The 56459-nt window shown below is 71.2% G+C and carries 50 protein-coding genes and 1 riboswitch (1 of these 51 only partly in view); of the genes, 27 read left to right on the top strand and 23 right to left on the bottom strand.

What is annotated here, in order from left to right:
* The 3 genes from Q343_RS0112940 to Q343_RS0112930 form a co-directional block, all read right to left on the bottom strand.
* Nucleotides 1–1558, bottom strand: the start of a protein-coding gene (locus Q343_RS0112940; protein WP_081829842.1) for a DUF3418 domain-containing protein. 3035 nt of this gene lie to the left of the window's left edge; the window shows 1558 of its 4593 coding nt (coding positions 1–1558); the start codon lies at nt 1556–1558; its stop codon lies off the left edge, out of view.
* Between the two features lie 58 nt (nt 1559–1616).
* A complete protein-coding gene (locus Q343_RS0112935; protein ID WP_155990753.1) occupies nt 1617–2156 on the bottom strand; it encodes a hypothetical protein in 540 nt (179 codons plus the stop codon).
* 271 nt (nt 2157–2427) lie between these two features.
* The gene (locus tag Q343_RS0112930) at nt 2428–2910 is read right to left on the bottom strand and encodes a hypothetical protein (protein WP_029253983.1); all 483 of its coding nucleotides are present in this window, start codon (nt 2908–2910) and stop codon (nt 2428–2430) included.
* Between the two features lie 148 nt (nt 2911–3058).
* Between Q343_RS0112930 and Q343_RS14675 the strand changes: the two genes are divergently transcribed.
* The 5 genes from Q343_RS14675 (at nt 3059) to Q343_RS0112905 (ending at nt 10354) form a co-directional block, all read left to right on the top strand.
* Nucleotides 3059–5071 carry a M15 family metallopeptidase gene (locus Q343_RS14675; protein ID WP_052367230.1) on the top strand — a complete coding sequence of 671 codons (2013 nt, stop codon included), beginning with the start codon at nt 3059–3061 and terminating at the stop codon, nt 5069–5071.
* Nucleotides 5072–5129: 58 nt separating this feature from the next.
* A complete protein-coding gene (locus tag Q343_RS0112920; protein ID WP_029253981.1) occupies nt 5130–5600 on the top strand; it encodes an aminoacyl-tRNA deacylase in 471 nt (156 codons plus the stop codon).
* A 114-nt stretch (nt 5601–5714) separates the two neighbouring features.
* Nucleotides 5715–6053, top strand: a complete 339-nt coding sequence (locus Q343_RS0112915) for an STAS domain-containing protein (protein WP_029253980.1) — start codon at nt 5715–5717, stop codon at nt 6051–6053.
* A 42-nt stretch (nt 6054–6095) separates the two neighbouring features.
* On the top strand, nt 6096–7304 hold the full coding sequence (locus tag Q343_RS0112910; protein ID WP_029253979.1) for an exonuclease SbcCD subunit D: 1209 nt from the start codon (nt 6096–6098) through the stop codon (nt 7302–7304).
* Complete coding sequence (locus Q343_RS0112905) at nt 7304–10354, top strand: AAA family ATPase (RefSeq protein ID WP_029253978.1); 3051 nt, start codon at nt 7304–7306, stop codon at nt 10352–10354. Before Q343_RS0112910 ends, Q343_RS0112905 begins: the two co-directional genes overlap by 1 nt.
* Before the next feature lie 26 nt (nt 10355–10380).
* On the opposite strand, the gene Q343_RS0112900 is transcribed toward Q343_RS0112905, so the two are convergent.
* Genes Q343_RS0112900 through Q343_RS0112890 form a run of 3 tightly spaced genes read right to left on the bottom strand, consistent with a single transcriptional unit; the run spans nt 10381 to nt 13297 of the window.
* Nucleotides 10381–11331, bottom strand: a complete 951-nt coding sequence (locus Q343_RS0112900) for a sugar kinase (RefSeq protein ID WP_029253977.1) — start codon at nt 11329–11331, stop codon at nt 10381–10383.
* Nucleotides 11328–12185 (bottom strand): fumarylacetoacetate hydrolase family protein, encoded by an 858-nt coding sequence (locus Q343_RS0112895; protein WP_029253976.1) that lies wholly within the window; start codon nt 12183–12185, stop codon nt 11328–11330. Before Q343_RS0112895 ends, Q343_RS0112900 begins: the two co-directional genes overlap by 4 nt.
* On the bottom strand, nt 12182–13297 hold the full coding sequence (locus Q343_RS0112890) for a LacI family DNA-binding transcriptional regulator (protein ID WP_052367229.1): 1116 nt from the start codon (nt 13295–13297) through the stop codon (nt 12182–12184). Before Q343_RS0112890 ends, Q343_RS0112895 begins: the two co-directional genes overlap by 4 nt.
* A 251-nt stretch (nt 13298–13548) precedes the next feature.
* Between Q343_RS0112890 and Q343_RS0112885 the strand changes: the two genes are divergently transcribed.
* From Q343_RS0112885 to Q343_RS0112850, 8 genes are all read left to right on the top strand, one after another.
* The gene (locus tag Q343_RS0112885) at nt 13549–14859 is read left to right on the top strand and encodes an extracellular solute-binding protein (protein WP_172828989.1); all 1311 of its coding nucleotides are present in this window, start codon (nt 13549–13551) and stop codon (nt 14857–14859) included.
* Between the two features lie 69 nt (nt 14860–14928).
* Nucleotides 14929–15888: a carbohydrate ABC transporter permease gene (locus tag Q343_RS0112880; protein WP_029253973.1), complete on the top strand. Its 960-nt coding sequence runs from the start codon at nt 14929–14931 to the stop codon at nt 15886–15888.
* Nucleotides 15888–16832: a carbohydrate ABC transporter permease gene (locus tag Q343_RS0112875; RefSeq protein WP_081829840.1), complete on the top strand. Its 945-nt coding sequence runs from the start codon at nt 15888–15890 to the stop codon at nt 16830–16832. The genes Q343_RS0112880 and Q343_RS0112875 overlap by 1 nt, the downstream gene beginning before the upstream one ends.
* 38 nt (nt 16833–16870) lie before the next feature.
* Nucleotides 16871–17635, top strand: a complete 765-nt coding sequence (locus tag Q343_RS0112870; protein WP_029253971.1) for an SDR family oxidoreductase — start codon at nt 16871–16873, stop codon at nt 17633–17635.
* Nucleotides 17632–19404, top strand: a complete 1773-nt coding sequence (locus Q343_RS0112865; RefSeq protein WP_029253970.1) for a heparinase II/III domain-containing protein — start codon at nt 17632–17634, stop codon at nt 19402–19404. Before Q343_RS0112870 ends, Q343_RS0112865 begins: the two co-directional genes overlap by 4 nt.
* Nucleotides 19401–21356, top strand: a complete 1956-nt coding sequence (locus tag Q343_RS0112860; RefSeq protein ID WP_081829839.1) for a DUF4962 domain-containing protein — start codon at nt 19401–19403, stop codon at nt 21354–21356. The genes Q343_RS0112865 and Q343_RS0112860 overlap by 4 nt, the downstream gene beginning before the upstream one ends.
* 11 nt (nt 21357–21367) lie before the next feature.
* Nucleotides 21368–22036: a DUF624 domain-containing protein gene (locus Q343_RS14670; protein WP_052367227.1), complete on the top strand. Its 669-nt coding sequence runs from the start codon at nt 21368–21370 to the stop codon at nt 22034–22036.
* Complete coding sequence (locus Q343_RS0112850) at nt 22033–23232, top strand: MFS transporter (protein ID WP_029253967.1); 1200 nt, start codon at nt 22033–22035, stop codon at nt 23230–23232. Before Q343_RS14670 ends, Q343_RS0112850 begins: the two co-directional genes overlap by 4 nt.
* A 7-nt stretch (nt 23233–23239) precedes the next feature.
* Here Q343_RS0112850 and Q343_RS15225 read toward each other — a convergent pair whose 3' ends face one another.
* The 5 genes from Q343_RS15225 to Q343_RS0112825 form a co-directional block, all read right to left on the bottom strand.
* Complete coding sequence (locus Q343_RS15225) at nt 23240–23968, bottom strand: CAP domain-containing protein (protein ID WP_029253966.1); 729 nt, start codon at nt 23966–23968, stop codon at nt 23240–23242.
* 64 nt (nt 23969–24032) lie between these two features.
* Nucleotides 24033–24542 (bottom strand): hypothetical protein, encoded by a 510-nt coding sequence (locus tag Q343_RS0112840; protein WP_029253965.1) that lies wholly within the window; start codon nt 24540–24542, stop codon nt 24033–24035.
* Nucleotides 24543–24624: 82 nt separating this feature from the next.
* Nucleotides 24625–25323, bottom strand: coding sequence for an HNH endonuclease family protein (locus Q343_RS0112835; protein WP_052367226.1), 699 nt, complete (start codon nt 25321–25323; stop codon nt 24625–24627).
* Between the two features lie 85 nt (nt 25324–25408).
* Complete coding sequence (locus Q343_RS0112830) at nt 25409–26158, bottom strand: uracil-DNA glycosylase (RefSeq protein ID WP_029253963.1); 750 nt, start codon at nt 26156–26158, stop codon at nt 25409–25411.
* A gap of 1 nt (nt 26159) precedes the next feature.
* The gene (locus Q343_RS0112825; RefSeq protein ID WP_029253962.1) at nt 26160–26936 is read right to left on the bottom strand and encodes an LLM class F420-dependent oxidoreductase; all 777 of its coding nucleotides are present in this window, start codon (nt 26934–26936) and stop codon (nt 26160–26162) included.
* Between the two features lie 36 nt (nt 26937–26972).
* Here Q343_RS0112825 and Q343_RS0112820 point away from each other — a divergent pair, with 36 nt between their 5' ends.
* The 3 genes from Q343_RS0112820 (at nt 26973) to Q343_RS0112810 (ending at nt 30981) form a co-directional block, all read left to right on the top strand.
* Nucleotides 26973–27665: an LmeA family phospholipid-binding protein gene (locus Q343_RS0112820; RefSeq protein ID WP_162175491.1), complete on the top strand. Its 693-nt coding sequence runs from the start codon at nt 26973–26975 to the stop codon at nt 27663–27665.
* A gap of 119 nt (nt 27666–27784) precedes the next feature.
* Nucleotides 27785–28510 carry an HAD family hydrolase gene (locus Q343_RS0112815; protein WP_043110094.1) on the top strand — a complete coding sequence of 242 codons (726 nt, stop codon included), beginning with the start codon at nt 27785–27787 and terminating at the stop codon, nt 28508–28510.
* On the top strand, nt 28507–30981 hold the full coding sequence (locus Q343_RS0112810) for a glycoside hydrolase family 65 protein (RefSeq protein ID WP_029253959.1): 2475 nt from the start codon (nt 28507–28509) through the stop codon (nt 30979–30981). Before Q343_RS0112815 ends, Q343_RS0112810 begins: the two co-directional genes overlap by 4 nt.
* Before the next feature lie 16 nt (nt 30982–30997).
* Here Q343_RS0112810 and Q343_RS0112805 read toward each other — a convergent pair whose 3' ends face one another.
* From Q343_RS0112805 to Q343_RS0112795, 3 genes are all read right to left on the bottom strand, one after another.
* A complete protein-coding gene (locus Q343_RS0112805) occupies nt 30998–32272 on the bottom strand; it encodes an FAD-binding protein (RefSeq protein ID WP_029253958.1) in 1275 nt (424 codons plus the stop codon).
* Nucleotides 32269–33375 (bottom strand): alpha/beta hydrolase, encoded by a 1107-nt coding sequence (locus Q343_RS14665; protein WP_052367225.1) that lies wholly within the window; start codon nt 33373–33375, stop codon nt 32269–32271. Before Q343_RS14665 ends, Q343_RS0112805 begins: the two co-directional genes overlap by 4 nt.
* A gap of 123 nt (nt 33376–33498) precedes the next feature.
* Nucleotides 33499–34929, bottom strand: coding sequence for a glucose-6-phosphate dehydrogenase (locus Q343_RS0112795; RefSeq protein ID WP_029253956.1), 1431 nt, complete (start codon nt 34927–34929; stop codon nt 33499–33501).
* 187 nt (nt 34930–35116) lie between these two features.
* On the opposite strand from Q343_RS0112795, the gene Q343_RS0112790 reads away from it, so the two are divergent.
* From Q343_RS0112790 to Q343_RS0112770, 5 genes are read left to right on the top strand one after another with little or no spacing between them, the layout of a single operon-like run.
* Entirely contained in the window at nt 35117–36706 is a 1590-nt protein-coding gene (locus Q343_RS0112790; RefSeq protein ID WP_029253955.1) for a sodium-dependent transporter, read from the top strand.
* Nucleotides 36703–36870, top strand: a complete 168-nt coding sequence (locus Q343_RS14985; RefSeq protein WP_081829837.1) for a methionine/alanine import family NSS transporter small subunit — start codon at nt 36703–36705, stop codon at nt 36868–36870. Before Q343_RS0112790 ends, Q343_RS14985 begins: the two co-directional genes overlap by 4 nt.
* Nucleotides 36867–37829: an ABC transporter substrate-binding protein gene (locus Q343_RS0112780; RefSeq protein ID WP_052367224.1), complete on the top strand. Its 963-nt coding sequence runs from the start codon at nt 36867–36869 to the stop codon at nt 37827–37829. Before Q343_RS14985 ends, Q343_RS0112780 begins: the two co-directional genes overlap by 4 nt.
* The gene (locus Q343_RS0112775) at nt 37826–38809 is read left to right on the top strand and encodes an amino acid ABC transporter permease (protein ID WP_029253953.1); all 984 of its coding nucleotides are present in this window, start codon (nt 37826–37828) and stop codon (nt 38807–38809) included. Before Q343_RS0112780 ends, Q343_RS0112775 begins: the two co-directional genes overlap by 4 nt.
* Nucleotides 38806–39618 carry an amino acid ABC transporter ATP-binding protein gene (locus tag Q343_RS0112770; RefSeq protein WP_052367223.1) on the top strand — a complete coding sequence of 271 codons (813 nt, stop codon included), beginning with the start codon at nt 38806–38808 and terminating at the stop codon, nt 39616–39618. Before Q343_RS0112775 ends, Q343_RS0112770 begins: the two co-directional genes overlap by 4 nt.
* A gap of 3 nt (nt 39619–39621) precedes the next feature.
* Here Q343_RS0112770 and Q343_RS15220 read toward each other — a convergent pair whose 3' ends face one another.
* The 4 genes from Q343_RS15220 to Q343_RS0112750 form a co-directional block, all read right to left on the bottom strand.
* Entirely contained in the window at nt 39622–39855 is a 234-nt protein-coding gene (locus Q343_RS15220) for a hypothetical protein (protein WP_155990752.1), read from the bottom strand.
* 190 nt (nt 39856–40045) lie between these two features.
* Entirely contained in the window at nt 40046–40978 is a 933-nt protein-coding gene (locus Q343_RS0112760) for an excalibur calcium-binding domain-containing protein (RefSeq protein ID WP_029253951.1), read from the bottom strand.
* Nucleotides 40979–41099: 121 nt separating this feature from the next.
* Nucleotides 41100–41537 (bottom strand): hypothetical protein, encoded by a 438-nt coding sequence (locus Q343_RS0112755; protein WP_029253950.1) that lies wholly within the window; start codon nt 41535–41537, stop codon nt 41100–41102.
* Between the two features lie 15 nt (nt 41538–41552).
* Nucleotides 41553–41667, bottom strand: a riboswitch (SAM riboswitch).
* A 139-nt stretch (nt 41668–41806) separates the two neighbouring features.
* Nucleotides 41807–42010, bottom strand: coding sequence for a cold-shock protein (locus tag Q343_RS0112750; protein WP_029253949.1), 204 nt, complete (start codon nt 42008–42010; stop codon nt 41807–41809).
* A 474-nt stretch (nt 42011–42484) separates the two neighbouring features.
* Here Q343_RS0112750 and Q343_RS0112745 point away from each other — a divergent pair, with 474 nt between their 5' ends.
* On the top strand, nt 42485–43774 hold the full coding sequence (locus tag Q343_RS0112745; protein ID WP_029253948.1) for an ABC transporter substrate-binding protein: 1290 nt from the start codon (nt 42485–42487) through the stop codon (nt 43772–43774).
* A 73-nt stretch (nt 43775–43847) separates the two neighbouring features.
* Here Q343_RS0112745 and Q343_RS0112740 read toward each other — a convergent pair whose 3' ends face one another.
* The 5 genes from Q343_RS0112740 to Q343_RS0112720 form a co-directional block, all read right to left on the bottom strand.
* Nucleotides 43848–44402: a GNAT family N-acetyltransferase gene (locus Q343_RS0112740; protein WP_029253947.1), complete on the bottom strand. Its 555-nt coding sequence runs from the start codon at nt 44400–44402 to the stop codon at nt 43848–43850.
* A gap of 102 nt (nt 44403–44504) precedes the next feature.
* Entirely contained in the window at nt 44505–45338 is an 834-nt protein-coding gene (locus Q343_RS0112735) for an ABC transporter ATP-binding protein (protein WP_052367222.1), read from the bottom strand.
* Nucleotides 45335–46258 (bottom strand): ABC transporter ATP-binding protein, encoded by a 924-nt coding sequence (locus tag Q343_RS0112730; RefSeq protein WP_029253945.1) that lies wholly within the window; start codon nt 46256–46258, stop codon nt 45335–45337. The genes Q343_RS0112735 and Q343_RS0112730 overlap by 4 nt, the downstream gene beginning before the upstream one ends.
* A complete protein-coding gene (locus Q343_RS0112725; RefSeq protein ID WP_029253944.1) occupies nt 46248–47231 on the bottom strand; it encodes a branched-chain amino acid ABC transporter permease in 984 nt (327 codons plus the stop codon). Before Q343_RS0112725 ends, Q343_RS0112730 begins: the two co-directional genes overlap by 11 nt.
* Before the next feature lie 13 nt (nt 47232–47244).
* Complete coding sequence (locus tag Q343_RS0112720) at nt 47245–48648, bottom strand: branched-chain amino acid ABC transporter permease (protein ID WP_029253943.1); 1404 nt, start codon at nt 48646–48648, stop codon at nt 47245–47247.
* A 408-nt stretch (nt 48649–49056) separates the two neighbouring features.
* On the opposite strand from Q343_RS0112720, the gene Q343_RS0112715 reads away from it, so the two are divergent.
* The 5 genes from Q343_RS0112715 to Q343_RS14660 form a co-directional block, all read left to right on the top strand.
* A complete protein-coding gene (locus Q343_RS0112715; protein WP_029253942.1) occupies nt 49057–49482 on the top strand; it encodes a PPOX class F420-dependent oxidoreductase in 426 nt (141 codons plus the stop codon).
* Between the two features lie 50 nt (nt 49483–49532).
* Nucleotides 49533–51848, top strand: coding sequence for a S9 family peptidase (locus Q343_RS0112710; protein ID WP_029253941.1), 2316 nt, complete (start codon nt 49533–49535; stop codon nt 51846–51848).
* A 126-nt stretch (nt 51849–51974) separates the two neighbouring features.
* Nucleotides 51975–53267: an inorganic phosphate transporter gene (locus Q343_RS0112705; RefSeq protein ID WP_248616834.1), complete on the top strand. Its 1293-nt coding sequence runs from the start codon at nt 51975–51977 to the stop codon at nt 53265–53267.
* Complete coding sequence (locus tag Q343_RS0112700) at nt 53264–53494, top strand: hypothetical protein (protein WP_029253939.1); 231 nt, start codon at nt 53264–53266, stop codon at nt 53492–53494. Before Q343_RS0112705 ends, Q343_RS0112700 begins: the two co-directional genes overlap by 4 nt.
* Nucleotides 53495–53615: 121 nt before the next feature.
* The coding region (locus Q343_RS14660) for a DUF5979 domain-containing protein (RefSeq protein WP_052367221.1) at nt 53616–56459 on the top strand (2844 nt) is incomplete at its 3' end.

Raw genomic sequence — 56459 nt, 5'->3', positions numbered from 1 at the left:
CGAACGGGAAGCGCGCGACGTCGTCGGGTGAGGAGACCACGCCGACGCTGATCATCTGGAGCAGCACCGAGGCAAGGGACGTGCGCAGGATCTCGGGCTCCGTGAACGCGGGGCGAGCCTCGAAGTCCTCCTCCGAGTACAGGCGGATCGCGATGCCGTCCGCGACACGTCCCGAGCGGCCGGACCGCTGGTTGGCGCTCGCCCGGGCGATGGGCTCGATCGGCAGGCGCTGGACCTTGGTGGCCTTCGAGTACCGGGAGATGCGCGCCGTGCCGGGGTCGATCACGTAGTGGATGCCGGGCACGGTCAACGACGTCTCCGCGACGTTGGTCGCCAGCACGATCCGTCGCGACGAGTGCGCCTGGAACACCCGGTGCTGCTCCGCCGCAGAGAGTCGCGAGTACAACGGCAGGATCTCCACGTGCTGCGGGTGGCGGGTGTCGCGGGCGCGCTCGCCGAGCCAGGACTCGAGCGCGTCCTGGGCGTCGTGGATCTCGCGCTCGCCGGAGAGGAACACCAGGATGTTGCCCGGCCCCTCGGCGGTGAGCTCCTTGGCGGCGTCGACGATCCCCGTGACGAGGTCCTTCTCCTCGCCGCGCTTGGTGCCGTCCGCGACGAGCGGGCGGTAGCGGATCTCGACCGGGAACGTCCGGCCCGTGACCTCGATGACGGGGGCGGTCTCGGTCTCGTCAGGCTCGACCTCCGGTGGCTGAGCCTGTCGAAGCCGGGTCTCGGTCTCGACGGGCTCGACCTCCGGTGGCTGAGCCTGTCGAAGCCCGGTCTCGGTCTCGACGGGCTCGATCAGCGTCTCGTCGGTCGAGCCTGTCGAGACCAGGGGCAACGGCCCCCCGGGCGCAAAGTGCCGGGCGAACCGCTGGGAGTCGATCGTGGCCGACGTGATGACGACCTTGAGGTCGGGACGGCGCGGCAGCAGCCGCGTGAGGTACCCGAGCAGGAAGTCGATGTTGAGGGAGCGTTCGTGCGCCTCGTCGATGATGAGGGTGTCGTAGGCGCGCAGGTCGGGGTCGCGCTGGATCTGCGCGAGCAGGATCCCGTCGGTCATCACCTTGACGAGCGTGCGCTCCGACGACTGGTCGGTGAACCGCACCTGGTACCCGACGATCTCGCCGAGCGTCGTCCCGAGCTCCTCGGCGATGCGTTCGGCGACCGAGCGGGCCGCGATGCGTCGGGGCTGGGTGTGGCCGATCTGGCCGTCACGCCCGCGGCCGAGCTCGAGCGCGATCTTGGGGATCTGCGTGGTCTTGCCGGAGCCGGTCTCGCCCGCCACGATCACGACCTGGTGGTCGCGCATCGCCGCGGCGATGTCCTCGCGCCGGGCGCTGACCGGAAGCTGCTCGGGGTAGGTGATCGGCGGGACGACGACGTCGCGTCGTTTCTGTGCGGCGCGCTCCAGCTGTGCGGAGGTCACCTGGGGCGGGCGGCCGTCGCGGACCGCTCTCGGACGTCGACCGCGTCCACGGTTGCGCTGCCCACGACGACCCTTGCGGGGGGTCTCGCCGTCGCGGGGGCGGGGATGCTCGGGGTGGTCGGTCGTCACGGGACCTGATTCTCCCAGGTGACGCAAGCGGATTGCCTCCGCCGCGGCGTCGTCCGCGCTATCGCGCCGTCTCTCCGCGCAGCTCGTCCACGTGGGCGGCGAGATCCTGCAGGCTGGCGGGGACGCTGCTGCCGCTGTCGGTGATGAGGCTCGTGACGTGACGCAGGTGGGCGCTCGCGGCCTCGAGGGCCACCTGCGCGTCGGCCAGCTCGACCGATGCGCGGTCCTCGTCCGAGATCGCGCCGGCCCCGACGTCGGAGCTCGTGGCGGACGACGCGGCGGCCAGCGCGGCCCGTGCCTGCTCGGCGGCGGCGCTCGCCGACTCGACGGCTTCGGTGACCTCGGCCCGCAGGACCGTCGTCAGCGCCGCGGCGTCGTGCTGCGCACGGCCGAGCTCTGCCGTGATGGCGTCGGTCTGGAGCCGTGCGGCGGCGATGACCTGGTGCACGGCAGCGGGTGTCGCGGCGGCGGGGCTCGCGGAGAAGGGGAGCATGGCGGCGAGCGCGAAGAGCCCGGCGGTGGCCAGGCGTGATCCCGGCAGCGGGGCTGCCGGGCGTGCGGTCGAGACCGCGGTTCGTGAAGTCGTCGTTGACATCATCGTCCGATCATGGCGTGCGAACCTGAAAGGTTCCCGAGAGTTCCATTGTCAGGAACACTTCCAAATTTTACGCGCACACCCCCAGGGATTGTCGAGAGTCCGGTGGGGTGATCGTGCGCACACGATGTGGGGGTTCGGTGTGCGCGACGGCGACGCGACGCGAGCGGCACGTTGTGGGCCTCACGAGATGCGTGAGACGGCCAGAACGTGCCGCTCGGCGCGACGGCGGTGCGGCGCTCGGTCTGGGGCGCGGCAGAGTGCGGGGTGTGGGCTAGGAGGTCGCCTCGTCGACGGCCGCGCGCAGCTCGTCCACCTGCTGCTGCAGGTCCTCGATCGCCGCGCGGGCACTTTCGTCGGCGGACTCGGCGTTCGAACGCAGGTCGTCGAGCTGCTGGGACGCGTCGTCGAGGGCCGTGCGTGCGTCGGCCAGCTCCTGCTCGGCGCCCTCCTTCGAGCTCTCCGCGTCGTCGAGGGCCGTCTGAGCATCCTCCGCGGCCGTCCGGGCGGAGTCGAGCGCGGTCTCGGCCTCGCCGCGCAGCTCCTCGGGGAGCGAGGTGATCTGGTCGCCGAGGGACTCGACGTCGGAGGTGATGGTCTCGACCTGGCTGCGGGCGTCGTCGACGAGGGACTCCAGGGACTCGCCGTCGATCGTGATCTCGGGGATGGAGATCTCACCGTCGGCGCACGCGGTGAGCGACACGACGGCGAGAGTCAGGACTGCAGCGGCGCGGGTCAGGCGCGTCGGAGAGGTCATGGTCCGATTGTGCCCTTCGTGGGCAAGAGTGTGAACCGCGCAGAGATTTCGCCCGCCGGAGCGCCCGTATCTCTCGCGCTTCGACGAAAGTCGGCGCACAGTGGTAAAGATGTGTTCGGCATCACAGGGCGAAGCAGGAGGGGATCGGATGGCGAAGCACCTGCGCGAGTCAGCGCCACGTCGGGCTGCCGGCGTCGCCGTGCCCGCCCCGTACGTGGACCTGCGACGGACCCGGACCCCGGGCCGCGGCCGGTCCTTCTTCCGTGCCTCCGTGGTCTCTGCCTGCACGATCGCGCTGGTCGGGGTCATGGGAAGCTCTGTCGGCCTGTCGAGAGACTCGGTGGACGCGATGCTCCAGGTGCGCGTGTCGCCCGGCACGAGCGCGCCGCCGGAACAGAACTCGGTGGCCGTCGCCGGTGCGGACGAGGTCACCCCGAGCCCGTTCGCCGTGAAGATGGCCGTCCTGCAGCGGCACGACGTCGTCGCGCTTCTCGACGACGCGGCCGTCGCCGTCGAGGACGCCCCGCCGACGTCACCGCTCGCGCAGGCGGTCTCCGAGCTCGGCATGCTGATGGCGACCTATGAGGCGCAGCTGGCTGCCGAGGGTGCCCCGGAGAGTGACCTCGTGGCACCGGTGCGCGGGATCGTCGACCCGGACCTGGCGCCGGAGGACATGCCGGAGCTGAGGGCGCCGAAGCCGGCCGACCCCTCCCCGGCAGAGACCGGACCACCCGACGGCGAGACGCAGGACGAGGGCGTCGTGCCCGTGGTGCCCGACGAGGTCGGTGACGGCGAGGCGCAGGCCGTCTCGAACGCCGTCGTCCCCGCGGCGGACGAGGTGCCGGAGGGCGCAGGCCCCGCGGACGACCCGGTGGTTGCCGCAGACCCCGACGAGGACGCGGGCGGGGCCACCGGGGGTGCTACCGACGAGGGCAGATCCGCCGAGGAGGCCGGCGACGCCGACGCTTCGGACGCTGCTCCCGACCCGCTCGTCGACCCGCACGCCGAGGCCTATCAGGCGGTCGCGTGGTTCGACGTGCTCGAGGCCGCGTACCGGCTGAAGTACGCCCTGGACTCCCAGCTCTCCGCGGGCCCCGTGAGTGTCATGACCCAGGCGTCGGACGACCCGTCCGCCGTGGGCGAGGTCTCGGCCGGCGTGACGGACATGAACGGCGACGGCGAGATCACCCTCGACGACGAGCTCGAGGCCGTCGTCGTGCGGTACGCCGGCCAGACGTCCGGGTACCTGAACGGCGCGATCCCGTCCACGGCGCTGTGCACGCTGGACTTCGCCGCGGGCGAGCAGCTGCGCTGCGACGCCGCCGACCGGCTCAACGCGCTCGCGAAGGCCTTCAAGGCGCACTTCGGGTACGACCTGCCGATCGTCGACTCCTACCGTCCGTACGCCGACCAGGTGGCGGTCTACGCGTCCCGCCCCCACCTCGCCGCGGTCCCGGGGACGTCGAACCACGGGTGGGGGCTCGCGGTCGACCTCGGCAGCCCGATCAACAGCGCCTCGTCGGCGGAGTACCGGTGGCTGCGCGCGAACGGCCCGCAGTACGGCTGGGACAACCCCTCGTGGGCGCGTCCGGGAGGTTCGAAGCTGGAACCGTGGCACTTCGAGTTCTACGCCGGCGGCGTCCTGCCGACCGACATCAAGGGCTCGGCACGGGCGTACGCGGGCTCGGGCGGCTCCTCGAGCGGGAGCTCCGGCGGGTCCGGGGCGTCCAGCCCTTCGTCGGGCAAGGGTTCCGTGTCGAAGGACCCGGCCAAGCCGTCCTCGACGCCGAAGGAGCCGAAGCCCACGCCGTCGGGCGACAAGTCGCCGTCGACGTCCCCGACCCCCTCGAAGACGCCGAAGCCGTCGCCGTCGACACCGACGACGAAGCCGACCGAGACGGTCAAGCCGACCCCGACGGAGACCCCGAAGCCGACTCCCACGGAGACCGTCAAGCCCAGCCCGACGGAGACGCCGAAACCGACCCCCACGGAGACGGTGACACCGAGTCCGACGACTCCCGACCCGGAGCCGTCGACGTCGACGTCGACGACGACCGAGGTGCCGGAGCAGGAGACCCCGACCACGACGGAGTCGGCCGCGACCCAGCGGGCGGCGACGACCGAGGCGCCCGAGCAGGAGTCCTCCGCGACGACAGAGTGAGGCGGGCCACGTCCGGCCCCGCGGGCGAGTGTCCCCGGATCGGCCTAGCCTGATTTTCATGACCGCCGAACGCGCTGCCGCAGCTCTCGACGCTGCGGGCATCGACTACGAGACGACGCGGCACGGCCCGGCGGGTTCGCTGGCCGAGGCCGCGGCGCTGCGTGGTGTCGAGCCGGGTGACCTGATCAAGACGTTGGTGCTTCGTCGCGCGGCCGACGACTACGTGCTGGTCCTGGTCCCGGGCGACCGTGTGATCTCGTGGCCGCGCCTGCGGGAGTTCCTGGGGGTCTCGCGGATGTCGATGCCCGATGCCGAGGTGGCTCGCGACGTCACGGGGTACGAGCGGGGCACGATCACGCCGTTCGGGACCCTCACCCGGCTGCCCGTGGTGGCCGACGTCCGCGTGGCCGAGCCGCGCCGTCGGGTGTCGATCGGTGGCGGAGATCATGGGGTCGGTGCGACACTGGATGCGCAGGACCTGATTCGCGCAGTGGATGCGCGGGTCGCAGACGTCACCGATCCGCCGTGACAGGTGTTGATCGCAGACGATGTCGGCGAACCGGTCCAGACCATTGCATTACACTCTCTTGAGGCGCAGACTAGTTGCGCCCTGCTGATCCTTGAATGGAGCATTGAATCCGCCATGTCTGACGAAGACGTCGCAAGCGGGATCGCGTACCGGCCGCACGAGGACGGTTCGCTCGTCACCCTGTGGGGCGAGGTGGACGCCGCGCTCCGCACGGAGGCGAGCGAGGCCATGACGTTCCTCGTCGGCCGCCACGGACCGGTCGTGATCGACGTCGAGCGCGTGTCGTTCATCGACTCGGCCGGCATCGCGTTCGTCCTGCAGGTCTACATGATCGGGCGTGAGGCCGGACAGCCCGTCACGCTGCGCAACCCGACCCGTGAGTTCGAGGACATGCTCGCCATCATCGGGATGGACGGCGAGATCGAGATCACCCGTGGGGTCACCGCCGCCTGAGTCGGCGGCACCCCTGTGGGCGGTGAGCGCTACGGTCGCGGTATGCGGATCATCCACACGTCGGACTGGCATCTCGGGCGCACTCTGCACGGCGTGGACCTGCTCGACCACCAGGCGGCGTACCTCGACCACCTGATCGACCTGGTCCGCTCGGAGACCGTGGACGCGGTGGTCGTCGCCGGCGACGTGTACGACCGTGCGATCCCGCCCGTCCCCGCCGTCGAGCTGCTCTCGGACACGCTGCGTCGCCTCGCCGAGCACACCACCGTCGTGCTGAGCTCCGGCAACCACGACTCCGCCGTCCGTCTCGGGTTCGGGGCGGCCGTGATGCGCCCGGAGATCCACGTCCGCTCCGCGGTGGCCGACGTCGGCACCCCGGTCGTGCTGCCCACCGCCGCCGGAGCGCCGCCCGTCCTGGCCTACGCGCTGCCGTACCTCGACCCCGACGCGTGCCGTCGGACGCTCGCCGACGGCGACGAGCCGCTGGCCAGGTCGCACGAGGCGGTGACCGCGGCGGCGCTGGCACGGGTGTCGGGGGACCTCGCCGCCCGCCGACGCACCGCGCCGGGCACGCGGGCGCTCGTCATGGCGCACACGTTCGTCGTGGGCGGCGACGCGTCGGACTCCGAGCGGGACATCACCGTCGGCGGCGTGCACTCCGTGCGTTCCGGCCTGTTCGCGGGCCAGGGACTTGACTACGTGGCCCTCGGGCACCTGCACGGCCCGCAGACCGTCGCAGTCCCGGGTGACGACGCCCCGGTCGCGCGGTACTCCGGCTCACCGCTGGCCTACTCCTTCTCCGAGATGCACCAGAAGAAGTCGACCGTCCTCCTGAGCCTCGGCGGCGGCACCGTCGACGTCCGTGGGGACGCGGCGCCCGAGGTCGAGCTGGTCCCGGCCCCGGTGCCCCGACGTCTGACCGAGGTGCGCGGCACCCTCGACGAGGTGCTGGGCGCTGCGGGGGACGACCACGTCGACGACTGGCTGCGCGTCGTCGTGACCGACACGGCCCGTCCCCGCGACCTCGTGGCGCAGGTGCGGCAGCGGTTCCCCCACGCGCTCCAGATCCACCATCAGCCCGACCGGCCCGCGGGGCGTGAGGCGATCACCGTCGTCGCCGCCCACCACGACCCGCTCGACGTCGCACGGGACTTCGTCGACCACGTCACCGGGCAGGCACCCACCCCCGCGGAGAACGAGGTCCTGCGCACGGCCCTCGAGGCCGCCGCGGCGAGCGAGCGGAGCGCCTGATGCACCTGCACTCGATGACCCTGCAGGCGATCGGCCCGTTCCCGGGCCGGCACCACGTCGACTTCGCCGAGCTCGGGGCCTCGGGACTATTCCTGCTGGAGGGCCCCACCGGGGCGGGGAAGTCCACGGTGATCGACGCCGTCGTGTTCGCGCTCTACGGCAAGGTGGCGTCGGAGGCAGCCAGCGAGGACCGGTTGCGGTCCGCCTACGCGACGCCGGACGTCGAGTCGTTCGTCGACCTCGTGCTGGAGACGGGATCCGGGATCTACCGTGTCCGCCGGAGCCCGGCGTACGAGCGCCCGAGCAAGCGGGGCGGCGGCACGACGAAGCAGCAGGCGGGTGTCCGGCTCTGGCGTCTGCAGAGCGTCCCCGAGGGCGCGCCGGACGACGACGCCCCGGAGGGCGACCTCTTCTCCTCGCGCCTCGACGAGGCCGGCGCGGAGCTGCAGCGCATCATCGGGCTCGACCGCCAGCAGTTCGTCCAGACCGTCGTGCTGCCCCAGGGCGAGTTCGCGAGCTTTCTGCGCGCCAACCCGGAGGACCGGCGGGGGCTGCTGCAGAAGGTCTTCGGGACCGAGATCTACGAACGTGCCCAGGCCGAGCTCGCCGAGATGCAGCGCGGCGCCAAGCGCGCGGTGGAGGCGGCCGACGCCGCCGTCCACCAGGGCGTGACGATGTTCTGCCGCTCCGCACAGGTCGGTCCGGCCGACGGCGAGGCGTTCCGCGACGCGGCCGACGCAGACCTGCCGGGGCTGGTCGCCGCCCGCGTCGCGGAGATCGAGGCGGAGGTCGAGGAGCACGAGGGTGCCGAGCTCGCGGCCAACGCCAGGCTGGTCGCGGCCCGCGACGCGCACGACGTCGAGCGCCGGCTCGCGGAGCAGCTCGAGCAGCGGGCGGCCCTGCGGGCGGAGAAGGCCGCGCTCGACGCGGCGGTTCCGTCGGTCGTCGAGCACCGTGAGGTGCTGGAGGCGGCCCGGCGCGCGGAGGTGGTCGCGCCCGTCCGCGCCGGTGTCGAGGTTGCCGACCGCGCCCACGCGACGGCACAGACCGAGCTGGCGACGGTCCGTACCGAGCTGCCCGAGGCGGTCGCAGCGCTGGATCCGACCGCCCTCGAGGAGGCTCGCCGAGAGCCCGCGGACGCGGCGGCACGCCTGCGCCACCTCGAGTCCGACGGTGCACGCCTTCCCGACCGCGAGCGCGACCTGCGGGACGGCCGCGCGTCGCTCTCGGACGCGGACGAGAAGGCCGACGTCCTGCGCGCGCAGAACGCCGGACGTCCGGCGCGCCGGGCCGAGCACGAGGCTGCGGTCGAGGAGTCGTCGGTGCTGGCCGCCGAGCTCTCCCTGCGCCAGAAGGCGGTGCTCGACGCCGACGCTGTGCTGCGCGCGGCTCGCGGTGTGGAGGAGACCGGGGCGGCTCTTGAGCGTGCGGGCGACACCCTGCAGGTGACGCGCCGGGCCGCTGCTGTGGCCGGCGAGGCCGAGGACGCGCTGCGGGCCGCCCGGATCGCGGGCATCGCCGGGGAGCTGGCCGTGGACCTCCGGGCGGACGAGAAGTGCCCCGTCTGCGGAAGTGTCGAGCACCCCGCCCCCGCCGCCCTGACGGCGGACCACCCGGGGGCCGGGCAGGTCGAGGAGGCGGCGCGTGTCACCGCGGACGCCCAGGAGCATCTCGCCGAGGCCCGCGCTGAGGTCGACCGGCTGTCCGAGCGGCTCGAGGGTCACCGCGCCGCGACCGGCGGCACCGGCGTCGTCGCGGCCGAGGAGCGGCTCGCCGGAGCACGTACAGCCGTCACCGAGGCTCAGCAGGCGGTGACCGTCCGGGACGAGGCGCGTGCGGCGCTGGCGGAGTTCGACGAGGAGACCGCCGCGCTGGCGGAGCGTCTCGCGGACGTCGACCAGGACCGTGCGTCCCTCCGGAGCCGCCTGGAGGCCGAGGAGCTGGCCCTCGAGCGGGACCGCGCGACGATCGCGACGGAGCTCGAGAGGGCTGCGGCGCTGCTCGGTGACGGCTCTCCGGTCGACACGGTGGACGCACCGAACCCGGTCGCGGTGCTGGCGGACGCTCTCGACGAGCGAGTCACTGCGATCGACGCGCTCCGTGCGGCGCAGGCCGCGTGCGCCGCCGCGGAGGAGGCGGTGGCCACCCGGCGCACCGAACTCGCCGAGGTCGTCACGTCGTCGGGCTTCGCGACGGTCGACGACGCGCTCGCCGCGGTGCTCCCCGAGACGGAGAGGCTCCGCGTCGAGAAGGTCGTCCGCGACCACGACGCCGCCACCGTGCGCGTCGAGACGGCGCTGGAGGCGTTGGCGGAGCTCGCGGACGATGCACAGGCCGACGTCACGTCGACGCAGGCTGCCCTGCGTGATGCCGAGTCCGCGTATACGGCGATCTCGCAGCGCCTGGCGTTCGTACGCCGACGCCTCGCCGACGCACGGGCCGACCAGGACCACCTCGTCGACGCGCTCGGTGCGTCGGCGTGGACGCGGACGGAGGCCGACCCGGTGCTCCGCATGGCGGGCCTGGCGTCGGGCTCGTCGGGTGACAACGCCCGCGCGATGTCCCTGGCGACGTACGTGCTGGTCCGACGCTTCGAGGACGTCGTGGCCGCGGCGAACGACCGCCTCTCCCAGATGTGCGACGGACGCTACGAGCTGGTCCGCAGCGACGACAAGGAGGCGGTGCGGACGCGCAAGACGGGTCTGGCGATGAAGGTGGTCGACCACTGGACCGAGGCCTCGCGCGACCCGCGGACGCTCTCGGGCGGCGAGACGTTCCAGGTCTCGCTCTGTCTGGCCCTCGGGATGGCGGACGTCGTCACGGCGGAGGCCGGGGGAGTGGACCTGGGCACGCTGTTCGTCGACGAGGGGTTCGGCACGCTCGACCCGGAGTCGCTCGAGAACGTGCTCGACGTGCTCGGGCGGCTGCGCGAGGGCGGACGGACCATCGGCGTCGTCTCGCACGTGGACGCCATGAAGCAGTCGATCGCGGAGCGCATCCAGGTCTCGCGCCTCCCGAGCGGCGCGAGCACGCTGACGGTCCGCGCGTAGCGACCCGCCGTCAGCGGCTCAGCGCCTCATCGGCTGACGGGTTCGGGGTCCAGGAGCCGTGCGATCTCGCGACGGCGCGGAAGGACCTCCCAGTCCCCGTCGCCCGTGCAGGCGTACGCCCCGACGGCGACGGCGGTGCCGAGCGCCGTCGCGGCGTCCTGGCCGTCGACGACGTCCGCGAGGTAGCCGGCGACGAACGCGTCCCCGGCCCCGATGGTGTCGCGCACGGTGACGGGCACCGCGGGGCGTTCGTGCGTGCCGCCGGGCCCGCTGCTCAGGGCACCGTCCGCCCCGCGCTTGACGACGGCGGTCCCGGCGCCGAGGTCGAGAAGCCGTCGGGCGTAGGTGCGCGCGTCGGGGGCGCTCCCGACGGCGATCGCCGCCTCGTCCTCGCCGGCGAACACGAGCGTGCACAGGGGGAGGATCTCCCGGTAGAGCGCGCGGGCGTCGTCGGGCGACCAGAGGCCCGCCCGGTAGTTGAGGTCGAACGAGACGGGGACCCCGGACCCGGCGGCGAGTGCGGCGACCTGCAGGGTCAGGGCGCGGGCGGACGGGGAGAGCGCCGCCGTGATGCCCGTGAGGTGGACCAGTGCCGCCCCGGTCACGGCCTCGTCGGGCACGTCTCCGGGGGCGAGGCGCGATCCCGCGCTCGCCTGGCGGTAGTACCAGACGCGGGTCTCCATGGTGGAGCGTCGCTCCTTGAGCATCAGGCCGGTCGGTGCGTAGAGGTCGCGCAGACAGGTGGTCTGCACACCCTCGCCGAGGAGCAGTCGTTCGACGAGGTCGCCCGCGGAGTCGTCGCCGACGCGGCCGACCCAGTGGGCGGCGGTCCCGAGGCGGCGGAGGCCGATCGCGACGTTGCTCTCCGCGCCGCCCATCCCGAGCGACATCGGCGTGCCCTGCTGGAGGGGCTCGTGGCGTGTCCCGGCGACGAGCACCATCGTCTCGCCGACAGTCAGGACGGGTGCCGTGCTCATCGTGGGGGGACGACGAGCTGGCGCTGGGTGCCGAGGCGGTCGATCGCGAGGGTCATGACCTGGCCGGGCTGGATCCAGGCGGGGTCGGCCATCCCGGCCGCGACGCCTGGGGGCGTGCCCGTGTTGACGAGGTCGCCCGGCTCGAGCACCAGGAACTGGCTGAGGTGCACGAGGATCTCGTAGGGGTCGAGCACCATGGTCGCGGTGCTGCCGCGCTGGCGGCGCTCGCCGTCGACGTCGAGCCGCATCGACAGGGCGCCGACGTCGGGGATCTCGTCGGGGGTGACCAGCCAGGGTCCGCAGGGGTTGAACGTCTCGGCGGACTTTCCCTTGAGGGTCTGGCCGCCGCACTCGTCCTGGAAGCGGCGCTCGCTCATGTCGTTGCAGATCGTGAATCCCGCGACGTGCCGACGCGCCTCCTCCACGGACTCGAGGTAGGACGTGCGGCGTCCGACGACGAACGCGAGCTCGACCTCGCCGTCGAGCCGGCTGAATCCGCGGGGTGCGCGGACGTCGTCGTCGGGGCCGACGAGGCTGTTCGGCGACTTGGTGAAGACCAGGGGCTGGTCCGGGACCGGGGCGCCGATCTCGGCGGCGTGGTCGCTGTAGTTGAGGCCGACGCAGAGGATCTGGTGGGGCCGAGCGATCGGCGGGCCGATCCGCGTGGTTCCCAGCGGGTGCACGGCACCGGCGGCCACCCGTGCCGCGACGTCGAACCGCAGGCGCCGCGTGCCGGCCGCGAAGAAGGCCGCGTCGTAGTCGTCGACGAGGTCGCCGACGTCGACGTACGAGTCGTCGGTGACCATGACCACGGGGCGTTCCCGGCCGGGCGGCCCGAGGCGTGCGAGCCTCACCGCTGCTCCGCCCGGGTCAGCGCCTGCTTCCCCTCGACGCTTTCCTCGACGCTCTCGGTGGCGGCCGCACCCTCGACGGCGGAGGTCGACTGCCGGACGACGAGCTCGGGGCGCAGCAGCACGGAGCGTCCGTCCTCGCTCTCGGACGGGTCCTTGAGCACCTCGGTGATGGCCAGCCCGGCCATGCGCGCGATCGGCTGGCGGACGGTGGTCAGCGGCGGGTCGTAGAGGTCGGCGAGGATGATGTCGTCGAACCCGACCACGGAGACGTCGACCCCGACCTCGAGGCCACGGTCGCGCAGTCCTCGGCAGAACCCGAGCGCCGTCATGTCGTTGATGGCGACGACGCCGGTGGGCGGTTCCTGGGTGCCGTCGAACAGGTCGAGGGCGGCACGGCGTCCGACCTGGGCCGACTCGACGTCGCCGAACGGCACCTCCTCCATCCCGGTCCACATCGGCATCGTCGCGGGGTCCAGGTCGACGGCCTCGAGGGCGGTGCAGAAGCCCCGGAACCGGCCGGTGCGGTTGATCGACGCGATCGAGCCGGAGACGAACGCGAGCTTCTTGTGCCCGAGGTCGGTCAGGTGCGACGTCGCGATGAAGCCGCCGACGTGGTTGTTGATGCTGATGCTGACCACGGAGGCCGGGTCGTCGGCCTGGGCGGGGCGGTCGAAGGTGACCAGGCGCAGCCCGCGGTCGATCAGGTCGGCGAGGTGGTCGAGCGAGGGGAGCGAGGTGCACAGGACGACGCCCCGCACACCGTCCTCCCAGAGCTCCTCGACGTACCGGCGCTCGCGCTCGGGGTCGCGCTCGCTGTTGCACAGCAGGACGTTGCAGCCCGCGGCGAGGGCCGCGACCTCGAGCTCGCGGGCGAACGCTCCCCAGAAGGGGTTGCCGACCGAGGGGACGATCAGGCCGATCGTCTGCGTCTGGCCGGTGCGCAGCTGGCGGGCGGCTCGGTTGGGCCGGTACCCGAGGTCGGCGATGGCGCTGGCGATCCGTTCGCGGGTCGCGGGGACCATACGATTGGTCCGACCGTTGAGGTAGTTGGAGACGCTGCTGGGCGAGACGCCGGCCGCGGCCGCCACCTGCTGGATCGTCACGCGGGCCACGGTGCCCCTCCTTGTCGACGGTTCGGTCGCACGACACGACCTAGTGCAACGTTATATCACGCAGAAGGCCGTCGATCCGGGGTGGTCGCGCTCCCACGATGAATTCCGTGAGCATTTCGTGACATGACAGCGGTTGACGGGGCGAGAATCTGGTGCGTACCTTGGTGCATCGTTACACCAGACCAACGGTGGAGGCCGATCACCGGCCATGGCAACGCAGCCGCACCGTCGACGAGCACGGAGGATCAATGATGATCAGGAACAGCCCTACCCGGGTCAGGGTCGGCGCGATCAGCGCCGTGGCAGCACTCGCACTCGGACTCTCGGCCTGTGGGTCCGAGTCCGACTCGTCCGCCGCGACGACGTCCGACCCGGACGAGGTCACCGGTGACATCACCCTGCTGACCCCGATCTTCGAGGGGACCGAGGGGCAGAAGCTCCTGGAGGACGAGCTGCTCCCGCAGTTCTACGAGGAGTACCCGAACGTCAGCGTCTCGGTGGACTACACCACCTACGGAAACCTGAACGAGAAGCTGACGACGGCGGCCGTCTCCGGTGCTGTCCCCGACGTCATGCTCATGGGTGTCGGCTGGATCGAGGGCTTCGCGGACCGCGGCCTGATCGCTGACCTCAGCGAGCTCGGGCTCACCGAGGAGAAGCTCCTCGAGTCCTACACGCCGGCGATCGTCGACGCGGGCACCTGGAACGACGGCGTCTACGCCGTGCCGATCATGCTCGACACCCGGTTCGGCGTCGCCCGCATGGACCTGCTCGAGGAGGCCGGCTACGACAGCCCGCCGCAGAACTGGGACGAGCTCGTCGAGATGTCCAAGGCCCTGACGGTCCGCGACAGCGACGGCACGCTCGAGCGCGCCGGATTCGACATGCTCTCGCTGGACTCGCGCCAGGCCTTCGAGACGATGCTCTTCTCGGCCGGCGGCGACCTCTTCAACGAGGACGACACCGCCCCGACGTTCAACGAGGACCCGGGCGTCGACGCGCTCCAGCTCATGTCCGACCTCATCAACGTCCACGAGGTCGAGGAGATCGGCTTCTCCTCGCCCGACGCCGCGGTGAACCCGCTCCTCAACGGCCGCGCGGCCATGGGGATCGCCCACAACAACCTGTGGACCCAGGGCCTGGAGGCGGCGCCCGAGGTGCTGGACGACCTCGAGCCGTTCGTGATCCAGGGCGAGGGCGAGGGCATGTTCTTCGGCGGCACGCTCGCCACCCGCTCCGCGACGTCGCAGAGCCCCGAGGCCGCCCAGGCGTTCCTCGAGTTCCTGGCGAGCCCCGGCCCGGCACTGGCGGCCAACGAGCAGCGCGGCAACGTGCCGGCTCTCAGCGAGCTCCTCGACAGCGAGTACGTGCAGTCCAACGGGTTCGTGCAGTTCGCGATGGAGAACCTGGACGTCGCCAAGCGTGAGGGCGGCCCCGCCGAGTGGCTCGAGGTCCGTGGTGACTTCGCACCCGCCGTCGAGGCGACGCTGCTCGACCAGATGAGCGCTGAGGACTCCCTCAACGACCTCGCCGGGCTCGTCCAGACGGCAATCGACCGCTAGTCCGATCCGACGACGCGCCCGGGTCGCACCGACGCGGCCCGGGCGCACCGTCCGGAACGAGGGAGAACCATGACCAGTACCGAGACCTCTCCGCCGAGGGAGGACACACGCCCCGAGGCGGCGCGTGGCGGCCCCTCCGGCCCTCCTCGCCAGCGCAAGTACTCCGCGTCCGAGCGCAAGCTGCGCCGCACCGGCTGGCTGATGGTGACGCCGTCCCTGCTCCACATCGGCCTGTGGACGGCGATCCCCGTCATCGCGACCTTCGCGCTCGGGTTCACCGACTACAACGTCTTCTCACCACCGCGGTGGATCGGTCTCGACAACTACGTCGAGATCGTCCAGGACCCCGTCTTCCTCAAGGCGACGTGGAACACGATCTCGTACACGTTCTGGACCGTGCCCGTCTCGATGATGCTCGCCATGATCATCGCGGTGGCGCTCAACCAGGGTCTCAAGCTCCAGAAGTGGTACCGGACCGCGTTCTTCCTGCCCCAGGTCACCGCCACCGTCGCGATCGCGATGGTCTGGCTGTGGATCTTCAACCCCCAGCAGGGTCTGCTCAACGCCTTCCTGGCGATCTTCGGCATTCCGGGCCAGGCGTGGCTCGCCGATCCGGACTGGGCCCTGTGGGCCGTCATCCTCGTCGGTGCGTGGCAGGGCATCGGCATCAAGATGCTGATCTACATCGCCGCGCTGCAGAACGTCGACGAGAGCCTGTACGAGGCCGCCTCGATGGACGGGGCCTCCTCGGTCCGCAAGTTCTTCGCCATCACCGTCCCGATGCTCAAGCCGGCGACGTTCTTCGTCCTCGTGATCTCCGTGATCAACGCCTTCCAGGTGTTCGACCAGATCTACGTCCTGACCGACGGCGGGCCGGCGAACGCCACCACGATGATGACCTACGAGGTCTATCGCTCCGCTTTCCAGGAGTTCCGGATGGGGATGGCCTCGGCGCAGTCCGTCGTCCTGTTCATCTTCCTCCTGGTCATTACCCTCGGCGGCCGCCGTGCGACCCGAGAGGACCACTGATGGCTCTGACCACGCCCCGGACCACCCAGAACCCGCCGCTGGCGGCGGTCGTCGGGAAGACCCCGCCGCGTCAGCACCGGCCCAACGCGCGCAGCCGCAACAAGGTCATCCTGAACGTGGCTCTCGCGCTCGGCTCGCTCACCATGGTGATCCCGTTCATCTGGATGATCTTCACCTCCGTGGAGTCCCCGGCGGAGCTCGCACAGTTCCCGCCGACCTTCTTCCCGCAGGAATGGCACTGGTCGAACTACAGCGAGGCGCTCGACGCCGCGCCGTTCGACGTCTACTTCCGCAACAGCTTCATCATCGCCACGGGCCACACCCTGATCACCTTGGTCCTCGGGTCGATGGCGGGCTACTCCCTGGCCCGCATCCGGTTCCGCGGACGCGAGATCGTCTTCATCTCGCTCGTCGCGATGCTGATGATCCCGACGTACACCAAGATCGTCCCGCAGTTCCTGATCGTGAAGTTCATGCCGTTGTTCGGCGGCAACGACATCCTCGGGCAGGGCGGGACCGGCTGGCTCAACACGTGGTGGGCGCTGCTGATCCCCGGCGGCCTGAGTGCGACGTCGATCTTCCTGTTCCGGCAGTTCTACCTCTCGCTCCCCAAGGAGCTCGAGGAGGCCGCGCGACTCGACGGGCTGAGCGAGTTCCGGATCTTCGCGCAGATCTACACGCCGCTGATCAAGCCGGCCATCGCGACCGTCGGGCTGCTCACCTTCCAGGAGAGCTGGAACAACTTCCTGTGGCCTCTCCTGGTCACCACCAGCGACGAGCTGCGCGTGATCCAGGTCGGGCTCGCCGTCTTCCAGCAGCTCGACAACACCTCGTGGCACTACCTGATGGCAGGGACGACGCTGGCGACCGTTCCGATGGTCCTGCTGTTCGTCTTCGCCCAGAAGTACTTCATCCAGGGGTTCACGAACGCGGGCATCAAGTGACCCGCGCCGCACACCCCCACCCCGACGAAAGAGGAACCATGCAGAACGATCTCACCGGCCGCCGCGCGCTCGTCACCGGAGCCGGGCACGGCATCGGGGCGGCTCTCGCCCTCGGCCTCGCCCGGGCCGGCGCCGACGTCGCCGTCCACTACGCCAACAGCGCCCAGGGTGCCGAGGAGATCGCGGACCAGATCCGCGCCATCGGCTGCAAGAGCACGACGATCCAGGGCGACCTGACCGACTCGGCGTCGGCGACCGCCGTCGTCGAGGCCGCCGTCGAGTCGCTCGGCGGTCTCGACATCCTCGTGAACAACGCGGGCCACCTGGTGGGCCGCGCGACCGTGGGGGAGATGACCGACGAGCACTGGCACAAGGTCGTCGACGTCAACCTCTCCAGCCTCTTCTACGCCTCACGGGCCGCGATCCCGTTCCTGACGACGTCGACCTCCGGGCGCATCGTCACGATGGCCTCGCTCGCGGCCGAGAACGGCGGCGGTGCCGGGTCGGTGGCCTACGCCGCCGCGAAGGCCGGCGTGGTCGGCTTCACCCGTGGCCTGGCCAAGGAGCTGGCCGGTGACGGGATCACCGTCAACGCCCTCGCCCCCGGGTTCATCGGCGACACGCCCTTCCACAACACGTTCACGCCCGCCGCGGCGCAGGAGGGAATCGTCGCGGGGATCCCCCTGGGACGGGCCGGGACGGTCGAGGACGTGGCCGGGGTGACGACGTTCCTCGCCTCGGACGCCGCCGGGTACGTGACCGGCCAGGTCATCGACATCAACGGAGGACTCAACTTCCGATGAGCCTCGTCCCCCAGGCCCTCGGCGGGTGGTGGCACGACTACGTGTGCCCGACGCACGACGTCGAGCTGGCACGTTCCCCCGAGGGCGACCACCGGTGCCCGCGTGGCTGCGTCGTCGTCGGCGAGAAGATCGACGCCGCCGCGCTGGTCCTCGACCACCAGGCCGCGGCCCGCACGGTGCGCCTCCTCGCGCACCGTGCGGCCCGGACGGGTGACGTCGCGGCCCGCGAGCAGGCCGTCGCGATGCTCGGCGAGTACGCCGACGTCTACGACGAGGCGGTCTCCTCCGGGTGGAGCGGGGCCAGCGAGTCCTGGATGCTGCGCGGCAAACTGTTCGCCCAGGCACTGACCGAGGCGCAGTGGGCGGTCCAGGTCGCCGACGCGGTGATCGTGCTCGGGGCCGACGGCCTCGCGCCCGGCGTCCCGACGATGCTCCGGTCGCTGCTGGAGACGGTCGACGACGCCCGCACGGTCCTGGTGGACGAGCGCGACGACGCGCGCAGCAACTACACCGCGTGGCTCGACGCCGCCGGGGCGCTCCTGGCACGGGCTCTCGTGGTCTGCGGTGAGCCCGTGCACGCGGGCCTGTGGGTCGAGCGCACCCTCGACCACCTTGACCTCGCCGTCGGCGACGACGGGTGGGAGTGGGAGGGCTCCACGTACTACCACCTGTTCGTCCTGCGGGCCTACCTGCTGGCCCTGCGCGACGTGAAGCCGACCGACCTCCCTCAGGCGTCGGTCGAGGCGCTCGCGGCGATGGTCCGGGTGCTCGCCGAGGTCGCGGCACCCGACGGGCGGCTCCCGTCGCTGCACGACGGCCCGTACGACCGTGCACCGATGCACCGCGAGGTCCTCGAGATCGCCGCGCTCTCGCGGGGTCTGCTCACGCCGACCGGCCTGGACACCGTCGAGCGGTACGCCCGCGAGCGCCTCGGCGTCGACGACGACGGGCTCGAGCTCGGCCTGGACGGCTGGTTCGCGGGGCCGCCGGTCCCGACCAAGGCGCCGACGCGGGGGAGCGTGCTGTTCCCCGACGTCGGGTACGCCGTGCTGCGTGACGGGCGCGACCGGTTGCAGGCGGTGCTCGACGCGGGCCCGCACGGCGGCGCGCACGGGCATCTCGACAAGTTGGCCGTCTACCTGTACGGCGCGGACGCGTGGCAGCCCGCTCCCGGGGTGCCGCCGTACGCGAGCCGCCTGCGGCGCGGTCACTATGCGCGGACCGTCGCCCACCCCACGGTCCGGGTGGACGGGTACGACCAGCGCGAGACGTCGGGACAGATCCTCGAGTGGGACGCGGCGCGCGGCCGGGTCACGGCCTCGGCGGAGCCGTTCGTCGGGGTGCGAGTGCGCCGCTCCCTGGTGATGGGTGACGGCGTCCTCGCGGACGTGGTCACGGTCACCTGCACCGACGGCGTGCCCCACGACATCTCGTTGGGTCTGCGGCCGGCGGTCGGTCTGGACGTCCGGACGGTGCCCCAGGGTGCGGTCTCGACGTGGCAGGGCGACGGGGCCCGACTGCACGGCGTGCACGTCTCGTCCGTGCCGGCCGTGATGCAGGCCGGACCGGGCCGGGGGCCGTCGCACGACCCGGCGGCCCCGCAGCACGTGGCCGACTGGACGGTGCACGCCGAGCGTGTCGTCCTCGCCTCCCTGTACGTCCTGGACGACCAGGAGCCCGACGTCAGCGTCACCTTCGCCCCTGCGGGCACGACCACCTTCCACCTGCGCGCTCGCGACGGCGCGACCACGATCGAGGTAACCCCATGACCCACCCCCTGCTCATCGCCGACCGCGAGGAGACCCTGCGTGCCGAGCTGAAGGGCGCGCGTGCGCCCCAGATGCGGCGCCTCGTCGACGAGTGCGAGCGGTACACGCAGCTCGTCCTGCCCGAGGAGCACCCGCTCGCGTCGATCACGTACCTGGGCGCGGGGGCCGCGAACCTGGCTCTCGCCCACCGGCTCACGGGCCAGGAGCACTACCTGACCGAGCTGCGGCGCTGGCTGGTGCCGGCCGTCTCGTTCCCGCACTGGGGCCGGGCGAACATGCCGGACCACGACCTCGACGCCGGCTGGCTCCTGCACGGGCTCTCGCTCGCCTACTCGTGGGCGGGCGGGGCGCTCGACGAGACGGAGCGGGCGGCGCTGCGCGACAAGTTGCTGCTGCAGGGGCGGCGGATGTACGAGTTCGCCGTCGAGTCCGAGGGTGGCTGGTGGTCGTCGTCGTACTGGCAGAACCACAACTGGATCTGCTACGCCGGGCTCGCCACCGCGGGGTACGCGCTGCAGGACGAGTTCCCCGAGGCCCGGGCGTGGACCGAGCGCGCCAAGGAGAACTTCGCGACGGTCCTGGAGATGCTGCCCGAGGACGGCTCGAACAACGAGGGCGTCGTCTACTGGCGCTACGGCGTCCCGTGGCTCGTGACGTACCTCGACGTGCTGAAGTCCGAGGAGGGCATCGACTGGTTCGCGACGAGCGACTACCTGCGCGAGACCTTCTGGTTCCGCCTGTACCAGGCCGCCCCCGACCTCGAGCGGATCGTCGACCACGGCGACTGCCACGACCGTCGCAGCGGGCACCCGGTCGCGATGTACTACAAGCTGGCCGCCGAGTACCGGATCCCGCAGTGCCAGTGGTTGGCTGACAAGGTCGCCGACGAGTTCTTCTGGCGCGAGGCCTACGAGAGCGGCGTGCGCCCGGGCGTCCGGGCCGAGGCCTACCAGGAGCTGCTCTGGTTCGACCCCACCGCTCCCGTCGAGGGACCGCAGGACCTGCCGACGAGCCGGTACTTCGAGGACCTGGGTCTCGTCGTCGGCCGTACCTCCTGGGACGACGACGCGGTGCTGCTGTCGTTCAAGGCCTCCCCGGGCGGCGGGCACAAGGCGTGGACGACGTCGCACCGGATCAAGCGGGAGACGGGGTGGACGACGCTCAACGCGGGCCACCACCACCCGGACTCGGGCACGTTCGTGCTGATCGGGCACGGCGCGTACCTCGCCCTCGACGAGGGCTACTCCTCGCGCAAGCGCACCGAGCACCACAATGCCGTCCTCGTCGACGGCCACGGCTTCGTCAACGAGGACAGGTACCACGTCTTCGAGGAGCTGGCCGAGGAGTACGAGGCGCACATCGTCTCCGCGACCCTGCAGGACGGCTGGACGCACGCGGTCTCCGAGACCGCGGCGATGTACGACCGCGCGCTCGGCGTGACCCGCGCGCGGCGGCACGTCGTCCTCAGCCCCGGGGGCACGCTCGTCGTGGTCGACGACCTCCAGGCCACCGAGCCGCGCACGTGGACGGTGCTGCTGCAGACCCAGAACCCTGCCCGCCCCACGGGCGAGGGCCGCTGGATCGCGGAGGCCGGGACCGGTTCGATGCTCGTCACCGCCCTCGACGACGCGGCCACCACCGAGGTCGTCCCGACCCCGGTGCACGCGAACCCGACGTCCTCGACGCCGAGCCTCGCGATCGAGAAGGTGCAGCACACGCTGCGCCGCTCGAGCGAGCCGACCGCCGCCGCACGGTTCGTCAGCGTGCTCGAGCCGCGTTCCTGGGACGACACCGAACCCGCCGAGGTCTCCGCGACCGAGGTCGACGGCGTCGTGACCGTGACCGTGACACGCGACGGGGTGCGCGAGACCATGAACCTCGAGCTGGAGGCGACCTCGTTCTCCGGGCAGGTCGAGGCTCGGGACTCCGTCGGCAGCGGGTCGCGGGAGTGAGGACGGCGAGCGTGACCGCAGGGCAGACCCCCCGCCGGGCAGGTCGAGGCGCGGAGGGGTGGGAGGCCAAGACGCTGCGCGCCCTGGCCTACCCCGCCAACATCGTGCTCGGAGGCCTCGCAGCCACGCTGCTGGCGATCCCGGTGGTCACCGCACTGCCCGCGGCGGTCGCGCTCGCCCGTGCCCTGCACGCCTGGCGGGTCGACGGTGACGACGCGGTCTTCACCAACACCTTCCGCGAGTTCGGGGCCACGTGGCGCCGGACCCTGCCCACGGGTGCGGTGACGGCCGGTGCGGGTGCCCTCCTGCTGGTCGACGCGCTGTTCCTCGTGAGCAGGCTCGGCACCCCCGACGCCGGGTTTGCGGTGCTGGCCGCCGCGGCGGCCCTGCCCGTCGCCGTCGTGCTGGTGCTCGCATTCCTCGCGATCCCCGTCGCCGCCGCGCGCCACCGCGACGCGGACGCCGCGACGTGGCGGCGCGAGGCCGCCCGGCTCGTCGTCCTGCAGCCGGTGCGCTCCGCCGTCGTGCTGGTCCTCTCCACGGGGCTCGTCGCCACCTGCATGCTCCTGCCGACGATGCTCCCGTTCCTCGCGTTCTCGGTGCCCGGCTACCTGGCCCTCGCCACGTGGCAGACCGAGGGCGGGGCGTCCGGCGGCGGGCCGCAGGACGCGACGGAGTGAGGGACCGCCGCCTCCGCACGCCCCGGACCCCGCGCGAGCGGGCCCTGTGGGTGCTGTACGCCGACACGCTCACCATGGCCGTCGGCTTCTACATGCTCGTCCCGCTGCTGGCCTACCACTTCCTCCAGGACCTCGGCCTCACGGTCGCCGTGGTCGGTGCGCTGACGGCCCTGCGGTCCGCCGCGCAGAACGGCATGATGCCGTTCTCCGGGTGGGCCGCCGACCGGATCGGGTACCGCCGCGCGATCGCCGGGGGAGTCCTGGTCCGGGCCCTCGGGTTCGTCGTCCTCGGCTCCGGCGGCTCCGTCCCCGTCCTCGTCGTCGGCTCCGTGCTCGCCGGGCTCGGCGGGGCGCTGTTCCACCCCGCCAGCTATGCGGCGTACGCGGCGCTCGCGGGCGAGGACGACCGCGTCCGGGTCTACGCCACCCGGGAGCTGATCTCGAACGTCGGGTTCATCCTCGGCCCGATGGTCGGTGGCCTGCTCGCCGGGCTCGACTTCCGGTGGGTCGCCTACGGCTCGGCCGGGCTCTTCGCGACGGCGTTCGTCCTGACCGTCCTCGGCCTGCCGGCCGCCCTCACAGGGCCTGCGACCGAGCCCACCCGGTTCGGTGCCGCGCTCAAGGACCGGCGGTTCGTGCGCTACTGCGTGCTCGCGAGCGGCCTCTGGCTGCTCGTCTCCCAGCTCTACCTGGTGGTGCCCGTCCGGGCCGCCGACGTCCTGCCCGGGCCCGCCGGCGTGGGACTCGTCTACACGGCCGCCGCCGTCTTCATGGTTCTCGTGATGCTGCCGCTGACCGGGTTCGCGTCCCGCCACCTCCCGCCCCGGGCGATCCTCGCCACGGGCGCACTTGCCCTCGGGACCGGTGTCGCGGTCATGGGGCTGTGGGGCAACCTCGCCGGGCTGCTCGCCGGGATCGGGGTCTTCACCATCGGCCAGATGCTCTCCCAGCCCGTGATGAACGCCGTCGTCTCGGACTTCGCGGGGACGACGTCGGTCGCGTCCTACTTCGGCGTCCTCGGGCTCGCGCAGGCCGTCGGAGGGATCCTCGGCAACCTCGCCGGCGGCTTCCTCTACACCGTCGCCCAGGGCGACGGCCCGGCCGCGAACCTCGTGTGGTTCTTCTTCCTCGGCTGGGGTCTGCTCATGGCCGTCCTCTTCCTGCGCTTCGGGCCACGGTCCGCGGCACCGGCCTGACGCCCGGTCAGTACCCGAACGTCTGCACCCACACGTTCCCCGTCCGCGCGAGGCCCACGGCTCCCAGGTCGCAGTTGAGGATGTTGGCGCGGTGGCCGGGGCTGTCCATCCACGCGGCCATCACCGCGTCGACCGTGCGCTGGCCCGACGCGATGTTCTCCGCCCCCGGCTGTGCGTAGCCTGCCGCACGGATCCGCTCGTCGAACGTGCGCCCGTCCTGGCTGACGTGGGAAAAGTACCCCTGCGCCGACATGTCGTCGGCGTGTGCCTGGGCCGCCGCGACCAGGCGGTCGTCGCTCACGACGGCGGGGCAGCCGACTGCCGCGCGTTCGACGTTGACGAGGTTGAGGCCCGCGGCCGTGCCCTCCGAGGGTCGAGCCTGTCGAGACCCGTCCTCCGAGTCCGCCGTTCCCTCCGTGGGTCGAGCCTGTCGAGACCCGTCCTCCTCGTCCGGGGTCGCAGCCTCGACCGCAACCGGATCGTCGCCGTCGTCGTCGGACTCCGACCCGGTCTTGATGGACGTGGTGGTCTCAGCCGGATCGACAGTTTCGGCGGGCTCGACCTCCGGTGGCTGAGCCTGTCGAAGCCCGGGCGGGATCGAGACACCCTCCCCGATCCGGGGGACGTCGCTGATCCGGACGACGTCGGACGAGCTGGCGAGGTACCCGGCCCCCGCGCCGCCCACGAGGACGGTCAGCAGCAGCACGGCCGAGGGCAGGGCGGACTTGCGACGCATGGGGTTCTCCTCGTCGGGGACGAACCCACCCTAGAGGGGTCGAACCGGTCGGTTCCGGGCTGGTTTACCGCGACGTCTGTTGCGCGGTCGCGGTGAGCTCCCAGAACTCTCGGGCGCAGGCGGAGATCTCGGCCTGTGCCGCCTCGACCAGCTCGGGGCTTGTCCCGGGGGCCGGGTCGTCCAGATCCCGGCCGAGCACCATCGCGCGCCACAGGGTGCGGTGGGCGTGGTCGAGCGCGTCGGGGGTGGCTGACCGGATGGTCGCGAGATTCGCGACGTCGGCCTCGTTCGTCCCGACGAAGTCTGGCCTGACGCGTCGCACCAGCAGATAGACGACGAGCCCGACCCCGGTGCAGATCGCCAGGTTCAGGACGGACTGCTCCCACCCGCCCGGGGGATCCTGTGCCAGCGACGTCAGGAGGCCGGCGGCGACACCGAAGGCCGGCGCACGGTCGGCGAACCACCAGCGGACGATGTTCCGTCGTCGTTCGGTCGAGTCGACGCCCGGGTCGAGCAGGATGTTGACGAACCGCGTCGGTGGTGTCCCGCGGTACCGGGTCGGTGTCGTCGTCATGGTCTGTGCCCCCTGTGTGCCCTGTGTCCGCGCAGCACCCGGCCCTGCTCCGGGTGCACGGCTGCGCGAGCCGGGCCTCACTTTAGCCGCGGGTGTCCGCGACCGTGCAGCTGTCGAGGACCTCGGCCATCGCGTCGTGCTCGTCCGCGGTGACGCTGAGCCCGTACCCGGCCTTGACCTCGATCTGCCGCACGACGTACGCGCACCGGAACCCGGCCGCCGGTGGCAGCCACCCGGCGGCGTCGGAGGCGCTCTTCTGACCGTTCAGCGGCCCGTCGACGGCGAGCAGGTTGGCCGGGTCGTTGGCGAACTCTTCGCGCGTCGTGTCGTCCCACGCGTCGGCGCCGGTGCGCCAGGCGTTGGCCAGGGCGACGACGTGGTCGATCTGCACCTCCGCGGAGTGCTCGCCGCGTTCGAAGTCGATCGTCTCGCCGCCATAGGGGTCGGTGAGCGTGCCGGTGAGGACGGTGCATCCGTCGTCGTCGACCGTCTCGGCGGCGAGGTCGCGGGCGAGGATGTCGTTGCGGGTGTCGCAGCCGTTGCCGTCGGGGTCGGTCCAGTGGTCGAACGCGTCGCGGTCGTACCCGTCGAGGACGCCGCGGTCGCCCACGGACAGCGACGCGAGGTCCGTCTCGGCGCGGTCGAGCTGGTCGGCGCTGACGGTCGTCAGGGTCTTTGTCGTCTCGTCCCCGGCGAGCTCCTTGAAGCTGATCCCACCGGTGACGACGAGGGCCACGACGACCAGGGCGAGGGACCAACGAGGGGTGCGACCGGAGCTCATGGGCACATCGTCCCTGGTGCTACCCACGCCGGAGGGCACCGGCGTGCGTCGGGTCCCTCACACCACGGCCGGGGACGGCGCGAGGCTAGGCGACGGTCAGCTCGCGCGCCCGGCGCAGGACGTCGTCGATCATCGCGGGTGTCAGCCGTCCGGTGAAGGTGTTCTGCTGGCTGACGTGGAAGCACCCCAGCAGCGTGGTGCTGCGCCCGCCGGGCCCGGCGAGGGTCACCTCGGTGCCGTGCCCGAACGCGGGGCGGGGTCGGGGGATCGTCCAGCCCTGGTCCGCGAGGGAGGCGAGCACGGCCTGCCAGCCGAACCCGCCGAGCACCACGAGCACCGGGGCGCCCGCGAGCTCGAGCTCGCGGGCGAGGAACGGCGAGCAGCGTCGTCGCTCTGCCGGGGTGGGCTTGTTGGCCGGGGGCGCGCAGTGCACGGGTGCGGTGATCCGTACGCCGGTGAGCTCGAGCCCGTCGTCGGGGGAGACCGCGGTCGGCTGGTTGGCGTACCCGGCGCGGTGCAGGGCCGCGAAGAGGAAGTCGCCGCTGCGGTCGCCGGTGAACATGCGCCCGGTGCGGTTGGCGCCGTGCGCGGCGGGGGCGAGTCCGATCACGAGCACGTCCGCGTCGGGGTCGCCGAACGCGGGGACCGCCCGCCCCCAGTAGTCCTGGTCCCGGAAAGCGGCGCGTTTGTTGCGCGCCACCTGCTCCCGCCACTCGACGAGGCGGGGGCAGGCGGCGCACGAGGTGACGAGCAGGTCGAGCGCGGCGGACGACGTCGTCCCGGCGGCACGAGCGGGTGCCTCCGGGTCGAGCGGGGGGCGGGCGGGCCAGCTCACGTCAGCGGCGCTCGTCCCGCCAACGGACCCACTGCTCGACGAGGGAGAGGTCGTAGTCGGGCCCGCCGGTGCCGACCGTCAGCAGCGTCGCCCCGGCCCCGACGACACCCTCGGCGACCTCCGACGGCGGCGCCTCGACCCCGACGGAGCGCTCGACGAGCGTGGCGGTGTCCCGGCCGACGGCGTCGCCGTGCTGGTCGAGGATCGCGGACTTGCGGGCGAGCGTTTCGGGGTCGCCGAACGAGTGCCAGAGGTCGGCGTGCTCGGCGACGATGCGCAGCGTCTTCTTCTCGCCGCCACCGCCGATCATGATCGGGATCTCGCGCACCGGGGCCGGGTTCCCGGCGGCCAGCCGCGCCTTGATCCGGGGCATGTCCGCGGCGAGCTGCGCGATCCGGGATCCGGCGGTGCCGAACTCGTACCCGAACTGCTCGTAGTCCTTCTCGAACCACCCGGCGCCGATGCCGAGGATCAGGCGCCCGCCCGAGATGTTGTCGACGGTCCGGGCCATGTCCGCGAGCAGCTCCGGGTTGCGGTACGAGTTGCAGGTCACGAGGGCGCCGATCTCGACGCGCTCGGTCTGCTCGGCCCACGCACCGAGCATCGTCCAGCACTCGAAGTGCTTGCCCTCCGGGTCGCCGTAGAGCGGGAAGAAGTGGTCCCAGTTGAAGATCACGTCGACGCCGAGGTCCTCGGCGCGCAGGACGGCGTCCCGCATCTGCGCGTAGTCGGCGTGCTGGGGCTGGAGCTGGACTCCGATGCGGATGGGGTATGTCATCCGGCCAGACTAGGCATGTCCCCCTACGCTGGCCGCATGAAACGCGTGTGGTGGGTCCTGGCGGTCGTGCTCGGCATCGTGCTGCTGCTGGTGGTGGCCGACCGCATCACGGCGGCCGTCGTCGAGTCCGGTGCGGAGGACGCCTGGGGCGACGAGGGTGCCACCGGCCAGTCGGTGGCGATCGGCGGGTTCCCGGTGCTGACGCAGCTCGCAGCCGGGGAGCTCGGTGACGTCAGCGGCTCCGCCGACACGATGGTCATCGGCGACGTGACGATCGAGGACGTCGCGTTCACCGGCAGCGACGTGCAGACGGAAGCACCCCACCTCGCGGGCGCCGTCGAGGGTGCGGGGACGCTGCCGCTCGCCGGACTCGAAGAGCTCGTCGCCCAGGAGGCGGGGGAGGGCACGAGCGTCGCCGTCGTGGACGGCGAGCTGACGCTGACCGGGACCGGTGCGCTCAGCGCCGTCACGGTCGCCGTCGAGCCCCGCGCCGAGGACGGGGGCGTGGTGGCGGAGGTCTCCTCGATCGCCGTCGGCGGCGCGACCGTGTCGCTCGACGACCTCCCTGACTTCCTCGACTCGCTGCTCGGCGACGTGCTCGACGGGTTCGAGATCCCGCTCGGGCTGCCGGAGGAGATCAGCGTCGACGCGGTCGAGGTCACCGATGCAGGCCTGCGGGCGACGCTCAGCGGCCAGGACGTCGTGCTGGACGATCTCGTCACGGAATGAGCGATGCCGACGGACGGCTCCGCCGGAATTCTGCATGCACGTCGCGCAGGTCGCCCAGGCCCCGTTAGGCTGAAATTCTGCTCGGGGGCACCGCAAACGATTGCACCGGAAGGACGTCCATGGCTCAGCTGAGCGTAGTTCTGTTCGATCTCGACGGGGTCCTGACCCCGACCGCCGAGGTTCATCGGCGGGCCTGGGCGCGCCTCTTCGACGCGTTCACCGAGGAGAACGGGCTGCCTCCGTACTCGGACGCGGACTACTTCGCGCTCATCGACGGCAAGCCCCGGTTCGAGGGTGTCGCCGACTTCGTCGCGGACCGCGGCGTCGAGCTGCCCTGGGGCTCGCCCGACGACGAGCCGGGGGACTCGACCGTCTGCGCGCTCGGGAACAAGAAGAACGTCGTCGTGAACCAGCTCTTCGAGTCCGAGGGGGTCTCGCCGTACCCGGGCTCGGTCGCGTTCCTCGACGCCGTCGTGGCCGCGGGTGCCCACGTGGCCGTGGTCTCCTCCTCCCGCAACGCCCCCGCGGTGCTCCGTGCGGCAGGCCTGGACCACTACTTCGAGACCGTGGTCGACGGGACGGTCGCGGCGGCCGAGGGTCTGCCGGGCAAGCCCGCGCCGGACACCTACGTCTACGCGGCCCGGCTCTTCGGGGTGACGCCGGAGCAGGCCGTGGTCGTCGAGGACGCGATCTCGGGCGTGCAGTCCGGGCGCGCCGGCGAGTTCGGCCTCGTGGTCGGGGTCGACCGGGGCGTCGGCGCCGACGCGCTGCGCTCCGCGGGTGCCGACGTGGTCGTCGCCGACCTGGACGAGCTGGACGCGAGCGTTCTGGAGGGAGGCCGATGAGCCCCGCGACGAAGGCCGAGCGCCGCAAGGTCGACCGCAGCCGCTTCCCCGTCGACCCCTGGCGCCTGGTCGAGGCCCGCTGGTCCGGCGAGGAGCTGGGCGTCACCGAGACGCTGTTCTCCGTCGGCAACGGCTACCTCGGCACGCGCGGGAACGTGGAGGAGGGGCGCGAGTCCCACACCCACGGCACGTTCATCAACGGCTTCCACGAGACCTGGCAGATCCGGCACGCCGAGGAGGCATACGGGCTCGCCCAGCAGGGGCAGACGATCGTGAGTGTCCCCGACGCCAAGGTGATCCGGCTCTACGTCGACGACGAGCCGCTGCTGATCCCGGTGGCCGACCTCGTCGAGTACGAGCGCGCGCTCGACTTCCGTCGCGGCGAGCTCAACCGTGGCCTGCTGTGGCGGACCCCGAGCGGCAAGCAGGTTCGGGTCTCCTCGACGCGGATGATCTCGTTCACCGAACGCCACCTGATGGTGATGACGTTCGAGGTCGAGATGGTCGACGAGCCTGCCGCGATCGCCATCTCCTCGCAGATCCTCAACCGCCAGGACGGCGAGGACGAGTACCACGTCGCCTCCGCGGCGATGGGTGCCTCGTTCGACCCGCGCCGCGCCGAGCGGTTCAGCGACCGCGTCCTGCAGCCCGTCAGCCAGTGGCACGACGACGAACGTCTCGTCCTGACCTACCGGTGCACCAACTCGGGGATGACGCTCGCCGTCGCGGCCGACCACGTGCTCGAGACCGCCAACCACGCCGAGACCCGCGGGTACGTCGGCGAGGACCTCGCCAAGCACGTCTTCCGGGTGGACGCGCAGCCCGGCGTCCCCGTCCGGCTCACGAAGACGGTGGCGTACCACACGTCGCGCGGCGTGCCCCCGCGCGAGCTCGTGGACCGCTGCCGCCGCACCCTGGACCGCGTGGCGCGGGACGGGATCGAGCGGGTGCGCGAGGAGCAGCAGGCATGGCTGCACGACTTCTGGGAGCGCTCGGACGTCGAGGTCACGGGCGACGAGGGCGCGCAGCAGGCGATCCGCTGGAACCTCTTCCAGCTCGCGCAGGCCTCGGCGCGGGCCGAGGGCTCCGGCATCCCGGCCAAGGGGCTGACGGGCTCGGGCTACGGCGGCCACTACTTCTGGGACATGGAGGTCTACGTCCTTCCGTTCCTGACGTACACCTCGCCGAAGTTCGCCCGCAACGCGCTGCGGTTCCGGTACGAGATGCTCGACGCCGCGCGGCAGCGGGCCGCCGAGGTGACCCAGCTGGGTGCGCTCTTCCCGTGGCGCACGATCAACGGCCGCGAGGCCTCGGCGTACTACGCCGCGGGCACGGCGCAGTACCACATCAACGCCGACGTGGCCTTCGCCCTGATGCAGTACGTCCGGGCCTCGGGCGACACGGACTTCCTCGTGCGCGAGGGCGTCGACGTGCTCGTCGAGACCGCCCGGATGTGGTCGGACCTGGGGTTCTGGCGCGAGAACGCGGACAACCAGTTCCACATCCACGGCGTCACCGGCCCGGACGAGTACACGACCGTCGTCAACGACAACCTCTTCACCAACGTCATGGCGCGGTTCAACATGGCGTCCGCCGCCGAGGCGCTGCGGTACATGGCCGAGGAGGCGCCCGAGATGCGGGCGGAGGCGACCCGACGCCTCAACGTCAGCGAGGAGGAGATCCGCGAGTGGGAGCGGGCGTCCACGGCGATGGCGATCCCGTACGCCGAGCACCTCGGCATCCACCCGCAGGACCAGCACTTCCTCGAGCGCGAGGTCTGGGACGTGCCCGCCACCCCGCCGGACAAGCGGCCGCTGCTGCTGCACTACCACCCGCTCGTGATCTACCGGTACCAGGTGCTCAAGCAGGCCGACGTCGTGCTCGCCCTCTACCTGCAGGGCCAGCACTTCTCCGACGAGGAGAAGCGGGCCAACTTCGACTACTACGACCCGTTGACCACGGGCGACTCGACCCTCTCGGGCGTGGTGCAGTCGATCATCGCCGCCGAGGTGGGCTACCACGAGCTCGCCCTGGAGTACTTCGAGGCCGGCCTCTATGTCGACCTGGCCAACCTGCACGCCAACGCCACCGACGGGGTGCACGTCGCCTCGGCGGGCGGCACCTGGGCGGCGCTCGTCTCGGGGTTCGGCGGGATGCGCGACCACGACGGTGTCCTGTCGTTCGACCCGCGCCTGCCGGACTCGTGGGACGACCTGACGTACCGCGTCACGGTCCGCGGGTCGCGGCTCCGGGTCGTGGTGACCCCCGACGCGATCACGCTGACGGGCGAGACCGGCAGCGCCGACGTCGTCGTGCGCGGTACGCCGGTCCACGTCCCGCACGACGAGACCGTCACCGTCGCGCTCGACGGGCAGGGGCCGCGGCTGGAGGGTCGGCCCACGCTGCGCGCGATGGCGGGCAGCCGTCGCGAGGACGGGACGCTCATCCACGCCACCGTGCCGCACGCCTGACCGGGCGCGCAGGGCCTCAGCCCAACATCGCCTCGACGTACCCGCCGCGGAAGCGTCCGGCGGGGTCGTAGCGCTCCGCCAGCGCCCGGAAGTCGCCGAAGCGCGGGTAGCGGCCGACGACGTCGCGCACGTCCTCGGTGAAGACCTTGCCCCAGTGCGGGCGTGCGTCGAACGGGGCGAGCGCCCGCTCGATCCGGGGGAGCACGGCCTCGACCTCCGCCTGGGCGGGGTTCCACGTGAAGTGGAACCCGACGACCCCGTCGGCACCCGCGGCGTCGGCGTTCGCCGTGCTCATCCACAGACGGTCGGCCGCGACGGTGCGGATCTCGGTGACCTGCAGCAGCGGGCGGACCACCGGTGCCAGGCCCCGCAACGCCTCGATCGCGGCGACCGCGTGACGGCGGGGGAGCAGGAACTCCGACTGCAGCTCCTCGCCGTTCGACGGCGTGTGGTCGAGCCGGAAGTGCGGCAGCCGCTCGTTCCACGGCCCCGGCACGCCCAGCTGGGCCGTGCACGCCGCCGCGTCGACCCCGGGCAGCGGGTGCATCGCCGAGACCGCGGCCCGCGCACCGAGGTACTCCCCGGGTGCGGGAGCGTCCGACCCGCCGACGGCCTGCTTCTGCCACACCTGGTCGACGCCGACGTCGCCCCAGCGCGTGAACAGACTGACGGAGGTGGCGCTCGCGGTCACGGCGTCGAAGTTCGCCGCCAGCGTGTCCCACCCGAGCCCGAGATAGACGTTCTGCCGCACGGCGTAGGTGGGCACGACGTCGAGAAGCACCCGGGTCACCACGCCCAGCGCACCGAGGCTCACGACGGCGCCCGGCAGGTCCGGGTGGTCGCGGCCCAGGAGGCGGTGCTCGCCGTCGGCCGTCATGATCTCGAGCCCGGCGACGGCGGCCGCGAGGTTCGCCTCCGCGTCGCCCGAGCCGTGCGTGGCGGTCGCGACGGCCCCGGCCACCGAGATGTGCGGCAGCGACGCCATCGCCCCGAGCGCGACCCCCTCGGCGTGCAGGGCGAGCGACACCTCGCCGTACCGCAGGCCGGCCGCAACGCTGGCCGTCATCGCCGCACGGTCCACCTCGACGGGAGCACGGCCGTCGTCGAGCCGGTCGAGGACGACGTGCGTCCCCGTGGTGTCCGCGACGTCGTTGAAGCTGTGCCGGGTCCCCAGAGCACGGACCCGCGGGGCGGTGCGGACGACGTCGGACAGCTCCGCCAGGGTCTGCGGGTGCCGGACCTCGCGCGCGGCGTAGGCGAGGTTTCGCGCCCACGTGCGGGACTCGGTCACTCGGCCTCCTCGTCGGCGGCGTCCGCGTCCTCGGCGGGCTCCTCGACCGGCACGTACGCCACCCTGTCCATGAAGCGCAGCGTCTCGTCGGCGACCTGCGCGTAGAGGACCTCGGGCTCGAACTGCGTCCGCGCCTCGCCGCGCAGGGGGCCGTAGTCGGCGAACGACGAGTGGATCGCGCCGGGGATCCGGACGAAGTCCGTCGAGGACGGCAGATTGGCGCGGGAGGCGGCGATGTCGGAGGCGGGGACCACCGTGTCGAGGGTGCCCCACATCGACGTGGACCGGATCTCGAGACCGGAGACGTCCAGCTCGGGAGCAGAGGCGTGCAGCACCAGCCCCTGGGCGTCGGCTCCGGCGTTCGCGTCCGCCCACGAGGCCGCGGCGTGACCGCCCGTGCCGTGCCCGCCGACCACCCAGCGGGAGATCTCGGGGAACTCCTTCGGCGCGACGTCGGCCAGGTCGGGGTCCGGCGCGTCCAGTCCCAGTGGCTCCGCGAGCACGACGACGGTGTACCCCGCCTCGGCGAGGGGGCGCAGGACCGGCGCCTCGGCCCGCGAGTCGACGCGCTGGTCCGGGAAGAACACCAGACCCGTGTCGGCGACACCCTCGGGGGTGGGCGCGTACTTGCCGGTACGGTCGACGTGCCCGGCCGGGTCGGTGCCCGGCTCGCGCGGGACGAACGCGTACCAGCCGTGACCCTCCACGAGGTCGACGACATCGCCCGCGGCATATCTGGCTGTCGCGTCCTGCCCGGCCGGGTGCGGTCGCAGGTAGACGATCCCCGTGCCGACCGAGAGGAGCAGCGCGGACACGACCGTCCACACCCCCACGCGCGCCCACCGCTTCTTCGGCGGCAGCGGCTCGGGGACCGGGGCCGGCCGGCCGTACGGGTCGTTGCCGCCCCCGTCGCGGTAGAGCAGATAGAAAAAGTACCCGAGCAGCAGCACCCCGGCCACGAACGCGACGACCAGCATCACCGGGTACGTCCAGTGGTTGCGGGCCAGCGTGGCCCCGAAGCTCAGACCTGCCCACAGCGAGCCCGCGAGCAGGAACGTACCGAGCAGAAAGAGCCCCAGGCGCGTGAGGACTCGGGCGATCATGTACTAGACCGTAGGCGGCATGGCCCCGCACCGCGCGGCGGGCGCGCGGGGATTCTGGTCACATCTCGACCACTCCTCGGACGTCCGGAGGCGCGCTCGGACGTCGCCACGGGCGCGCGCCGGTCAGTCGCCGTGCGGGGTGTCGCCGTCGCCGCGGACCCACCAGCCCTCGTCGCCGACGAGGCGGTCGGCCGCGGTCGGACCCCACGAGCCGGGCTCGTACGGCTCCGGGGCCGGGCGCCCGGGGCCGAGCAGAGGGGCGAACGCGCGCCACGCCTCGGTCAGCGTCGCCGACGTCGTGAACGCCCGGCGGTCGCCGTCGAGCACGTCGTGGATGGCGCTCGCGTACGGCGGGAGCGAGGCGCCCGGGTCGACGTCGTCCAGGGACAGCCGGGCGATACCGCTCGCGAGCTCGAGCTCCGGGCCGGGTCGCTTCACCGTCGTCGAGAGCTCGATCTCGCCGTCGCCGCTGATCGAGACGCTGATCGCGTTCGGCCGCACGGTGGACTCACCGGCCATCGGCCCCCGCGGGGCGCGGAGGACGAGGGTCACGCGCTGCGCGGCGCCCGCGAGCATCTTGCCCGTCCGCAGCACGAACGGGACGTCCTGCCACCGCTCGTTGTCGATCCACAGCCGTGCGGCGACGTAGGTGTCCGTGGTCGAGTCGTCGTCCACGCCGTCGATGTCGGTGTACCCGGTGAACTGACCGAGGACGACGTCGTCCGTCGGTTCGAGCTCGCGGAAGGACCGGAAGACCTCCTCGCGGGCGGCGACGAGGGCGTCCACGTCGAGCGAGTCGGGGGTCTCGAGCGCCACCTCGGACGCGACCTGGAACAGGTGGGTCACGAGCATGTCGAGCGACGCGCCCGTGGCGTCGTAGAACTCGGCGCGCTGGGCGACGTCCAGCGTCTCGGGGACGTCGATCTGCACCTCCGCGACGTGCTCCCGGTTCCAGGAGTGCGCGAACAGCTCGTTGGCGAACCGGAGGACGTGCAGGTTCTGGGTGCCCTCCTTCGCGAGGAAGTGGTCGATGCGGAACACCTGCTCCTCGTCCAGGTGCTCGTGCACCAGCGCGTCCAGCTCGGTGAACGACTCCGGCGACGTCCCGAACGGCTTCTCGTAGACGACGCGGGCGTCGGTCAGCAGGTCGTGCTTCGCGAGCGCCCGGGTGATCGGGGCGAAGGCCGACGGCGGCACCGCGAGGTAGTGCACGAGGAGCGCGCCCTTGTTCGTCTGGTCCCCGATCGCCTGCTCCTGCTCCCACGGGGCGTCCTCGGTGACCTCGGTGGTGTACGCCAGGCGGGCGGCGAAGTCGTGCCAGCCCGAGTCGAGGGGCTCGTCCGAGTACTTCTCGAGGGCGTCGTGGACGTGGTCGATGAACTCGTCGTCCGTCATCTCCGCGCGCCCCGTGCCGATGATCCGCCACTCGTCCGGCAGCAGGGCGCGGCGGTACAGCAGGTACATCGAGGGCAGCACCATCCGGGCGGCGAGGTCTCCCCGGGCGCCGTGCAGCACGAGGAGGAGAGATTCGGGCTCGTCTCGCGTCGTCGTCATGGGCACGACGCTACGACCGCCGGGCCGCGTTCACACTTTGGCGACGTGCACGCGGACGTCGGGTCCTGGTTCACAATCACCGACGGTCCGCCGTGCTGTCACCCCCGCACGGCGCTACTGTGCCCCCAGTCCACGAACACCGGCCGCGCCACCCCACGGCGGCCGCACCACACCGAGCGAGGTACCCATGGCAGGCTCAGAGTCCACGCCGTCCGCCGGCGCACGGCGTCGACCGCGCGAGCAGTTCAGCGGTCAGACGGCCTTCATCCTTGCCGCGGTCGGATCAGCCATCGGCCTCGGCAACATCTGGCGGTTCCCCGGGGTGGCGTACGAGAACGGCGGCGGCGCGTTCATGGTGCCGTACCTGATCGCGCTGCTCACCGCCGGCATCCCGATCCTCTTCCTCGACTACGCCGTCGGGCACCGGTTCCGTGGCGCGCCGCCGCAGGCCTTCCGGCGGATCTCGCGTGGGCTGGAGAGCCTCGGCTGGTTCCAGATCGGCATCTGCATCGTGATCGCGCTGTACTACACGGCCGTGATCGCGTGGGCGGTGAGCTACTTCTTCTTCTCGTTCAACTTTGCCTGGGGCGACGACCCGACGGGGTTCTTCGTCGGCGAGTACCTGCAGGTCGGGGAGCCCGGGTTCAGCCTCGACTTCGTGCCCGGCGTGCTGATCCCGCTGGTCGCCGTGTGGGTCGTGACGATCGTGATCCTCGGTGCCGGCGTGGCCAAGGGCATCGAGCGGGCGAACGTCGTGTTCATCCCGCTGCTCGTCGTCACCTTCACGGTGCTCGTCGTCCGCGCCCTCTTCCTCGACGGCGCCGCGGACGGGCTCAACGCGCTGTTCACCCCGGACTGGTCGGCGCTCACGGACGCGAACGTCTGGATCGCGGCGTACGGCCAGATCTTCTTCTCGCTCTCGATCGCCTTCGGCATCATGATCACCTACTCGTCGTTCCGCCCGCGCCGGTCGAACATGACCGGACCCGGCCTCGTCGTCGCGTTCGCCAACTCCTCGTTCGAGATCCTCGCGGGGATCGGTGTCTTCGCCACGCTCGGGTTCCTCGCCTTCAACGAGGGCGTCGCGATCGACCAGCTCGAGAACCTCACCGGTGTTGGTTTGTCGTTCATGACCTTCCCCGCGGTGATCTCGGAGATGCCCGGCGGGCAGCTCTTCGGGGCGCTCTTCTTCGGCACGCTCGTGCTCGCGGGGCTCACGTCGCTGCTGTCGATCCTGCAGGTGGTCTCCTCGGGCTTCCAGGAGAAGTTCGGCTGGAGCCCCCGGGCGTCCGCCGTGGGCATCGGGAGCGTCAGCGCCGTCATCTCGATCGTGCTGCTCGGATCGACCACCGGGCTGATCTACCTCGACACCACCGACAACTGGGCCAACAACATCGGGATCGTCGGGTCCGCCGTCCTGATGACCGTGCTGCTGATGTGGGTGCTGCGCCGGGGCAAGGAGCTCCAGTACCACCTCAACACCGTCTCGACGTTCCAGCTCGGGTCCTGGTGGCGGTTCTGCGTCGGGATCCTCGCACCCGTCCTGCTCACGTACATGCTCGCCTCGCGCATCGTCACGCTGATCTCCGAGGGGTACGAGGGCTACCCCACCTGGTACCTCGTGACCGTCGGCTGGGGCTCCGTCGCGTTCATGGTCGTGCTCGCCGTCGTCATGCCGATGGTGCGCCGGCACGAGTCCGTGGACGGGTTCGTGCCCTGGCCGGAGTACCCGCCCAAGCCGCAGCCCACCAGCGCCGTCAAGGAGGCACGTCGATGACCAGCACCGCCGTCATCTTTCTCATCGTGACGATCGTCGTCGTCTGGGGCGGGCTGATCGCCAGCATCGTCGCGCTCCGCCGGCGCCCGGAGGCGGAGGACCTGCCCGAGGGCGGCCACGACGACGACGGCGTGGCGCCCGTCGTAGACTCCAGGGAGTCATGACCTCACACCCCGCACAGCACCCTCCCGGGCCCGCCCGCCGTCCGACGTCGGGCCTCCGGATCGCCGGGGTGCTGACCGTCACAGCGTTGGTCGCCGCGGGGTGCACTCAGGTCTCGGACGAGGAGATCATCGGGGAGAGCGGCGGGGTGACCATCCCCGAGGTCGACGTGTCCACGATCCAGCCCGACCCCGACGTCGTCGCGCTCGTCCCGGACGACGTCGCGGCCGGCGGCCTGCTCACGGTCGGGGTCGACGGGGCCTACGCCCCCGCCGAGTTCCTCGCCGAGGACGGGCAGACGCCGATCGGGTACGACCTCGACATCATCGCCGCCGTCGCCGCCGTCATGGGGCTCGAGAGCGCCCCCGAGATCGCCGACTTCACGAGCATCATCCCGTCGGTCGGCTCGACGTACGACGTCGGGATCTCGTCGTTCACGATCACGCCGGAGCGCCTCGAGGCCGTCACGATGATCAACTACTTCAACGCCGGCGAGTCGTACACGGTGCTCGCGGGCAACCCCCGGGAGATCGACCCCGACCACCTGTGCGGGACCACCGTCGCCGTGCAGGTCGGGACCGTGCAGAACGAGGAGATCCCCGTGATCTCCGACGAGTGCGTGGCCGCAGGCGACCCCGAGATCACGATCCTGCCGTTCAACCAGCAGAACGAGGTGACGACCAACCTCGTCGGCGGACGCGCGGACGTCATGTACACCGACTCGCCCATCGCGGCCTTCGCGGTCGCCCGGACGGGCGGACGCCTGGAACAGCTCGGCAGCGTCCGGGCCGAGGCCGACCAGGGGATCGTCGTCGAGCTCGGTGACGACGACCTCGCCCTCGCCATCCAGGCCGCCCTCGAGTCGCTCGACGCCTCGGGCGACTACGAGCGCATCCTGACGGCGTGGGGCAACGAGCAGGGCGCCGTCGACTCCTTCGATATCCAGCCGGAGATCTCATGAGCCAGACCCCGACCCCCGAGACCGACCCGATCCCCGGGCGCATCCACGCCGTGCCCGTCCCGCGGCCCGGGCGGTGGATCTCCGCCGTCGTCATCGGCGTGCTCGCCGCGATGGCGGTCAACGGCCTGGTCACCAACGACAACTACCGCTGGGACGTCGTCGGCGCCTACCTCTTCGACACCCGCGTGGTCCAGGGCGTCGGGTGGACCCTGCTCCTGACGTTCCTCGCGATGGCGATCGCGGTCCTGCTCGCCATTACCCTGGCGATCATGCGGCGGTCGCAGAACCCCGTCCTGCGCTGGACGAGCTGGACCTACATCTGGATCTTCCGCGGCACCCCCGTGTACACCCAGCTCGTGTTCTGGGGCCTGCTGTCGGTGCTGTACCCGCGCCTGAGCGTCGGCGTGCCGTTCGGGCCCGAGTTCTTCTCCTTCGACACCGCCGACGTCATCACGGCCTTCTACGCCGCCGTCCTGGGCCTCGCGCTCAACGAGGCCGCCTACCTCGCCGAGATCGTGCGCGCCGGGCTCGGCTCCGTCGACCCCGGTCAGAGCGAGGCGGCGAAGGCCCTGGGGATGAGCGAGAGCAAGATCCTGCGCCGCGTCGTCCTGCCCCAGGCCATGCGCGTGATCGTCCCGCCGACGGGCAACGAGACGATCTCCCTGCTCAAGACGACGTCCCTCGTCCTCGCGGTGCCGTTCACCCTGGACCTGACGTTCGCCACCAACGCGATCGCCAACCGGATCTTCCTGCCGATCCCGCTCCTGATGGTCGCGGCGATCTGGTACCTCGTCATCACGAGCATCCTCATGGTCGGGCAGCACTACATCGAGCGGTACTACGGCAAGGGGTTCGGCTCCGACGGCGGGACCGGGCGCCCGGGCGGAGGACGACGACGTGCGGGCCGCCCGAGCCGCCAGGCCGCCATCCGGCAGTCCGGCACCACCACCGACGACCCCTTCCTGGACGTGACGCCATGACCACGCAGCCCACCACCCCGGACCCCGCGGCGGCCACGGCGCCGATGGTGCAGATCGAGGGCCTCCACAAGCTGTTCGGCGACCTGCACGTCCTGCGCGGCGTCGACCTGACGGTGCAGCCAGGAGCCGTCAGCGTCATCCTGGGCCCCTCGGGGTCCGGGAAGTCGACCCTGCTGCGCTGCATCAACGAGCTCGAGGAGATCGACGCCGGCTCCGTCGAGGTGGCGGGCGAACGCATGGGCTACCGCGAGGTCACCCGCCGTGGGCGCACCCGCCTGCACCGGCTGCACCCCAAGGTGGTCGCACGCCAGCGCTCGCGCATCGGCATGGTCTTCCAGCGCTTCAACCTCTTCCCGCACCGCACCGCCCTCGAGAACGTCATGGAGGCGCCGGTACAGGTCCGGGGGGACTCGAGGTCGACGGCCCGGGCCCGGGCGCTCGAGCTCCTGGACCGCGTGGGGCTCTCCGACCGCGCGGACCACTACCCGGCCCAGCTCTCCGGGGGGCAGCAGCAGCGGGTCGCCATCGCGCGGGCCCTGGCGATGGACCCCGAGCTCATGCTCTTCGACGAGCCCACCTCGGCCCTTGACCCCGAGCTCGTGGGGGAGGTGCTGGGCGTGATGCAGGACCTGGCGCGGTCCGGGATGACGATGGTCGTCGTGACCCACGAGATCGGCTTTGCCCGCGAGGTCGCCGACCAGGTGGTGTTCATGGACGAGGGTGTGATCGTCGAGCAGGGGGCGCCCGAGCAGGTGCTCGTCACGCCGCGCGAGCAGCGCACGCAAGACTTCCTCGCGCACGTGCTGTAGGCGTCAGCCCCGGACGAGCGCTCCGAGGCCTACTCCGCCGCCCAGGCCGACGACGATCGCGGCAGAGGTGAGGGCGACCGGGTGGCGCAGCAGCCGCTGCGAGAACGTGAAGTCGTGGGCGTCATGCGTCACGGCACCGGCGGCGACGGGGTGGGCGGCACGCTCTTGCGGTGCCTGCACGAGGCTCGCGGGCGACGTCGTCGACGGTGATGCGCTGATCCGGGCGGACTGTGGCACGGAGACCTCCAGGGCACTGCGGCTGCTCGTGCACGGCGCACGGAGCGGGCAGACGTGTGTGCCTGCCCGCCTCCGAGTCTGTGGTTCGCCGTGGTCGCACGCTCGCTGAACGAGCCTCCGTTACCGATCCGTGGCCGAACAGGTGAGGTAAAACGCCCCGTACCGGACGGACCGGACGCCCGCGGAGGCCTCAGTCGCAGATCACGCCGTCGCGGTCCCAGTCGAGGATCGCGTTGTAGGCGGGGTCTCCCTCGCGCATCGGCGCGACGCCGTCGCGCTTCGCCTCCCCGCAGTCCCAGTACGTCTTGTCGGCGTTCTGGTTGTTGTTCTGGTTGTCGTTGTTCTGGTTGTTGCCCTGGTTGTTGTTCTGGTTCTGGTTCTGGTTGTTGCTGTTCTGCGCCTCGTCCTCGCGGTCGCTGATCTCGCTCTCCCGGTCGTCGAGCGCGTCCTGCTCGTCCTTGAGCGCGGCCTGGTCCTCGGCGAGCTGCTCCTGCTGGGCGGTCAGGTCCTCCATGTGCGTCTCGAACTCGGCGCGGTCGTCCGCGAGGGAGTCGCGCTCCGCCTCGGCCTTGGCCTGCGAGGCGTTCGCCTCGGCGATCGCCTCGCTCGCGTCGCCCCGTGCGGCGAACGCGAGGACCAGCCCGATGACGAGCCCTGCGCAGAGCCCGCCGATCGCGGCGGCGACCATCGGGCCCGTCGCGGTGCGCCGTCCGGAGGACCCGTCCTTGCTCGGGTTGCCCGCGCCGGATCGGCTGCCGCGTGACGGCGCCCCGGCGGCCGGGGAGTCGTCGGGGGTCGCGCCCAGGGCGACGACGCCGCTGGCGGACGCGGTCGGTGTCGACCCCGACGGGCTGCGGGTGGTCGACCCGCTGGTGGCCGTCCTGTCGCCCGAGCTCCGGACGGTGGTCGTCCTCGTGCTCGTGGCCGCCGGAGTGCGGACCGCCTGCATGACGGCGGTGGCACCCGGATCGGTCGCGGCGGGGACCACGGTCGTGGCGTCGTCGTCGTCGACCCAGTACTCCCAGCCGGGAGGGGCCGGGGGCCACGACGGGTCGGGCGACCAGGTCGCATCGGGCTCGAACCCGGGCGGGGTGCTCCACCCCGGGGGCGGGTTGAAACGCATGTCAGGCTCCTCGATCGGTTGCGCGGAACACTATGCGGCAAGCGAGGTGGTTTGCGCCAGACCGTGTGCATTTTTGGGCAGGCGGACGACGCCGGCCTCCCGTGTCGGGAGCAGCCTCCGGTCAGGTGGTCGCGGGGTGGGGAGCGGGGCCGACGCCGCACTCGACGAACGCGGAGACGGTCCGGATCGCGTCGTGCGCGTCGTCGACGACGTACCGCAGGGCGTGGTGCTCCTCGTGGACGGCGACGAGGTCCCCGACGTGGAGCGCGGCCCGCAGATCAGCGGCGTGCCAGAGGATGGCGCGGTTCGGCACCGGTGCGGGCTCTCCGAGACCCGTCCGTCCGGACGGCGCGGCAGGGAGGACGTCGGCGTCGTAGCCGACGCACGTGAGTCGTTCCGACACGGACCGCACCACCCCGGTGCGCCATCCCCACGGCGTGGCGTCCAGGGCGGCGCGCTGCGTCGGTGTGAACCCGTACCCCGGTGTGACCGGAGACACAGTCGCGGCAGCCTCGGGCGTGCGCGTGCCGGCGAGGGGAAGGGTGGTGGCGGAGGCCATCTGCGTACTCCTGACGTGGTGCGCTTCCCCCACCGGCGGCGGGGGCGGGTCTTCCTCCGGGAGCACCGTGCGCACTGGCGCGGTTGCCGGTCCCGCACGCCGGAGGGCGATACCACGGGGCCTCATGACCGCGACCATCGTAGGCCGATCCGCCCGCGGATGGCGAGCCTGTCGTCGGGCACCGCGTCCGCACGCAGAACGACCCCCCGCCACGAGTGGCGAGGGGTCGTCGGTTCAGCTGCCGCGTCAGGCGGCGGGCTGAGAAAAAATCACGCGGGGCGGATGTTCTCCGCCTGCGGGCCCTTGGGGCCCTGCGTCACGTCGAACTCGACGCGCTGCGCCTCTTCGAGCGTGCGGTAGCCCTGCGTCTGGATCGCCGAGTAGTGGGCGAACACGTCGGCGGAGCCGTCCTCGGGGGCGATGAAGCCATAGCCCTTCTCCGAGTTGAACCACTTCACGGTACCGAGCGTCATCTTGTTTCTCCTTCAAGAGGTGTCAACGGCCCCGACTTCCGAGGCCGGCATCACGGTGATTCGTCGTCAACTCTTGGGTAAACAAGGTCCGCCCGGTCCGGAGACCGAAGCGCAAGGACAAGCGAACTGCATTCTGCGAGTACGAGCGTACCGGGTTTGAGCCAGGGACACCATGCCCTGACGGCAGAATCCTGTGGAGATTTCTGCGCCGCCGCTGCCGCCGGTGCTGCACGCGCGGCTAGGCGGTGCGGTCGCGGGTCGAGGCGGGGCTGTGCGACGTCGTCGCCGCGGAAACGGCACGATCGTGCCGGTATTGCCCGCCAGGTGAGACGAAACGTGTCATGAGTCACATCACGGTAACGATCGGGCGGAACTATGGCCCAGGACACATCGACGACACATTCGCTGCCTACTGTGACCGCACGGCACGAATGGTGTCGTGGATCACAGGTCCACCTCGGAGGGAAAAGACTTATGAAGCGACGGACCCTTGCGACGCGAAGCCTCGCGCTCGCTGCAGCCCTCAGCCTGGGCCTGGCGGCCTGCTCGACCGACGACGGCGGCGACAGTGCCGACGGTGGTGGCGACAGCGGCGGCGGCGACGACCAGCTCGTCGTCGGGACGCTCCTGCCCCTGACCGGAACCCTCGCGTTCCTCGGCCCGCCCGAGGTCGCAGGTGTCGGCCTCGCGGTCGACGAGATCAACGAGGCCGGCGGCGTGCTCGGCAACGACGTGACGATCGAGGGCGCCGACTCCGGCGACTCGACGGACTTCAACGTCTCGACCCAGTCGGCGACCGACCTCATCGGCAAGGACGCCGACGTGATGATCGGCGCCGCGTCGTCGAGCGTCTCGCTGAACGTCGTCGACATGGTCACCGAGGCCGGCGTCATGCAGATCTCGCCCGCCAACACGTCGACCACGCTCTCGGGCTACAGCGACCTCTTCGCGCGCACCGCCCCGCCGGACTCCGTCCAAGGCTCCGCCCTCGGCTCGCTCATCCTCGACTCGGGGGCCACCAAGGTCGGCTTCCTCGTCCAGAACGAGGACTACGGCACCGGCCTGCGCGACAACGTCCAGCAGACGATCGAGGCCGGTGGGGCCGAGGCCGTCTACGGCGGCACCGGGGCCGGGCAGGAGTTCCAGCCCGGCGAGTCGAACTTCTCCGCACAGGTCACCGACCTGCTCGCGCAGGACCCCGACGTCATCTCCGTGATCGCGTTCGACGAGACCAAGGCGATCGTCACCGAGCTCGTGGCCCAGGGCTGGGACCTCGGCGGCAAGACGTTCTTCTGCGACGGGAACACGGCGTCGTACGAGGGTGACTTCGACGAGGGCACCCTCGAGGGCGTCATCGGGACGATCCCCGGTGCCGAGGCCAAGGGTGAGTTCAAGGAGCGTCTCGACGCGTTCTACGCCGACTCCGAGGGTGGCGAGCTCACCTCGTACGCCTACGGTCCCGAGTCGTACGACGCGACGATCCTCGCGGCCCTCGCGGCCGTGCGTGGTGGATCGGCCGACGGCCAGACGATCGCGGACAACATCAAGTCCGTGTCGGGCGCCGACGGCGGCACCGAGGTCAGCAGCTTCGCGGAGGGCGTCGAGGCGCTCGAGGCGGGCGACGACATCCACTACGTGGGCGTCTCCGGCACCGGCCCGCTGAACGACGACAACGACCCGTCGTCGGCGTTCATCGGTGTCTACGAGTACGACAGCAGCAACGTGCAGAACTTCACGCGTGCTGTCGAGGGTCAGATCGGCTGACCCTCTCCACACCCCCGCCGCAACGGCGCGGCAACCGAGGAGGGCTCGGCACCGTCTGGTGCCGGGCCCTTCCTCATGGGACACCGGGCGAGCCCGCGTGCTCGGCCGCGAGCATCCCGTAGACGGCGGTGTCCGTCCACTCGCCCTTGCACCACCAGTTCTGCCGGAGGTGGGCCTCCTGCCGCATTCCCAGACGCACGCAGAGCCGTGCCGACGCGGTGTTGCGGGGGTCGAGCTGCGCGGCGACGCGGTGCATCGAGTACTCCTCGAACGCGATCGTCAGCAACGCCCGCGCGGCCTCGGTGGCGTACCCGTGCCCGGCGGCGTCGGGGTGCAGCACCCACCCGATCTCTCCGCAGGAGAGCGTGTCGTCGGTCGGCCAGAGCACGACGTCGCCGATCACCCGGCCGTCCAGGACGATCGCGAGCGCCAGGGCCGTCCCGGGCCCGTCGATGCCGGTGCGCGCCACCCGCTTGGCCATCTCGACCGGCGTGCTCTCCGCGGTCCAGGCCGCCATGGGCAGGTACCGGGCGACGTCGTCCCGTCCGTAGATCTCGCGCAGCGACGGTGCGTCGTCCTCGTGGACGTGGCGCAGGAGGAGACGGTCGGTGGTCACGGGCGCGGTCATGGCACCAGTCTGCCCCGGGGAACGACGCCGGCCCGGGGGGAAGTCCCCCCGGGGCCGGTCCGTGCTGCGGTGTCGGGCGGGCCGGAGCCCTGCCCGGTGGTGCTACGGCGTGGAGCGGTCCGCTGCGGCGGCTGCGTCCGCCGCGGCGGCGTCGGCCGCGTCCTCGACGTCCTCGGCGAGCGTGCCGAGGTACAGCGAGATGACCTTCGGGTCGTGCTGCAGCTCGCTCCCCGTGCCGTTGTAGGCGTCGACGCCCTGGTCGAGCACGTAGCCGCGGTCGCAGATCTGCAGGCAGCGTCGGGCGTTCTGCTCGACCATGATCACCGAGACCCCGGCCTTGTTGATCATCCGGGTCCGCAGGAACGTCTCGTCCTGCCGCACGGGGGACAGCCCCGCGGACGGCTCGTCGAGCAGAAGCACGGACGGGTTCATCATGAGCGCGCGGCCCATCGCCACCATCTGACGCTCACCGCCCGAGAGCGAGCCCGCGCGCTGGGCGCGGCGTTCCCCGAGCGCGGGGAACAGCTCGGCGATGAACGCGAAGCGCTCGGCGAACGCCTTCGGGCGCAGGTACACGCCCATCTTCATGTTCTCCTCGATCGTGAGGGACGGGAAGACGTTGTTGGACTGCGGCACGAACCCGACGCCGCGCTCCACGAGCTTGTTGGCCTTCATCCCGGTGATGTCGTCGCCGCCGAGCGTCACGGTGCCGGACCGCACCTCCACGAGACCGAACAGGGCCTTGAGGAGCGTCGACTTCCCGGCGCCGTTGGGGCCGATGATGCCGATCAGCTCGCCCTGCCCCACCTCGATCGAGCAACCGTTGAGGATGTTGACGCCCGGCAGGTAGCCCGCGACGAGGTTGTCGGCGCGCAGCAGCAGGTCGTCGACGGCGGGGCGGGGCCCCGCGGTGGCGGTCACGGTGTCGTTGCTCATCGCTTCTTCTCCTCTTCCTCGAGGCGGGCGAGGATCGCGGGGTCGAGGAGCGAGTCGTCACCCAGGTCGGTGTCGTGGTGCGCGCCGAGGTAGGCGTCGATCACGGCCTGGTCGTTCATCACGCTCTCCGGTGGTCCCTCGGCGACGATCCGGCCCTCGGCCATGACCACCACCCAGTCGGAGACGTGGCGGACGGCGTGCATGTCGTGCTCGACGAAGAGCACGGTCATGCCCTCGTCGCGCAGAGCCTGGATGTGCCCGAGCAGGGACTGCACGAGCGCCGGGTTCACCCCGGCCATCGGCTCGTCGAGCATGATCATCGTCGGGTCCGTCATCAGGGCCCGCGCCATCTCGAGGAGCTTGCGCTGGCCGCCGGAGAGCGAGCCCGCGAAGTCGTCGGCCTTGGCGAGGAGGTTGAAGCGCTCGAGGATCTCGGACGCCTTGTCCGTGACCTCGACCTCGCGCCGGCGCCACAGCGGCGGGACGAGCGAGGCGAACATGTTCTCGCCCGGGTGGTTCCGCGCGGCCAGACGCATGTTGTCCATGACCGTCAGCCGCGAGAGCGCCTTGGTGAGCTGGAACGTGCGCACCATGCCCGCGCGGGCGACCTTGGCGGCGGGCTTGCCGCCGAGGGAGTGCCCCTCGAACGTCCAGGACCCCTGGTCCGGGACGTCGAACCCGGTCAGAAGGTTGAAGAACGTCGTCTTGCCGGCACCGTTGGGGCCGATCAACGCCGTGATGGCCTTGGCCTCGACCTCGAGGTGGTCGACGTCGACCGCCGTCATCCCGCCGAAGCGGCGGCGGACGTTGTCGACCGTGAGGATCGACGTGGGCTTGGGGGACCCGGGCGTGGCCTCGACGTGCGAGAGGTCCAGCTTGACCGGGTCGACCGTCGTCTCGGTCGTCGTGTCATCGGACATTGAACGACAGCTCCTTCTTGTCGCCGAATATTCCTTGGGGTCGGAAGATCACCAGGCACATCAGCGTGATCCCGACGAGCATGCCGCCGATCTGCTCGATCTGGGCCGAGGAGACCGCGTCCGGCAGGGCGGAACGCATCCCGGCCCGCAGCAGCATGTAGACGCTGAAGAAGATCATCGACCCGATCACCGGGCCCCAGACGGTGGCGGCGCCACCGAGCAGGAGGATGGTCCAGATGAAGAACGTCATCGACCGGCCCATCGAGTCGGGCTGGACGGCGCGCGGGAGGACGAACAGCACCCCTGCCACGGAGCCGGCGACGCCGCCGAGGATCAGCGCCTGCATCTTGTACGCGTAGACGTTCTTGCCGAGCGACCGCACGGCGTCCTCGTCCTCACGGATCCCCTTGAGCACGCGGCCCCAGGGGCTGCGGGTCAGGAGCCAGACGAGCAGCACGGCGATCAGGACGACCGACCAGGCCACGATCCGCACCCACCAGGAGTCCGAGCCGTTGTTCAGGTACTCGAGCGGTCCGATCGCGGAGCGGCCGTCGGGCAGCGGGGAGAGCCCGAGGAACGTCTCCTTGAACGAGTTGCCGGTGAGGCCCGAGGACCCGCCGGTCTGCTCGTTGAAGACGGTGGAGCGCCCCACCATGCGGATGATCTCCGCGGCGGAGATCGTGACGATCGCGAGGTAGTCCCCCCGCAGCTTCAGCGTCGGGATGCCGAGCAGGAGCGCGAAGAGCGCTCCGGCGATGATCGCGACGAGGAGGGCGACGAAGAAGGGTGCTCCGGCGATCGTGGAGATCGCGAAGCCGTAGGCGCCGAGGAGCATGAAGCCCGCCTGGCCCATGTTGAGCAGTCCGGTGTACCCGAAGTGCAGGTTGAGCCCGATGGCCGCGAGCGCGTAGGCAGCGGTGGTCGGCGCGATGAGCTCGCCGAGGGCTTGTTCGAGGATGCGCAGAAAGTCCATGGTCAGCTTCCCTTCAGCCGATGCGCTCGGCTCGACCGAGCAGACCCTGGGGCCTGAACACGAGGACGAGGATGAGGATGAGGAGGGCCGAGGCGTACCGCAGGTCGCTCGGGATGAAGAGGTTGGAGAGCTCGACGACCATGCCGATCACGAGGGAGCCGACGAGGGCTCCGAACGCGGTGCCGAGTCCACCGAGGGTGACGGCGGCGAACATCAGCAGCAGCATCTGCATGCCCATCATCCAGTTGAACGACCCGAAGACCATGCCGAGCAGCATCCCGGCGAGGCCGGCCAGACCGGCGGCCAGGACCCACACGATGCGGATGATCTTGTTCGGGTCGATGCCGGTCGCCGAGGCGAGCGCGGTGTTGTCCGAGACGGCGCGGGTGGCCTGGCCGATCCGGGTCCGGGTGAGGAACCACGCGACGGCGAGGAGGACGACCAGGGCGATCACCATCGAGACCCACGAGGCGCGGGTGAGGGTGAACGGCCCGAGCGACCACGTCTCCGGGTTGCTCGTGATGATGCGCTGGGTGCCGGCACCGATGGCGAGCTGGATGAAGTACTGCAGCGCGATCGACAGGCCGATCGTCACGATCATCAGCTGGACCACGGGTGTCCCGCGTTTGCGCAGCGGCTTCCAGATGCCGGCGTCCTGGATCCACCCGGTCGCGGCGCAGAGCGCGATGGTGACGATCGCGCCGAGCCAGATCGGCATGCCCATCACGTTCATCGTCACGTACGCGAGCATCGCGCCGAGGGTGACCTGCTCGCCGTGGGAGAAGCTGGAGAGCTTGGTGGTGCCGTAGATGAGGCTGAGGCCCACGGAGGCGAGGGCCAGCAGGAGGCCGAAGCGGAGGCCCGAGCCGATCTGCGTCCATACCTGGTCGGCCTTGAGCCCGCCGGAGGAGGCCGCCGGTGTGCTGCCGTCGCCGTCGAGCCCGCCCTCGCCGGTGGACGAGGCGGTCTCGCTGGGCGCGACCGCCGTGTCCTCGCCGATGCGGAATGCGGCGCGGGCGGTGCCGCCCATCTGCGCCGTGACGGTGATCTCGGTCTCTGCTCCTTCGCCGAGCTCCTCCCCGTCGGGGAGGGTCGTCGCGTCGAGGGATGCGACGTACTTGCCGGTCTCCGTGACGGCGACGGCGGAGAGCCCGTCGTCCGTCGTCGTCACGATCTCGCTGAACCCCTCGGGTCCGGTGATCTCGATGTCGGCGTCGGCGATCCGGTTGTTCTCCGGGTCGAGGACGAGAACGCCGATGCAGGCCGTCTCCGTGTCGGGCGTGCAGGTGCTGGTGGCGGTAGCCACGCTGGTCGGTGTGGTGGCCAGGGCTGGGGCGGCGGCGAGCGCGGCGAGCCCGGACAGCATCAACGCTGCCAGGGATCGTCGGATCGTCGTCTTACCTCGGTCCGCTGTCATCGGCGGGTCCTCCGTGTTCGCTGTTCACCGAGAGGGGTGGCGGGTCGGCCGCACCTCGGTGTGCGGTGGACAGTAGATCGGGCGTGTATCGGTCGTGTTTCCGCAAGGTGCCGGAAGTGTAGCGCGCGTCACATTAGGAATTGGTGGCCTGCGAGTGCCTGGCTCTTTACCTGGACGTTTGCACCACTTTCCGCCGTTCACGCAGGTCAGTGGCCGGATTCGTGCTGATTCGCAGAGTGGATTCGGGCGCTCTCCCGTGCCTGGCGGGCCCCCAGGGCGGGCCAGGGTGTGCGGCGCGTCGCCGATTGCCGTGCGTCGTCGAGCGTCCGGTCCGTTGCGCGATCGTGACACTACGTACCGTGATGTGAGACACAGTCGCGTCCGGTCGGTCTGCGGGAGGATGGCGACATGACTTCTCAGAACACGGACCTGCGCGACGAGTCCTTCCTCGCCCTCACGACCTTCCGCCGCTCGGGCGAGGGCGTCGCGACGCCCGTCTGGGCCGCGCGTGACCCCCAGGTCGACGGCGCGCTCGTCGTCGTCACGGACCTCCACTCGGGCAAGGTCAAGCGTCTGCGCAACAACCCGACGATCACGCTCCAGCCGTGCGACGCCCGCGGCAACGTCCGCGGCGAGACTGTGACCGGGACCGCCGTCGTGCTGGACGGGACCACGCCGGCGGACGAGGCCACCCGCAAGGCGGCGCACGCAGCGCTGCGGAAGAAGTACGGGTGGCAGGCCCGCGCGCTCGACCTCGCGTCGAAGTTCCGCCGCAAGCAGGAGCGCACCTACCTCCGGATGACCCTCGACGACGGCCCGGGCGCGACGGCGTAGCCGCGAGGCGCGTTCGACGGCACCCCGTCCGGCACCCGTACGCTGGCGGGGTGTCGGATTCGCAGCAGTTCTCAGCCCCCGCCGTCGTCGCTCCCGTCGCCGAGAAGCGCCCGACGACGCGCACCCACCACGGCGACGTCGTCACCGACCCGTACGAGTGGTTGCGCGACAAGGAGTCGCCCGAGGTGCTCGCACACCTGGAGGCCGAGAACGCCTACGCGGCCGCGCAGACCGACCACCTCGCCGACCTGCGCGAGCGGATCGTCGGCGAGATCAAGGCGCGCACGCAGGAGACCGACCTCTCCGTCCCCGTGGCGGAGGGCCCCTGGTGGTACTACTCGCACACCGTCGAGGGACAGCAGTACGCCATCCGTGCCCGCGCACCGCGCGTACCCGGCGACGACGTCCCACCCGAGCTGGTCCCCGGCGAACCCGTCGAGGGTGAGCAGGTCCTGCTCGACGAGAACGTCGCCGCCGAGGGGCACGAGTTCTTCTCGCTCGGGTCGTTCGACCTCTCCGGCGACGGAGACCGGCTCGCGTACGCGACCGACGTCGTCGGCGACGAGCGCTACACGCTCCGGGTCCGCGACCTGACGACGGGGGAGGACCTGGCCGACGAGGTCCCCGGCACGTTCCCCGGGGCGACGTTCAGCCCCGACGGCCGCTACGTCTTCTACCCCACGGTCGACGACGCGTGGCGCCCCCACCGCATCTGGCGGCACGAGGTCGGCACCCCTGCGGGCGACGACGTGATCGTCTTCGAGGAGCCGGACGACCGGTACTGGGTGGGCGTCGGCCTCTCCCGCTCGCGCCGATACCTGCAGATCGAGCTCGGCTCCAAGATCACCAGCGAGTCGTGGATCCTCGAGTCCGACGACCCGACGGGCGAGTTCCGCGTGGTCTGGCCGCGCCGCGAGGGTGTCGAGTACACGGTCGAGCACGCCGTGCTCCCCGCCGCCGACGGTCCCCGTGACAGCCTTCTGATCACGCACAACGACGGGGCGCTCGACTTCGAGGTCGTCGCCACCGACGTCCCGGCGGCCGGGGCGACGCTGCTCCCCGAGGGCGCGACCGTCGTCGTGCCGCACGACCCCTCGGTGCGGATCGAGGGCGTCGACGCGTTCGCCGGCCACGTCGTCGTGTCCTACCGCAAGGACGCCCTCGCCCGGGTCGGGGTCGTGCGGCTCGACGCCGTCGGTCGAGCGGAGGACGTCGGTCGAGCTCGTCGAGACCAGGATCTCGACAGGCTCGATCAGCAGGGTCCGCTCGACGTCGGTCGAGCTCGTCGAGACCAGGATCTCGACAGGCTCGATCAGCGGGGGCCGCTCGACCAGCCGTGGCAGATCGAGGAGATCGCCTTCGACGAGCCGCTCTACACCGTCGGCGTCGGCGCCAACCGGGCGTGGGACCAGCGGCACGTCCGCATCGGCCAGACGAGCTTCGTCACCCCGGCGACGGTCTACGACCACGACGTCGCGACCGGCGAGCGCACCCTGCGCAAGCGCCAGCCCGTGCTCGGCGGCTACGACCCGGCCGACTACGCGCAGTCGCGCGAGTGGGCGACCGCGGACGACGGCACGCAGATCCCGATCTCGCTCGTGTGGCGCCGCGACGCGGTCACGCTCAACGCGTCGGGCATGCAGGCCGACCCGGCGCCGCTGATGCTCTACGGGTACGGCTCGTACGAGATCAGCACGGACCCGGGGTTCTCGGTGCCACGCCTGTCGCTGCTGGACCGTGGGGTCGTCTTCGCGGTCGCGCACGTGCGCGGCGGCGGCGAGATGGGGCGCGGCTGGTACGACGACGGCAAGACCCTGACCAAGAAGAACAGCTTCACGGACTTCGTCACCTGCGCCCGGCACCTCGTCGGCAGCGGGTGGACGACGCCGGAGCGCACGGTCGCGTACGGGGGCTCGGCCGGCGGACTCCTGATGGGGGCGGTGGCGAACCTCGCCCCACAGGACTTCGCGGGTGTCGTCGCGGCCGTGCCCTTCGTCGACCCGCTGACGTCGATCCTCGACCCGTCGCTGCCGCTGACCGTCATCGAGTGGGACGAGTGGGGCAACCCGCTCGAGGACCCCGAGGTCTACGCGTACATGAAGGAGTACTCGCCGTACGAGAACGTGCGTGACGACGTCGAGTACCCCCGCATCCTCGCCCTGACCTCGCTCAACGACACCCGCGTCCTCTACGTCGAGCCGGCCAAGTGGGTGGCCCGGCTGCGTGAGGTGGGCGCCGACGTCGTGCTGAAGGTCGAGATGAGCGCCGGGCACGGGGGCGTGTCGGGGCGGTACGAGCGGTGGAAGGAGATCGCGTTCGAGGACGCGTGGACGCTCGACGTGCTGGGGCTTGCAGGCCGTGCATGAACGACACACAGATGTTTCTTAGAATCTCCCGCTGACTCGAACGCAAGATGAACTCCAGGTGAACAACCGCGGAAGGGTTGTCGATCTGGTCGCGCCCTCCCCTCCGGACGCCGCACCATTGAATACGTGACAGAGACGATCCTTCTGGTCGTCGTCGTAATGACGGCGCTGGCCTTCGACTTCACCAACGGGTTCCACGACACGGGGAACGCGATGGCCACGTCCATCGCCACCCGGGCTCTCAAGCCCAAGACCGCCGTCCTGCTGTCGGCGAGCCTCAACATGGTCGGTGCGTTCCTGTCGCTGACCGTGGCCGCGACGATCGCCACGGGCATCGTCGACGCGGGGCTCGTGACGCTCGAGGTCGTGCTGGCGGGTCTGGTCGGCGGCATCCTGTGGAACCTGATCACGTGGCTCTTCGGTATCCCGTCCAGCTCCTCGCACGCACTGATCGGCGGCATCGTCGGCGCCATGCTCGCCGCCGCCGGCACCGAGGGCGTGCTCTGGGGCGGTCTGGTCGCCAAGGTGATGCTGCCGGCGCTGCTGGCCCCGATCGTCGCGATCGCGGTCGCGAGCATCGGTACGGCACTCGTCGCCCGCCTGACGCGCGACGTCCCGCAGGACATGAACGAGAAGTCGTTCCGCTGGGGTCAGATCGGCTCCGCATCCCTCGTCTCGCTCGCGCACGGCACCAACGACGCGCAGAAGTCGATGGGCATCATCCTGCTCGCACTGATCGCCGCGGGCGCGGTCCCCGAGGACTCGGGCGTCCCGTTCTGGGTCATCTTCTCCTGCGCCCTCGCGATGGCGCTCGGCACGTACCTCGGCGGATGGCGCGTCATCCGCACGCTCGGCAAGGGGCTCGTCGAGATCGACTCCCGCCAGGGCATGGCCGCGGAGACCTCGTCCGCCGCCGTCATCCTCCTCTCCAGCCATTTCGGCTTCTCGCTCTCGACGACGCACGTCGCCACGGGATCGATCCTCGGCTCCGGCGTGGGGATGAAGGGCGCCGACGTCCGGTGGGGTGTCGCCGGTCGGATGGGCCTCGCCTGGCTCATCACGGTCCCGGCCGCGGGCATCGTCGGAGCGCTCGCCTACTGGATCCAGGGTGTGGTCGGCGGCGATGCCGGTGCGTTCGTCTCCTTCGGCCTCCTGGTCCTGATCTCGGCCGGGATCTACCTGGTCTCGCGGCGCAAGCCGGTCAACCACACCAACGTCAACGACGAGTGGGAGCCGAGCCGCACGGGCGGCTCGGACGAGACTGCCGCAGACAGCGAGCTCACCGGTGACTCGTACGAGTACGACCCGGAGGCCATCGACGTCCTCGCCGACGCCGTCGTGATGCGCGACGTCTACGCGCTCTCCTCGGAGTCCGACACCGACGAACCTGACACCACTACCTCGGAGAACCGCGCATGAACATCGAGTGGAGCGCCCTCGGCAGCGTGATCATCTGGGGCATCCTGATCGGCGCCGGCCTGCCCGCGCTCTTCGCGCTCGGCGTGAAGACGCTCGCCGTCCCGGCCGGACCCGACGGTGAGCGGCACCCGAGCCTCGGCCGCCGCGTCGGGGCCTGGACGTGCTTCGGCGTCATCATCCTCGCGATCGTCGGAGCCGTCGCCTTCATCGCCTCGGGCGGGCACTGACCTCCTCTGCCGACGAAGCTCGAGCCGAGGAACGGCCTGCTAGTTTTCCGGTCGCGCTCCCACGATTTCTGGACCACCCTGTGATGTGACACACAAGGCGCAGGGGGGATCGGGGACGTTCATGCGGACGACGACGAGGCGCGCGACCGCGCGCGCCGCTCTCGCCGGACTGGCGCTCGCGCTGGTCGCGCCCTTCAGCCCGTTCGCGGTGGTGGCCCCCGCGGCGGCGGCTGACGCGCTGCAGTGCCCCGACGTGCCGCCGAACGTCGGGATCTTCCCGCCGTTCAACGGGTACGACACCAACGTCAACACCTATGTCGGCGGCGACTGGAACATCACCGAGTCCGCGGCCGAGACCGAGGGCATCGTCGTCGTCGAGGGGAACGCGACGTTCGACCGCGACCCCGACGGCATCTTCAACCTCGGCGTGGTCGGCGTCGGCTCGCAGGTCGTTCCGCCTCCCGGGTCGGTGATGCTGCACGTCGGCGGCGACATGGAGACGGTCGGCACCAACTACGTCGACGTCGGGTCGGGGCTCGACGGCGGCGGGTCGGTGAACGTCGGGGGCGGGATCACCACCGGGATCGACCAGTCGGCGGCGATCGTCACCAACGGTGGGACGGTCCAGGAGGGGCTGGGAACGCCCGACGCGCTCGTCCCGTTCGAGTCGTTCGGCAGCACCCTGCAGACCACGTCCGACACGTACGCCGCCCTCGCACCGACCGGGACGACGACGGACGACGGCTTCGGCACCCTGTACTTCGAGGGGGACAACACCCTCGACCGCCAGGTCTTCGAGGTCGACCTCAACGCCGATCCCACCGCGCTCGAGAACCCGACGATCGTCTTCAAGAACATCGACCCGGCGGCGGTCGTCGTCATCAACGTGATCGGGCCGGATGACGGTAGCCCGGTGAACGTCAACACGAGCACCTTCTACGGCGGTGACCCCTTTGCCGGCGGCACCGCCCTCGGGGCCGAGAATCTCGGTGAGTGGGCGACGGACACCCTCTGGAACTTCGAGGACGCCACCGACATCACGTTCGACGGGACGTCGCAGTTCATCGGGTCGGTCGTCGTCCCGACCCCCGGTGGCACGGTCACCACGTCCATGCCGGGCCTCAACGGCCGGATGTACACCAACGGAAACCTCACCCAGTCCGGAAGCGGCACCGAGATCCACGCCTACCCCTTCGACGACGGCACCGACTGGGGCTGCCAGGACGAGGACGCGGGGTACGGGATCGCCAAGATCGTCGTCGACCCGGAGGGCATCGCGCCGGAGGACCTCGTCTTCTCCGGGACGTTCGAGTGCCGCGACCCCGACGACGACTCCGTCCTGCTCGAGGGCACGTGGGACCTGACGGCGGGCGAGACCAAGATCTACGCCGGCAACGGCGTCCCGGCAGGCTCCGTGTGCACCGTCACGGAGAACACCCCGCCACCGGTCGACGGGGGCGAGTGGCAGGAGCCTGTTCTCGAGCCCTCGGAGTTCGTCGTCTCCGACGACCCGACGGAGATCGTGACCATTCAGGTCACGAACACGCTCGATGCGCTCGCGACAGGGTTCGAGATCACCAAGGACCTGACGGACGGGGAAGGCCTCGTGCCCGCCGGCACGAAGTTCACCGGAACCTGGGAGTGCACGGACCCCGACGACGGAAGCACCGTCGGCTCGGGCGACTGGGCGCTGGAGGCCGGTGAGTCGGTGACCGTGGCCGAGGACCTTCCGATCGGCTCGGTCTGCACGGTCACCGAGGACGAGCTCCCGGCGATCGACGGTGGTCAGTGGCAGGATCCGGTGATCTCCCCGGACTCCGTGACCCTCGGCGTCGCGGCGACCGACGAGGTCCCGACGATCACGGTCGCGAACGAGACGGCGGTCCTGGCCGGCGGGCGGTTCGACATCGTCAAGGCGGTCGACGACCCGACGGGTGCCGTGGATCCCGACCTGACCTACGACCTGCAGTGGGAGTGCACGCTCGACGGCACGGTCGTCCGCTCCGGGACCGTGACCCTGGCGGCGGGCGAGAGCGCGGAGGTCCCCGGGGAGGACGAGGAGCTCCTGCCCGTCGGGGCGGTCTGCGTCGTCTCCGAGGTCGACCCGCCCGACGTCGACGGCGGGGAGTGGGCCGACCCCACCATCTCCTCCGAGGTGGTGATCGGCGACGAGTCCGAACGCGCCGACGTCGTCATCACGGTGGTGAACGTCTTCGAGGTCGACACCACCGGGTTCGTCATCGCCAAGACGGTCGACGACCCGGACGAGGTGCTCTCCGGGGACGAGACGTACACCGGGACGTGGGAGTGCACCCTCGACGGTGAACCCGTCGGGGACGGCACGTGGTCCCTGACCGCCGGCGAGACGGTGACGGTGGCGGAGGACGTGCCGGTCGGATCGGTGTGCACCGTGGAGGAGGACCTGCCGCTGCCCGAGATCTCTGACGGCGTCTGGGCCGACCCGATCCTGCCCGACCCGGTGACGGTCGTCGCCGCGGGCGAGGGCGTCGAGGTCCCGACCGCGACCGTCTCGAACAGCGTGGCGGCCGCGGTCACCGGGTTCGAGATCACCAAGGTCGTGGTGGACGACGAGGGTCTCGTGCCCGACGGCACGACGTTCGACGGCGCGTGGGCCTGCGTCTTCGACGGCGAGGTCGTGGGAACCGGGACCTGGGAGCTCGCCGCGGGGGAGACGGTCGAGGTCGCGGACGGGCTGCCGATCGGTGCGGTGTGCACAGTGCGCGAGATTCCGCCGCTGCCCGACGTGGCCGGCGGCTCCTGGTCGTTCCCGACCTTCGAAGGCGTACCCGTGACGCTCGAGGACCGCTCCGACGGCGCGGACCCCGTCACGGTGACCGTCACCAACACCTTCACGGCGGACGTGACGGGTTTCGAGATCACGAAGGTGGTCTCGGACGCGGACGAGCTGTTGAGCGGGGACGAGACGTATACGGGGACGTATGTG

It is taken from the genome of Paraoerskovia marina DSM 21750 (genome assembly GCF_000701465.1).
Classification (GTDB): Bacteria; Actinomycetota; Actinomycetes; order Actinomycetales; family Cellulomonadaceae; genus Paraoerskovia; species Paraoerskovia marina.
This window is presented reverse-complemented; position numbering and strand designations above follow the sequence as displayed.

What these genes read in the sequence shown, in the direction of transcription:
- Q343_RS0112780 (WP_052367224.1), top strand. Translation starts at nt 36,867, where the DNA reads ATGACCTCACACCCCGCACAGCACCCTCCCGGGCCCGCCCGCCGTCCG.
- Q343_RS0112755 (WP_029253950.1), bottom strand. Translation starts at nt 41,537, where the DNA reads ATGGCCTCCGCCACCACCCTTCCCCTCGCCGGCACGCGCACGCCCGAG.
- Q343_RS0112835 (WP_052367226.1), bottom strand. Translation starts at nt 25,323, where the DNA reads ATGAGCTCCGGTCGCACCCCTCGTTGGTCCCTCGCCCTGGTCGTCGTG.
- Q343_RS0112725 (WP_029253944.1), bottom strand. Translation starts at nt 47,231, where the DNA reads ATGGACTTTCTGCGCATCCTCGAACAAGCCCTCGGCGAGCTCATCGCG.
- Q343_RS0112820 (WP_162175491.1), top strand. Translation starts at nt 26,973, where the DNA reads ATGAAACGCGTGTGGTGGGTCCTGGCGGTCGTGCTCGGCATCGTGCTG.
- Q343_RS0112920 (WP_029253981.1), top strand. Translation starts at nt 5,130, where the DNA reads ATGACCGCCGAACGCGCTGCCGCAGCTCTCGACGCTGCGGGCATCGAC.
- Q343_RS0112860 (WP_081829839.1), top strand. Translation starts at nt 19,401, where the DNA reads ATGACCCACCCCCTGCTCATCGCCGACCGCGAGGAGACCCTGCGTGCC.
- Q343_RS14665 (WP_052367225.1), bottom strand. Translation starts at nt 33,375, where the DNA reads ATGATCGCCCGAGTCCTCACGCGCCTGGGGCTCTTTCTGCTCGGTACG.
- Q343_RS0112790 (WP_029253955.1), top strand. Translation starts at nt 35,117, where the DNA reads ATGGCAGGCTCAGAGTCCACGCCGTCCGCCGGCGCACGGCGTCGACCG.
- Q343_RS0112935 (WP_155990753.1), bottom strand. Translation starts at nt 2,156, where the DNA reads ATGATGTCAACGACGACTTCACGAACCGCGGTCTCGACCGCACGCCCG.
- Q343_RS0112815 (WP_043110094.1), top strand. Translation starts at nt 27,785, where the DNA reads ATGGCTCAGCTGAGCGTAGTTCTGTTCGATCTCGACGGGGTCCTGACC.
- Q343_RS0112865 (WP_029253970.1), top strand. Translation starts at nt 17,632, where the DNA reads ATGAGCCTCGTCCCCCAGGCCCTCGGCGGGTGGTGGCACGACTACGTG.
- Q343_RS0112730 (WP_029253945.1), bottom strand. Translation starts at nt 46,258, where the DNA reads ATGTCCGATGACACGACGACCGAGACGACGGTCGACCCGGTCAAGCTG.
- Q343_RS0112900 (WP_029253977.1), bottom strand. Translation starts at nt 11,331, where the DNA reads ATGAGCACGGCACCCGTCCTGACTGTCGGCGAGACGATGGTGCTCGTC.
- Q343_RS0112740 (WP_029253947.1), bottom strand. Translation starts at nt 44,402, where the DNA reads ATGACCGCGCCCGTGACCACCGACCGTCTCCTCCTGCGCCACGTCCAC.
- Q343_RS14985 (WP_081829837.1), top strand. Translation starts at nt 36,703, where the DNA reads ATGACCAGCACCGCCGTCATCTTTCTCATCGTGACGATCGTCGTCGTC.
- Q343_RS0112750 (WP_029253949.1), bottom strand. Translation starts at nt 42,010, where the DNA reads ATGACGCTCGGTACCGTGAAGTGGTTCAACTCGGAGAAGGGCTATGGC.
- Q343_RS0112930 (WP_029253983.1), bottom strand. Translation starts at nt 2,910, where the DNA reads ATGACCTCTCCGACGCGCCTGACCCGCGCCGCTGCAGTCCTGACTCTC.
- Q343_RS0112905 (WP_029253978.1), top strand. Translation starts at nt 7,304, where the DNA reads ATGCACCTGCACTCGATGACCCTGCAGGCGATCGGCCCGTTCCCGGGC.
- Q343_RS0112775 (WP_029253953.1), top strand. Translation starts at nt 37,826, where the DNA reads ATGAGCCAGACCCCGACCCCCGAGACCGACCCGATCCCCGGGCGCATC.
- Q343_RS0112910 (WP_029253979.1), top strand. Translation starts at nt 6,096, where the DNA reads ATGCGGATCATCCACACGTCGGACTGGCATCTCGGGCGCACTCTGCAC.
- Q343_RS14675 (WP_052367230.1), top strand. Translation starts at nt 3,059, where the DNA reads ATGGCGAAGCACCTGCGCGAGTCAGCGCCACGTCGGGCTGCCGGCGTC.
- Q343_RS0112875 (WP_081829840.1), top strand. Translation starts at nt 15,888, where the DNA reads ATGGCTCTGACCACGCCCCGGACCACCCAGAACCCGCCGCTGGCGGCG.
- Q343_RS0112825 (WP_029253962.1), bottom strand. Translation starts at nt 26,936, where the DNA reads ATGACATACCCCATCCGCATCGGAGTCCAGCTCCAGCCCCAGCACGCC.
- Q343_RS0112795 (WP_029253956.1), bottom strand. Translation starts at nt 34,929, where the DNA reads ATGACGACGACGCGAGACGAGCCCGAATCTCTCCTCCTCGTGCTGCAC.
- Q343_RS0112880 (WP_029253973.1), top strand. Translation starts at nt 14,929, where the DNA reads ATGACCAGTACCGAGACCTCTCCGCCGAGGGAGGACACACGCCCCGAG.
- Q343_RS0112745 (WP_029253948.1), top strand. Translation starts at nt 42,485, where the DNA reads ATGAAGCGACGGACCCTTGCGACGCGAAGCCTCGCGCTCGCTGCAGCC.
- Q343_RS0112810 (WP_029253959.1), top strand. Translation starts at nt 28,507, where the DNA reads ATGAGCCCCGCGACGAAGGCCGAGCGCCGCAAGGTCGACCGCAGCCGC.
- Q343_RS0112700 (WP_029253939.1), top strand. Translation starts at nt 53,264, where the DNA reads ATGAACATCGAGTGGAGCGCCCTCGGCAGCGTGATCATCTGGGGCATC.
- Q343_RS0112720 (WP_029253943.1), bottom strand. Translation starts at nt 48,648, where the DNA reads ATGACAGCGGACCGAGGTAAGACGACGATCCGACGATCCCTGGCAGCG.
- Q343_RS0112885 (WP_172828989.1), top strand. Translation starts at nt 13,549, where the DNA reads ATGATCAGGAACAGCCCTACCCGGGTCAGGGTCGGCGCGATCAGCGCC.
- Q343_RS0112915 (WP_029253980.1), top strand. Translation starts at nt 5,715, where the DNA reads ATGTCTGACGAAGACGTCGCAAGCGGGATCGCGTACCGGCCGCACGAG.
- Q343_RS0112760 (WP_029253951.1), bottom strand. Translation starts at nt 40,978, where the DNA reads ATGCGTTTCAACCCGCCCCCGGGGTGGAGCACCCCGCCCGGGTTCGAG.
- Q343_RS0112715 (WP_029253942.1), top strand. Translation starts at nt 49,057, where the DNA reads ATGACTTCTCAGAACACGGACCTGCGCGACGAGTCCTTCCTCGCCCTC.
- Q343_RS0112770 (WP_052367223.1), top strand. Translation starts at nt 38,806, where the DNA reads ATGACCACGCAGCCCACCACCCCGGACCCCGCGGCGGCCACGGCGCCG.
- Q343_RS0112840 (WP_029253965.1), bottom strand. Translation starts at nt 24,542, where the DNA reads ATGACGACGACACCGACCCGGTACCGCGGGACACCACCGACGCGGTTC.
- Q343_RS15225 (WP_029253966.1), bottom strand. Translation starts at nt 23,968, where the DNA reads ATGCGTCGCAAGTCCGCCCTGCCCTCGGCCGTGCTGCTGCTGACCGTC.
- Q343_RS0112735 (WP_052367222.1), bottom strand. Translation starts at nt 45,338, where the DNA reads ATGAGCAACGACACCGTGACCGCCACCGCGGGGCCCCGCCCCGCCGTC.
- Q343_RS0112870 (WP_029253971.1), top strand. Translation starts at nt 16,871, where the DNA reads ATGCAGAACGATCTCACCGGCCGCCGCGCGCTCGTCACCGGAGCCGGG.